We start from the raw sequence: 56503 nt of genomic DNA, 5'->3' as shown, positions 1-56503 counted from the left end.
ATCAACTTCAACGGCTTGGCGGTACCGTCACACCGCAGGAGTCACCCAGCGCCACAAGAACGCGCGGAGCTGCGCACCGTCCCGACCGGGCAGCGGGTCGTTGGCGAACGACAGCAGCACCCGAAGCTGGAACTCCAGGAGTTCGGTGAGCTCGTCACCGGTGTAGCCGAGTGCCTCCCAGTCGACGTCGGTGCGCGCGAAGGCGTACCTGCACGCGTCGAAGACGGTGGCCGAGGTGGCCCCTCGGGAGAACGAGTCGGCCTCCCCGAGGTTGAGGAACAGCCCGAGGTAGGGATCCTTCGGGACCTGCTCGATGGTGTAGGCCATCGACTCGACCACCAGCTCAGCGGCGTCCGAGATGCCCGCGAGGTGTTCGACGAGGCGATCCAGGAAGCTGTTGATCGCCGCGAACCCGACCGCGCTGAACAGCTCCTCGGTGCTCGGGTAGTAGCGGTACACGGTCTGCCGGATGACGCCGAGCTCGGTGGCCACTTCCGACAGGCTGGTCTTGGCCCCACGCCGATCGATGCAGCGCATGGCCGCCGCGATGATCCGCTCCTTGGCCTCCTCGCCGTCGCGCGGTGGCTCCCCGTTCCAGGCCGGTCGCTTCATGGCCCAAGTATCCACTGTGGTCTTGCGCCGGACCATTGCCACCGCCGCGTCATACACCTAGAGTATTTCTGTATGACAGGTCGCGGCAACCGCTGAAGTTCACTGCCGCACAACGCGTTCGGCGACCCAAGGAACCGGATATGGCCATCGTGCAGCCGCTCGACTCCAGCCGCCTCCGCTTGACCAGCCCCGAAGACGGCCGACACCTCGAAGACCTGGACATCGGCACCAAGGACGACGTGGACGCGGCCATCTCCCGAGCCCGCTCCGCGCAGGAGTCCTGGGCCGCGCGACCGGTGGCCGAACGCGCCGCGATCCTGCGCCGCGCGATCGACGTGCTGGTCGACCGCCGCGAGGAGATCGTCGAGCAGGTCCGCGCGGAAACCGGCAAACCGCGGGTGGAAGCGCTGGCCATCGAGGTGCTTCCGGCCTGCGACTTCCTGAACTTCTGGTGCAAGCGCGCACCGAAGGACCTGCGCACCGAGAAACCCCGGCTGCACGGATATCTGCTGCCGATGAAGAAGCTGCGCATCCGGTATCAGCCGCTCGGCGTGGTCGGTGTGATCACCCCGTGGAACGGGCCGTTCGTGCTCTCGCTGAACCCGACGGTGCAGGCGCTGCTGGCGGGCAACTCGGTGGTGCTCAAACCGTCCGAGGTGACGCCGCGCTCCGGCGAGCTGGCGGTCAAGATCCTGCACGAGGCCGGTGTGCCGACCGACGTCGTGCAGGTGGTGCACGGCGACGGGTCGACCGGCGCGGCGCTGGTGGACGGCGCGGTGGACAAGGTCGCCTTCACCGGCAGCGTGGAGACCGGCCGCAAGATCGCGGGCACCTGCGCGGCCAAGCTCACCCCCTACACCCTGGAACTCGGCGGCAAGGACGCGATGATCGTCTGCTCCGACGCCGACGTGGAGCGCGCCGCTGCGGGCGCCGCCTACCTGTCGATGTTCAACACCGGCCAGGTCTGCTTGAGCGTCGAGCGGATCTACGTGGTCGATTCCATCGCCGACGAGTTCATCGCCCGGCTCAAGGAGAAGGCCGCCGAACTGCGCTACAACGCCGACGTGGGCCCGCTGTTCTTCGACCGGCAGGTCGACGTGGTCTCCCGGCACGTGGAGGACGCGCGCAGCAAGGGCGCCGAGGTCCTGGTCGGCGGCTCCCGCGACGAGGGCGAAGGCCTCTACTTCCAGCCCACGGTCGTCGTCGACGCCACCCACGAGATGGACCTGATGACCGAGGAGACCTTCGGCCCGGTCGCCACGGTGATGCGGGTGCGCGACGAGGACGAGGCGGTGCGCATGGCCAACGACTGCAAGTACGGCCTCGGCGGCAGCGTCTTCACCCGGGACAAGGCCAAGGCCGAGCGCATCGCGGGCCGGCTGACCACGGGTTCGGTGATGCACAACGACGCCGCGGTCATCTACGGCGTGCCGGAGGCCCCGTTCGGCGGGCGCAAGAACAGCGGCGTCGGCCAGGTCAACGGCACGCGCTCGCTGCGCGGTTTCACCCACCCGCAACCGATCCTGCTCTCGCGGTTCTCGTCGAAGAAGGAGAGCATCTGGTACCCGTACGGCGAGGACACGGTTCGCAACCTCGACGGCGTGATCCGCTACGGCTTCGGCAACAAGTTCCTCCGCAAGCTGATGTCCTGACCCTTCACAGCTCGCGGCGCAGCAACTCGGCCCCCTTGGCCATCGCGTGCAGCTTGCCCTCGGCGGAGGCGCGCGGCAGGTACTTCATGCCGCAGTCGGTGGCCAAGGTGATGCGCTCCGGCGAGACGTGGCCGAAGGCTCGCCGCGCGCGCTCGGCCACCAGCTCGGGCGCCTCGACCTCCGGTGCGGACAGATCGATGACGCCGAGCACGATGTGCTTGCCCGCGAGGTCTTCGAGCACACCGAGATCGAGCCCGGACTGCGCGGTCTCGATGGAAACCTGCTGCACGCGGCAGTCGGCGAGCTCGGGAAGGAACGAGTAGCCGCTGGGGCGTTCGTGGATGATCGCCGCGTAGCCGAAGCAGATGTGCACCGCGGTCGTCCCGGTGATCCCGCCGAGCGCGGTGTTCAGCGCGGCCAGCCCGTAAGCGCGGGCGGCGTCCGGGCGGGCCTGCATGTAGGGCTCGTCGATCCTGCACGATGTCCGCGCCGGCAGCGAACAGATCGGCGATCTCGGCGTTGACCACCAACGCGTAATCCATCGCGGCGGACTCGGCGTCCGGGTAGTGGTCGTTCTGCGCCTGCTGCGACATGGTGAACGGGCCGGGCACGGTCATCTTGATCGTCCGGTCGGTGCTGGCCCGCAGGAACCGCACGTCTTCGACCTGGATCGGACGCGGCCTGCGGATCGGCCCGGCGATGCGCGGCACCGGATTGGGATGCCCGCTGCGATCCAGCGCGGTTCCGGGGTTGTCCACGTCCACCCCGTCGAGCGCGGTGGCGAAGTGGTTGGAGTACGACTCCCGCCGGACCTCGCCGTCGGTGATGATGTCCAGCCCAGCCCGCTCCTGCACCCGGATCGCCAGCAACGTCGCGTCGTCCTGCGCGGCCGCGAGATGCTCCGGATCGACCCGCCACAGCTCCTCGGCCCGCACCCGAGGCGGGAACCGATCGGCCAACCGCGCCCGATCGATCAACCACTCCGGCTGCGCGTAACTGCCCACCAGCGACGTCGGCAACACCATCGGCACCTCCCGCTCGACAAACGTCCACGGCTGGTGCCCGGGTACCGCCGGTCAAGGCGGGTATCCGCCGGGCGGATACCTCCGGCGCCGCACGGAAGGGCGATGCCCGTCGAAACCAGAACCAGCAGGCCGGTCAGGCTCCACACGCCCCGCCGGAAACCAACCGGACGTGGACGCTCCCCTGCGAATGTCAGCCGACCCGCTCGCGGGTGCGTTCCACCGCGGCCAGCAACTCCCCCGACGCCTCCGCGATGAAGGTAGTCACGAGATGGCCTGGGCCATAACGCTTTTCGATCTCAGCGATCCGCGCCCGCGCTTCCGTCGGCTCGCCGTCGGGAGTGGTCGTCAGATCGCAGCACCAGAGCGCATCCCGCGTGACCGTGCACTCGTCGTCGTAGCCGGCGAGCTCGCCCGCTAGGCCTCGGAGGTCGGCTTCCAGCGCCGCGTACGAGTGATGAGCCACCAGGTGCACGAGCCGCTCCGGCGCGCCGACCTGCTCCAGGTACCGGGCACCATCCAGCGGATGAAACCCGCTCACCGCGAGGTCCGGCGCGTACCCGACGTCATGCAGCACCGCCGCCGCTTCCAGCAACTCGGCGTCCTCACCCACAGCCTCGGCGACTTCCCTCGCCCGCGCAGCCACGCCCTGGACGTGCGCCCACCGCCGCGAAAGCGGCTCCGCCAGCTTCGCGCGGGAGGTTCGGTAAGCCCACTCGAGCAGGGTCAACCCCAACCGTAATGAGGAAGCGGTGCCGACATGTGGCGCCTATCCCTGCAGAAACGCCCGATGCGGCGGAAACATCGACTGCGTGATGAGCGGTCTCACCTTCTGGCAGTCCGCGCCGCCGCTTCAGCTACCTTATGCTCGGCTCCGGGCAGCTGCCAATCAGATCGCAGAAGAGCCCGCGGCGTACGAGCTTGCCCGGTTCCTGAACAGCTTCTGCGGATGAGTATCAGACGCAAGCGACGTAACTTCCTCACGAAATCCCGAGCGACTCATATAACGTGCACAGGCACGTAATCGTCACTGTGTCATCAGACGCAAATCCCCAATCAATACTTCACGCTCGGATTCGGCCAGCCGCCGAGCACGCAAGTACAGTCGCTGCACACTTGATGTTGTCCGACCGTTCTCCAGCCAAGCGAGGAGCTCTTCTTTCTCCGCCTTCTTCATCATGCGGACTTCCGGACGCACCTCGGCGAGAGTTTCAGGATCCGCCACCTCATCACGCACCGAACCGTTGCAGCGTTCGCACTCTGCCTGCAAATCATCGGCGGTCGCCGAGCGATCCAGGCGTTTGCCCGGTATCCGGTGCCCAACAGTGATAACAGCCCTCCGGTCAGGGACGTCAGGGTACGGGTCTGTAGCAACAACACCGCATACGCGACACGTCGACTGGTCACGGCGGATGACCTGAGTACGGAGGCGATCAGAAACATCCGCGCGCCTCGGCCGCGGTTTCCCTGATCCAGGATGCCAACCTACTTCTCCAACTCGATATTCATCGTGAGCGAGCGATCCATCGTCCTTCTGCGACAGGATCTGCCAGTGATCACCACGCAGCTTCCGCAGACGCCTATTCAAATGCTCAGCATCCTCGCCCAGTGCTGCGCGCAGGTCTCGCATGGTAAAAATTTGACCTTCTCTTCGATTGAAGGCCAGCCATGCCGCGATCCGCTGCTCCGCACCAAACCTCCTCCGCGACTTGCCGGGAGCAACCTCAAGCCGCCACCAAAGCTCTCCAGACGGCGCGTACGCCTGCGGAGGATAGTCACCGGAAGCACCCATACGACCGTCTTAGCTGGTTCTCCGCCTGCTCGCAACTACTTTCGGCAAATAGCTTCCCCATGGAGGACAATCAGCTTCAATAAACCACATCCAGGCGTCAGTGCGCTCCCGTAACCTGCCACGCATGACGACACCCATGTTCCAGGACACCGACTCCAAGCTCGCAGCTGTCCAGGCGGAACTTGCCCAGACTGCGTCTTTCAAGGAACGAGCAGCCGGGGCGATCCGCCGCACCTTCGACATGCTTCTCGATGGGGTCAATACCGGGCGGTACCGATGGGAGCAGCTCTACAAGACCGAAAAGACGCACTTCGGAACCCTGGTCGAGATCAACCTGCAGCGAGAGTTCGACTTTCCCGGCGGCGAAAAACTTGACTACTCCATCGCAGGAGTAGAGGTGGACTGCAAATACTCCTACAGCGAATCGTGGATGATACCACCAGAGGCACATGGCGAACTGTGCATGGTGGTAGCAGCAAGCGATCAGGAGAGCACCTGGAGCCTGGGGCTAGTCCGCGCACGCGCTGAATACCTGAACTTCGGCCGCAACCGCGATGGAAAGGCGACGCTAAGCGCTGAAGGACGCGCGAACATCCACTGGCTCTACCGAGACTCCAAGCTTCCTGAAAACATCTTGCTGCACCTGCCACAGACTGACGTCGATGCGATCTTCGCTCCAAAAACAGGACAGCAAAAGGTGAACGAGCTCTTCCGGAGGGCACAGGGGCGAATTGTTCGGCGAGCAGTCATAGCTACGGTAGCCAAACAGCTAGACCCCATGCGACGAGTAAGGAGGGGCGGCGGCAGCCGACGCGACTTGCAGAAAGAAGGGATCGTGATCCTCGGTCACTACGCTGGCCACCAGCGGGTGGTGGCCGCGCTCGACCTACCGCAGCCACGTAACGGCGAGGTGGTTGGGACGAGGATCGTCCAGAAGAAGTCACATCATTCCGGCCGCAGCACGTTCACAGCGGCTGACGGCAAGCAATACGTAGTGGCCCTTCAGGACGATCCGGTAGAACCAGCTCCAGATATTGACCACATCACCAACGAGGCGAAAGCCTCGCAAGCTTAGCTGATCTTGGCTCGGTTCTTTAGGAAGAGCTCATTCCGGGCGTGATCTTCTTGCCCCGTGAACGCCCGGAACTTCCCCAGCCTGTAGGACGTCGTGGAGCTTCCGTTGCGGATCTCCACGTCGAAATCGCGACTGAGGAGGCTGATTCGACGCTCAAGCTCGGGCGCGTCGAGATCTGCACCGATCTCCCTAGACAATTGAGCTTGAGTCATGAAATCACCGCTGCTCCGCAGGGCCTTGTAGATCGGGTCGTGCTCGACAGACTCTCGTTCCGTTCGATCGCCTTCTTGCTTGAAAGCACGGATGATCGCCGAACCGACCGCCGCAGCCACCGGCGGGGGGAAGGCATTACCGACCTGGCGATAGGTCGACGTTTTCTTGCCGGAAAACGTCCAGTCGAACCCCTTCTCATCGACCCAGCCCTGAATCCGCTTCACCATTTCGACGGTGAGCTTCGGCCCAACTTCGAACCGCTCGCCGGGTTCTGGCGGATGATCTTTAATCCCCAGCGCATCGACGCCCATCTCAGCCCACGCACGCTTGGCCCGTGTAGGTCCGAGATCAGCACCTCCATGCTTTTTCGAACCGCCGACGATGGTCGGAGCAATCTTGTCAGCCTTCTTCGCCCATTCGTCGGCACCCTCCCAGCCTCGATGGGCCATGAGGTCCTTCAAGAGTTCGCCAACGGTCCCGGGGTCACCTTCAGGCTCCGGCCAGTGGAAATAGGCGGCGTCCTCCGGTTTGAGCGCTACCAGCACGAACCGAGGCCGCAGCTGAGCAACGCCGTAGTCGGAGGCCTGCAGCAGTCGCCATTCCGCCACATACCCAAGCTCAGCAAGTCGATCCAGTACGTGTTGCCTGTAGCCAGCGAACCTCGGCATGCTCAGTCCTCGGACGTTTTCGAGCATCAGTGCGCGAGGCTGGACTTCATTGACGAGTTCAATTGACCAGGCGAAAAGGTCACGTTCATCCTCGGCCCCGAGCTGCTTTCCCGCGATCGTGAACGGGGGACAAGGTACGCCGCCAGCAAGGAGCGATACGCCTTCAAAGGCTCTTGGATTCCACAACTCGCGATCTGCGACGTCGCCTTCCCTGACGTCCCAGTTCGGGCGGTTCAGGCGCATCGTTTCACACGCGCTTCTGTCGAGCTCGATCGCTAGTTTGTGCTCGAACCCTGCTTTCTCGAGCCCGAGAGCTTGTCCGCCCGCGCCAGCGCAAATCTCAACGACGCCGTAGCTCGACATCTGTCCTCCTCCTTGCAGCTCGGCACGGTGCAGCAGGCCCACTCCCGCCACGCGTTATCTTGCCTTGTACGCGTGAGCTAGCCACCACCGCCTGACAGTTGGTGTGACCGTGCCTGAAAAAGATCTCAACGACGCCCGCGAGCGAGCGCACGCTGCTGGCGTCTATCCGGCTCCGCTGAACGCCGGACGCTCTCGGAACATGCAGGCCAACCGCCGGGCTGACACTAAGCCCGAGGTCAAACTCCGGAAGGCTCTCCACAAACTCGGGTACCGGTACCGCAAGGACTTCCTCCTCCGGCTCGACGCGGGCGTACGCGTCAAACCAGACATCGTCTTCACCAGGCGCAAGGTCGCCGTCTTCGTCGATGGCTGCTTCTGGCACGTCTGCCCCGAGCACGGGCGTCAGCCGACGACGAACGAGTGGTACTGGGCCCCCAAGCTGCGGCGCAACATGGAGCGCGACCGCACAGTGAACGAAGCGCTGCACAGCGCGGGGTGGCGCGTGGTTCGCATTTGGGAGCACGAACTGCTCGACGACGCAGTTGCGCTCGTCGAGGACGCCACCCGGCAGCTGTGCGAACATGGGTTCGACAATAGGAGATTTTCCTGACAAGCGGTGGCCAACTCACCGACGCGGCGACTGTTCGACCACACAATCACCCGACCTAGCGAGCCAGAACCTCTCGACAGCTACCTGACCTCCCGCACCAGATCCGTCTTGGCCTCCAACAACCCCTTCACGTACTCGAAGAACCCCTCCGCGTCCACGTCCTCGACCACCGTGGCGTTGGGTGCCAGGCCGTGGACTCCCCAGGACATGGCCGCGTAGCCGCGGGTGAGTTCGCCCTGGGTTTCCACGTCGACGTGGTAGCTGCCGACGCGCGTGATCAGGTCCGGGTGCAGCAGCAGCGCCGCCGTCAGCGAGTCCGGGTGGGTGGTGCCGTCGATGCCCACGCTTCGGTCGAACTCCAGGGTGGCCGCGCAGGCGCGGGTGAAGAACTCCGACAGCGGGGTGCCGAGGGCTTCGATCTCGTCCAGTTGTGACTGCCCGAAGACCGCGCGCTCCAGCGTCAGCGGGGCCCACGGGATGACCGTGATGTCGAAACCCGCCGCGAAGACCGTCTTGGCCGCCTCCGGGTCGACGTAGAAGTTGAACTCCGCTGCCGCGGTGATGTTGCCGCGTGCGTTGTTGGAGCCGCCCATCACGTACAGCGCTCTGACGTTGTCCGCGAACGCCGGGTCCTTGACCGCCGCGGTGGCGATGTTGGTCAGCGGGCCGATGCAGACGATCGTGAGCTCGCCCGGGTTCTCGGCCGCGAGGCGGATCAGGGCGTCCACCGCGTGCTCCGGATCCGGTTCGCAGCGGTTGAAGTCCATGGTCATGCCGCCGACGCCGTCGCCGTGGACGTTCTCCGCGCTCTCCCACGGGCGCACCAGCGGACGTCGGCAGCCGGGATGGATCGGGACCTCGCCCAGCCTGCCCGCGACGTTGAGCGTCAGGTGCGCGTTGCGGATCTGACGATCGAAGCCGACGTTGCCCGCGACCATGGTGATCGCGCGCAGATCGGCTTCCGGGTCGAGCAGGCCGGCCAGCAGCGCGACGCAGTCGTCCTGGGCGGTATCGGTGTCGATCACCAGCGGGGTCATTTTGTCGGCTCCTTCGAATAGCGTCCGGCGTGCCGGACCGACGATCACCCGCAATACTCGCGCGGCGGACGCACCTACGACCAGCGATGGAGTCCCGGATGACCACGCTCAGCACCTACCTGATGTTCCAGGACGGCAAGGCCGAGGAGGCCATGAACCTCTACATCGACGTGTTCGGCGGTGAGGTCGAATCCGTCAGCCGCTGGGGTTCCGACGGACCCGGTGCGGAGGGAACCGCGCAGCTCGCGGTCTTCACCCTGCAGGGGAGCCGGTTCATGTGCTTCAACTCCCCGCCCATGCACGACTTCGACTTCACGCCGTCGACCTCGACCTTCGTCGACTTCGACGACGAAACCGAGCTGGACCGCGCTTACCAGGTGCTGTCCGAGGACGGTGCGCAGCTGATGCCCCTGGACGACTACGGGTTCAGCAAGAAGTTCGGCTGGGTCAACGACCGGTTCGGGGTCTCCTGGCAGCTCAACCTCCCGCACAGCTGACTGATCACGCGACGCTAAGGTTCCCCGAGCCGTTCTAGCTTGATTGGGAGCCCGATATGACGACCATCAGCGACTACGCAGCCGAGACGCTGTCCGTGCTTCGGCCGGACGTGCGCGAGACCGCCGAGCGGGCCGATGCCGCGGCGCTGCGCCCCGAGGAGCAGACGCTGCTGCCGACCTCGGACCGACTCCGCATCGCGCTGCGAGTCGCGCTGGTCAACGACAACGACGCCTACGCCGACCAACTGGCCGCCGAGCTCGACGACGCTGAGGTGGTCCGGGACGTCGAGCGGTGGGGCGAGCTGGCGGAGCCGACGCAGGCGCTGCTGGCTTACTGCGAGCAGGTCGCGCTGGACCCGGCCGACGTGTCCGCCGACGAGATCGCCGAGCTGCGCGAGCACTTCGCCCCCGCGCAGGTCGTGGCCGCCACCCAGGTCGCGGGCTACGCCAGTTTCCGGGCGCGGCTGCTCGCCGGGCTGCGCCTGGTGGCCGGCTGCGGGGACGGACCGGCGGCCGGGACCGGTGTGGTCATCGAAGCCGGATGCAGTGCCGACGGCGGTGACCTGTCCTCGCCCGAGCAGGCGTTCCCGCAGCTCAAGTGGGTCTCTCGTCTCGGTCTTTCGGACGAGGAGGACCAGTTCGCCGCGACGCTCAAGCTCGACTCGAGCGTGCTCGCGGCTCAGACCGCGCTGCGCGGGGCGATCATGACCGGGCGCGGTTCCCTCGACCGCGCCGACCGGGAGCTGGCCGCGCTGGCGACCTCGCTGATCAACGGCTGCGGCTACTGCTGCGGGGTGCACGGGCGCCGCCAGGTCGAGCTCTCCGGTGACAGGCTGACCGCCGTGGTCCTCGCCGAGGCCGGTCCCGCCGCGATCGCCGATCCGCAGCTGCGCGCCGTCGTGGACGCCGCGGGCAAGCTCGCCCACACGCCCGCCGCGCTCACCGCGCCCGAGGTCCGCCGGCTGCACCAGGCCGGTCTGGACGCCGACGACGTGCACGACCTGGTCGCCGTGGCCGCCATGTTCGCCTGGGACAACCGCCTGATCATGGCCCTGGGCAACGCCGTGCGCCCCTGACGCGCCGCCCCGGTCCGTTCGCGCGATCGTTCGTGCTGAGCAGGACCGATGGGGCGGCGTTCCGCCCGGCGATCACGGGGCCTCCGAGCGACAGTGGGAAAAACGCGACCTGGTGTCGCGATTCCGCCGACGGGGTAGTCGGTGCGCGCGGATCCTCTAGGAGGCACAGATGGCTCAACTCACCACCGAGCCGATGACCGTGAAGACTCCGGCTGGGGATCTCGAAGGAGATCTCGTCATGCCGCCGCCTGCCCGGGCGGTGGTCTTGTTCGCGCACGGCTCCGGCAGCTCCCGGCGCAGCCCGCGCAACCGGGCCGTCGCCGAAGCACTGCAGAACTCCGGGTTCGGCACCCTGCTGCTGGACATGCTCACACCCGATGAAGCCCGGTTCGACGCGCGCACGCAGGAACTGCGCTTCGACATCGAACTGCTGGCCAACCGCCTCGTTCCCGCGATCGACCAGCTCGCCGAGTGGGATGCCACCCGCGGGATGCCGGTCGGCCTGTTCGGGGCCAGCACCGGTGCCGCGGCCGCGCTGAAGGCCGCCGGTCGCAGGCCGCAGCGGGTCTCGGCCGTGGTGTCCCGGGGCGGTCGGCCCGACCTCGGCGGGGACGGCCTGGACCAGGTGCAGTCGCCGACGCTGCTGATCGTGGGCGGCAACGACCGGGAGGTGCTCAACCTCAACCGGCAGGCGGCTTCGCTGCTGACTGCGCTGCCGCTGACCGATGTGAAGATAGAGATCGTCCAGCACGCGGGGCACCTGTTCGAAGAGCACGGGGCGCTGGAGAAGGTCTCCGAGCTGGCCGGGTCGTGGTTCTGCAAGCACCTCGGTGCCGGGACCGAACGCCCGACCGGACCCGACGGCGGCCACTTCAAGCCGCCGGAACCCAGGCGACGGCCACCCAAGATGTAGCAGAGCGGGGGCCTCGGCACCGAAATCCCTGGTGACCAAGGCCCTCTCCGGCCCGCCCCCACACCTGCACCCCGATTTCCCTGGAAATCTGGGTGCGGAATTCCCTGGAATTCGGGGGTGCGTTTTCGAGGGTTTTGGAGGTTTCGCCTGGTGTGGGCTCGGGTGCGGGTGTGTCGAGGCCGTGTCGGGGGTGGGGTGTTGGTGCGGACCGCGGGGCCCTCTGGGGTCGGGAGCCTTTGGTGAGGGCTAATGGAGTGGGGTTCTTGGTCAGCGGGGCATTCGTCGCCAGATGGGTTGGGGGACGAAGCGCATCGCGGCGAAGACCCAGCGCAGGATGCCGGGCACCCACACCGTGCGGCGCCCCTTGCGGACCGCGGCGGCGGTGGCGTCGGCGACCTGATCCGGGGTGCTCGACCACGGCGCCGGGGACATGCCCTGGGTCATCCGGCCGATGACGAACCCCGGGCGGATGATCGACAGACCCACCCCGGAGCCGACCAGCGCGTCGGCCATGCCGTTGGCGAAGCCGTCGAGGCCCGCCTTGGCGGAGCCGTAGACGTAGTTGGCGCGGCGCACCCGCACGCCCGCGACCGAGGAGAAGACCACGATCCGGCCGCTGCCCTGCTCGCGGAGCAGATTGGCCAGGTGAGTCAGCACGCTGACGTGGGCGGTGTAGTCGATGTGCACCACGTCCACCGCGTGGGCGGCATCGGCCTCGGCGCGCTCCTGGTCGCCGAGGATGCCGAACGAGATCACCGCCGCGGCGATCGGCCCGTGCCGGGTGACCAGGTCGCGCAGCAGCGCACCGTGGGTGTCCAGCTCGGCCGCGTCGAACTCGGCGCGCACCACCTCGGTCGCGCCCGCCTGCCGCACCGCGGCTTCCTCCGCGTCGAGGTCGCCGGAGCGCCGCGCCGCCAAGATCACCTTGCCGTTGCCGTGCCGCGCAAGGCGTTCGGCCACCGCCACGCCGATCTCGCTCCGGCCACCGAGGATCAGAACCGCTCCGCTCACGATCGCAATCCTGCCATCACCACTACGTCGACCGGATCACCGCACGGCCTGCCGACGGATGTTTACCGGCCGCACCGCCGGGAATACTCTTGACGCTGATCGTTTATCCCGGAATCCGAGCGGACGAACTCGACATGGCGAACGCCCAGCCCCCGCAGATCGACACCAGCAAGCCCAGCATCGCGCGGGTTTACGACGCCTTCGTCGGCGGCAAGGACAACTTCGAAGTCGATCGCGAGGTCCTGCGCACCATCCAGCAGATGGTTCCGGAGGCGATCACCGTCGGCAAGCAGTGCCGCGCCTGGCTGATCCGCGTCGTGCGGTTCATGGCGGGCAACGCGGGAATCGACCAGTTCCTCGACCTCGGTTCCGGCTTGCCGACCGCGGAGAACACCCATCAGGCGGCGCAGCGCATCATCCCCAGCGCCAACGTCGTCTACGTCGACAACGACCCGTCGGTGGCAGCGCATGGCCGCGCGCTGCTTGAGGAGAACGACCACACCCACTTCGCGGTCGCCGACCTGCGCGATCCCGATGCCGTGATCGCCGAGGCCCGGCGCCACCTCGACCTGGACCGGCCGATCGGGCTGATTCACAGCAACACGCTGCACCACGTCACCGGCGAGGAGAAGCCGCAGGCGATCGTGCACGCGTACCTCGACGCGGTCGCGCCCGGCTCGTACCTGGCGCTCTCGCACCTGTTCAACCCGGCCGACGGCAGCGAGAGCGCGCAGCTGGCCGAGGAATCCGAGCAGAAGTTCAACTCGATGATGGGCAGCTGCTACTACCGCACCCGCGAGGACATCGCCGCGATGTTCGACGGCCTGGAGATGATCGAACCCGGCCTGGTGCACCTCTTCGAGTGGTGGCCCGACGGTCCCCGCCTGACCACCCCGTCGAACGGCGAGTACACGCTGCTGGGCGGAGTGGGCCGCAAGAACTGAGCTCTCGAGCTCTCGGGGCCCGCAGGTGTTCCCGACCGGTACTCGCCGGGTCCGGCGAGTTGAAGGCGAAAGGGACGCTTCCCTCGGGAGGCGTCCCCCTTCGCGTCGGATCACATGCCCTGGCGCTGCGTCCAGTGCCGCATGGCGTGCTCGACGAGGCCGATCAGCGTGCGCTTCGTCGACTCGCGATCCCGGGCGTCGACCGGTCCGATCGGCACCTCGGGTCCGATCGCCATGGCCTCCCGGACCTGCTCGATCGAGTGCAGCATCTGCCCGTCGAACAGGTTGACACCCACCAGGTAGGGCAACCCGCGGTCCTCGAAGAAGTCGATCGCGGAGAACGAGTCGGCCAGCCTGCGGGTGTCGACGAGCACCACCGCACCGATCGCGCCTCGGACGAGGTCGTCCCACATGAACCAGAACCGCTGCTGCCCGGGCGTGCCGAACAGGTAGAGGATCAGGTCATCGGCCAGCGAGATGCGGCCGAAGTCCATGGCGACGGTCGTGGTGGTCTTGTCCGGGGTGTTGTCGAGATCGTCGACCCCCCGGGAAGCCTCCGTCATGACCGCTTCGGTGGTCAGCGGAACAATCTCCGAGACCGACCCGACGAACGTAGTCTTACCCACACCGAAACCGCCCGCGACGACGATCTTCGCCGACGTCGAGCTGGTGCCACCCCGGTTGGCGGCCTGCGGCGTCGAGCCGGCCTGGGGCGCGCTATAGCCGACGGAGTCCACTCAAAACCCTTTCCATCAACATCATGTGTGGTGCGCTGCCGCTTTCGCTCACCGTCTGGTGAACGGTGATCAATCCCAGTTCGGCCATGTCCGCCAGCAGCACGCGAGCGACCCCGATCGGAACCGAGAGCAGCGCCCCCACCTCGGCGACCGAACGGGGTTGTTGGCACAGTTCGGCGATCGACTGGTGCTCCAGTCGGACCGGTGCGCCAGGCCGGTAGTTCTCGCCGACCGAGACCAGCGTCTCGATCGCCAGGTCGTAGTTGGACCTCGTCCGGCCACCGGTCCAGGTGTACGACCGGACGCTCGACGCGGCGGGAGCCTGCTCCACCACGTCGGCCGGGTCCTCCGACTGCGCACGCTGGCGGATCCGCTCGTGCGGATCCGGCTCCGATTCCGGTCGGTGCTGCGGCTGCTCGACCGGTTCGGTATCCGGCTCGCGACGCTTGCCGCGCTTGCCGAACGTGAACCCGTTGACGACGTCAGCGAAGCTGTCGTCGCCCGAGTTGCCCCGTCTTCGGTCCCGCCGTGGGTATTCCGAGCGTCTGCTCATCGTTCCCTCACACCAATTGGCCCGAGACGGAGTTATTGCCCTGCTGCAACTGGTTGCGGATCTCCGGCGTCAGCATCTGACCGACCCGCTCCACCAGCATGGTCATCTCGTAAGCGATCAGACCCATGTCGCACTGCGGCGCCGCGAGCACCGTCAAGCAGGACCCGTCGCTGATACCCATCTGCAACAGGGTGCCACGGTCCATTTCCACTATGGTCTGAATTACTTCACCGGCCTCGAAGCACTTCGCCGAACCCTGGGTCAGGCTCAGCAGTCCCGAGGAAACCGCAGCGAGCTGATCAGCGCGGTCGCGGGGCAGCGTGGCCGAAGCGGTCAGCACCATCCCGTCGGCCGAGACCACGATCGCGTGCGCCACTCCGGCCACGCGCTCGGTGAAGTCCGTGATCAGCCAGCCGAACCTGCGAGAAATAGTCTGTGCGCTCATGCAACCTCCTGTTCGTTGCCGAGGTGATCACGTGTTCGCGACTGCATCCATGATCACTCCCCGTCCATCCGGTGACGACCACGGCTGATTCCGCCCTGGAAATCGGAGAGCCGGCTCCGCAGCGCATCGGCGTCCCGCTGGAAACGCCCCTGCTGTTGCTGCGACTGCTGCTCATTGCTGGACACACTTCCCGGCACCAGGTTCGCCTTGGGGGTTCGGCGAGGTAGCCCGGCAGTGGTGAACTCGGTGGACGGGTCCGACGCGGATTCGGTGACCTCACGGGCCTTCTCCGCGGCGAAGTCCCAAGCCTGCGCCTCCGGGGTCTGCGGAATCCAGGGTTCGGGCTCGGCGGCCCGTTCCGCGGCGGCGGCCGACGGCCAACCGGCGGCCGACTCGTCGGCGATGCTGGCGTCGTCGAACCGGATCCCGTTGTGCGCGAGCTGGTTGCTGATGTCCTCCGGGCTGCGCGAGGCGTTCCCGGCGGACAGCGCGTCCGCGTTGCTCGGCGGGGGCACCGAGCTCGCCTGCGATTCGGACGGGGCACCGGCGTCCCCGAGCGGATCCTGCTGCTCGGCCCCGCGGCGCGGCTTGCGCTGCGGCAAGCCGGAGGAGGTCAGCGGCGGTTCCGAGGACTCGTCGCCATCGCTACCGGACAGCCCGAGCGGGTCCTCGTTGTCCGGCCAGCTGAACTCACCGGTCTGCGCGGCAGCGTTCTCGCTGGCGGGCATGAACCACTGGGTGGCCAGATCGTTGCGCGGCGGCTCCGGAGCCGGCGGCGGCTCCTCGGCAACCTGCGGCCAGCCGTTCCCGGTCTCGCCGAGATCGCCGAGCAGGCCGTTGGGGTGCTGAGCCGTCTCGGCATCGGCGAATCCCGCCGGGCTGAAGAAGCCCCCGGAGTCCTCGCCGGCACCGTTGGCGGGCTCGCCGCTCGCCGGGGCGAAGAAGTCCGTGGCCTCCCCGCCGTCGAACAGGCCCGGCGGCGGTTCCGGCGGGTTCTCGCTCGGCGTGGCCGGCTCGAACAGGCTCGCGGGTTCCGGCGGCTGGTAGTCCTGCTGCTGGTCCTGCTGCGGCCGGAAGTCCGGTGGCAGCTGGAAGTCCTGCGACAGCTGGAAGTCCTGCTGCGCGGAGTACTGCGGCTCGTGCGCCTGCCAGGCGGAGTCCTGCGCCATCGGTGCGGGGCGCTCGCCCCGGCGCGGCAGCCCGCCGGAGGTCTGCATCGCCTCGTTGTGGTGATGCGAGTGCCCGTTGCGCTGCGTCGGCTGGGCCGCCGCGTTCAGCGGCTGCTGCTGGGCGGGCGCGGACACGATGTGCTCGGACGGGATGAGGACCGTGGCGCGCACGCCCTCCACGTCCGGGCCGCCGTGCAGCTCGACGCTGATGCCGTGCCGCGCGGCCAGGCGGCCCGCCACGAACAGACCCATGCGACGCGAGGTCGCCATGTCGTCATCGGTGACCTGGGCGAGTCGCTGGTTGGCCTCGAACAGCTCCTCGTTGCCCATGCCGATGCCGTGGTCGAGCACGTCGAGGACCATCGTGCCGTCACCGGACTGGTAGGCCGATACGGTCACCGAGGTGTCCGGCGCGGAGAAGTTCGCCGCGTTGTCCAGCAGCTCGGCGACCAGGCGCACCAGGTCGGAGGCGGTGTTGCCGCGCAGCTTCGCCGCGGGCGGCGGCTGCACCATCACGCGCGGGTACTGCTCGATCTCGGAGACCGCGGCGCGCAGCACGTCGGTCAGCTCGGTGGGCTGCACGAAGCGCCGCGCCAGGTCCGAGCCCGACAGCACCATCAGGTTCTCGTTGTTCCGGCGCATTCGCGTCGCGAGGTGGTCGAGCTGGAACAGGCGGGACAGCTGGTCCGGGTCCTCCTCGTCCTGCTCGAGCTCCTCGAACAGGCGCAGCTGGCGCTCCAGCAGGGCTTGGCTTCGCCGGGAGACGCTGACGAACGCCTCGGAGTAGCCGCGCCGCAGGTCTGCCTGCTCCACGGCCAGGTGCAGCGCCTGCGTGTTCACCTGGTCGAACGCGCGGGCCACCTGGCCCACCTCTTCGCTGGTGTCCACCGGCAGCGGCGGCACCTCGGCCTCGGCGCCCTTGCCCTGCCGCACCGCGGAGACCGCTTCCGGCAGGTCGTACTCGGCCGCGTCGAGCGCGCCGATCCGGAGCGCGCGAAGCGAGGCGAGCAGCTGGCGCGAGATCGCGATGATCATCGCCGCGGCGGCGATCAGCGCTGCCAGCAGCAGCACCGAGTCCCAGCCCGCCGAATCGCTGGCGTCGTCGGCGAGGTCCGAGGCGATGCTGCGGACGTCGTTGGCGACGACCTCGCGACCGCGGTCGATGGTCGCGACCGAGCCTTCGCTGGCCTCGTTCCACGACGCGCGGTCGACCGAGTAGCTGCCGCTGTGCACGTCGTCCGTGCTCTCCTCGATCAGCTTGGCCAGCATCATGTTGCGCTGGACGATCGAGGGGACCTTGAGCTGCTGGTCCAAGTACTGCTGCCAGTTCTGGGCCACGCTCGAACGAGCGTCGTTGATCTTGGACAGCAGCCGGGCGCGCGAGCCGGTCAGCTGCTGCAGCACCTGCTGGTTCAGCTCGCCCGAGCTGAGGCCGGTCAGCACCAGGGCCTGCTGGAGGCGGACCTCCTCGCTCAGCGCCAGCAGGTCCTGCAGCGCGCTCGCGGTGCTGGAGATCCGGGGGTCGGCCACGGAGCTGACCAGCGCGCGGTCCAGCGACAGCGCCTGCTGGACGACCTGGCTGTAACCGCCGACGAGCGTGGTCGCGTCGACCGCACCCGCAGCGGCGCCCTGGCGCAGCTTGGACACCGTGTCCATCGCCTTGCGGACCTCGTCGTAGCGGTCGGTCACGACGTTGGTGAAGGCGTCCCGGTTCGCGTTGATGGCCCTGCGAAGATCCTCCGCGGCCTGGTCCGTCTTGGCCGTCTGCTCCTTGAGGGCTGCGGCGTCGCCATCACCGGTCAGCAGCTCGACGGCCATGTTGCGCTCGAGCTGCAACCCTTCGGTGAGCGGCTGGATCTTGTGCTCGGTGTCCAGAACCGTCGCGACCCGGCCGTACTCGTCGGCCTGCTCGACCTGCCAGCGAATCTGGCCGACACCGAGCGTAATCGCGAAGATGACCGGGACCAGCACGACGGCGGTCAACTTGGTCAGCAGCGACCAGTTGCGCCACTGCAGCTTCGAGGCGCCTGCCTTGTCCCCGCTCACGAGCTGACTCCCGTCCTGCTCCCGTGCAGGTCACCCAGTGTCTGGACCCTCTCGGGCGAACAATGCGTTGAAGAACGGCGCATGCGTGCGGTCCCGCAATCGTCGTCTTGGCTGTCAGGGGTGAAAGGTGGCCGATAACGGGCTGTCGGTAACCGGTGACTCTTTGTGAAACACAAACTTCGAGTCGTCAGCGCATCGGCACTCAGCGTCACCAATGGCGCACCCGGATCATACATTCCGGACACTGGTACCGAACCGTAACCTTTCCCGTTCAACGTCTACCTCTCAGTGCCCCAGCACTATAAGCCCCTGGCGTCCGGAAAGCACCGGGGGCTTTTTCGCATTCGACTAGGCCAAACAGGCCAGATCACTCGCCGTGTCCGTCCAGTCTCGAGAGAACGCGACACAATTTCACTCGATCAGCCCAAACGGAGGTCTCAAATCCGTCTACGACCTGCGGAAACGGCCAGGTCACGGTGTCGGATCCGATCACACCGGGGAGACCGCGCCGTGTCTACTGGGTGGTAACACAGCGTCGTCAGCCCGGCGACCTGCGATTGCGGCGCACACCCCACCCACCCCGAAAACAGCTGGGGAGGTGGCACTGGCCACACTGTGGCGGGTGCTAGAGAAGTGGTAAGAATTCCCCGCCTCCGCCAGCTCGGCGACCCGGCGGGCCCACCGCGAAGTCCAGGAAGGATCCATGAGCAACGCACCGCAATCGGCGCTGCGCGGGTCCCCCCGCGCGCCCGGAAATCAACGTGCGGAGTTCGGCGGAATCGAGAAGAGCGCAGTTCGCACCACTGCTGAGCGACCCGATTTCACGACTATCCAGCACAGTCCTGAATTCCGCGCACTGCGCAGTCGTCTTAAATGGTTCGTATTTCCCGCAACGGCGTTTTTCCTGATCTGGTACGTCGGCTACGTCATCGCGGCGGCGTACTTCCCGGAATTCATGGCGAAGCAGGTCTGGGGCGAGGTCAACATCGGACTGCTGATGGGACTGGGTCAGTTCGCGACCACCCTGGCGTTGACGTCCCTCTACGTCCGGTTCGCCCGACGCACCGTCGACCCGCGCGTCGACCGAATCCGTGAGCAAGCCGGAGAAGACGACTGATGATCTCAGCCCAATCGACCGTCATCCCCGAAGACACCGTGCTGGTCAACACCGGTGTGTTCGCCGCCTTCGTGCTCATCACGCTGCTGATCGTCTACCGCGTCGGCAGCCGCGGCAGCACCAGCGACTTCTTCGTCGCGGGCAGCTCGTTCAGCGGCGTGCAGAACGGCGTGGCGCTCTCCGGTGACTACTTGTCGGCAGCATCCTTCCTGGGCATCGCGGGTGCTATCGCCATCTACGGCTACGACGGCTTCCTCTACTCGATCGGCTTCCTGGTCGCCTGGCTGATCAACCTGCTGCTGCTGGCCGAGCGGACGCGCAACACCGGTCGCTTCACGATGGGCGACGTGCTCGCCTTCCGGATGAAGCAGCGGCCGGTCCGGGCGGCCGCCTCGATCTCCACCCTGGCGATCACGATCATGTACATGATCGCCCAGGTCGCGGGTGCGGGTGGTCTGGTCGCGCTGCTGCTCGACGTGCACGGCCAACTCGGCCAGGCCGCGGTGATCGCGGGCGTCGGCGTGGTCATGATGATCTACGTGCTGGTCGGCGGCATGAAGGGCACCACCTGGGTGCAGATCGTCAAGGCCGTCCTGCTGCTGCTGTCCGTCCTGCTGATCACGATCTTCCTGATGGGCAAGTTCAGCTACAGCTTCTCCGGACTGCTCGACGCCGCGGCCGCCGGCAACGAGCACGGTCGCGACATCTTCGCCCCCGGTGTGAAGTACGGCACCGACGCGGTCAGCAAGCTGGACTTCATCTCGCTGTCGATGGCGCTGGTGCTGGGCGTCGGCGGCCTGCCGCACGTGCTGATGCGCTTCTACACCGTGCCCACGGCCCGGGAGGCGCGCCGCTCGGTGGTCTGGGCGACCTGGGTGATGGCGATCTTCTACCTGTGCACCCTGGTCATCGGCTACGGGGCCAGCGCGATGGTGGGCCACGAGGCGATCATGGCCGCGCCCGGCGCGGAGAACTCCGCGGCGCCGCTGCTGGCCTACGAGATCGGCGGCACGGTCTTCCTGGGCATCGTCGCCGCCGTCGCCTTCGCGACGATCCTGGCGGTGGTCGCCGGGCTGACGCTGACCGCCTCGGCGTCGTTCGCGCACGACGTCTACGCCAGCGTGATCCGCGACGGCAACGCCGACGGTGACCAGGTGGTTCGGGTCGCCCGGATCACGGCGATGGGCATCGGCGTCACCTCCATCCTGGGCGGCATCCTGGTGATGGGTCAGAACGTGGCGTTCCTGGTCTCGCTGGCGTTCGCCTTCGCGGCCTCGGCGAACCTGTCCACGCTGCTCTACACGCTGTTCTGGAAGCGGTTCAACACCACCGGCACGCTGTGGGGCATGTACAGCGGCTTGGCCTCGGCCCTGCTGCTGGTGATCTTCTCGCCGGTCGTCTCCGGATCCGAGGGGTCGATCTTCCCGAGCGTCGACTTCGCGTTCTTCCCGCTGAGCAACCCCGGCATCGCGTCCATCCCGATCTCGTTCCTCTTCGGCGTGATCGGGACCTTCTTCGGCAGGGCCGAGCCGGACCGCGAGCGGGCCGCCGAGATGGAGGTCCGCTCGCTGACGGGCATGGGCTCGCGGGGTCGCTGAGGGGTCCGCGCGGTATGCGGCGGAGCCGCGCGCGGTGCGGGACTCGACCCGCGCCGCCGCGGGTTCCGCCGCCCGCGCTGCCACGCAAGCCCCACGCTGAAACATCTCCTGAGTTCGGTTCGTCGATCGAAGGCGCCGGTGCGATCCGTGATCGCACCGGCGCCTTCGTCGTTGCGCAGCGCGTCGATCTCACCGCCGCGTTCACCCACAGGTGCCAGCCAAGAGCCCGGTGGATAGCGGTACGTCACCGGGTTTTGTGCTCAGCCCGCACGAAGTTGATCTACCCAATCGGATACTGACATCTGCGCCCCGACGGTCCATAAACTGGAAACCGTCCCGCATCTAGGTCTCTTCGCCAGGCACCACAGGCGCTCGGAGGGATCACGCGGGCGAAATCGGGGGTAAGTAGCAATGCGCAGTGTTCGCAATGCGCTGTTAGGCATGGCCGTGGCGTCGCTGGTCCCCGTCGCGGGACTGGGCACGCACATCGCCTCGTTCGCCGTCGAAGTCAAGGACGCGCTGGCGGAAGCGGCGGCACAGGCTCCTGATCGGGCCGGCGCGGACTTCCTCGCCTACGGGGCGCGAATCCGCTCGGCACCCAGCACGGACGCCACGGTGCGCGGTATCGGAAGTCCCGGTGACACCGCAACAGTGCACCTGCAGGTAGTCGGCGAGAGCATTCGTTGCGCCGACGGAACCACCGATTCGCACTGGTTCGACCTGACCAATCGACGCTCTCAGGTGAGCGGATTCGTGAGCGGCTGCCTGCTGCAGCGGTCCGCGCCGTGATCCTCCTGGCAGTGCCCGAGCGGTCGATGCCCTCGCCCGCTCGCCGGGGATCATCTCCTGATTCCGCTCGATCGGGGTGCATCAGGCCGCAACCGCACGTCGCTCGCGGCGCACTTCCGGGGCGGCCGCCAGGCACGAAGATCCACTCGGTCGTGCTGTATCAGATCGATTCGCTGGCGTGCGCCGGTGACCAGTAGGAATCTCTTCACCGAGCCGCGATCCACGCATCGCGGACGAATCCGGCCAATCGAAGGGATTTTCAGATGTTCACCTGCACGCCGTCCCGGTGCGGACGCCTCGGGCTGCTGGCGCTGGCCGCCGCGCTGCTGTCGACCGGGCTGCTCTCCGGTGTCGTCGCGAACGCCAGCGCCGGCGAGAATCCTTGTCCCGACGGAGCTTTCTGCGTGTTCCCGAAGAAGGACTTCGGCGGTGCGGTGCGAGCGCTACCGAGTCGCAGCACCGAGCAGGAGCGGTGCGTTCCGATCGAAACAGGCTGGGAGGTCGATTCGTTCATGAACCGGACTGGGAAACCGGTTACTACCTACCAGGATCCGACCTGCGCGACGGAGGCCGAGTTCGACACCCATCCGGACGGGTCGCAGACGCCACGGGCGTCCTACGTGGTCCGGGCGATCAAGATCTGGTCGCACTGAACCCGCTCGTCGCGCGCAGCACGTCCAGCAGCCGTTCGGCGGAGTTCTGCCAGGTGAACTTCGCGGCCTGCTCCCTGGCGCCGGCGATCAGCTCGGATCGCACGCCCGGTTCGTCGAGCGCTCGCACCGCATCGGCGAACCGTTCGGCGTCGTCGGGCGCGAAGAACTTCGCGTGGCCGCCGGTGACCTCGCCGAAGATCTCCAGATCGCTGCAGACCACCGGCGCCCCGGCCTTCATCGCCTCGATGACCGGCAAGCCGAACCCCTCGTCGCGGGAAGCGGTGACCAACGCCTTCGCCCGGACGAGCAACCGCTGGTAGTCCGCTTCGCCGATGCCCCGCCAGAACACCACGTCGGCCCCGTCCGGCACCTGCTCGCGCAGCTCGGCCTCGCGCGCCGGCTCGATCCGGCTGACCAGGTGCAGCCGATGTCCCGGAAGGAAAGCCATGCCCCTGAGCAGTGTTTCGACGTTCTTGTACGGCATGAACGAACCCATGTACACCAGCTCGCGCGCACCACCGGCGTCCCCGGCATCGGCCGGTTCCGGCGATGCGTCCTGGGCTGGTGCGTTCGGCACGACCGCCACCGGGCGGCGGGTCAGCCGGTAGCGCTCGATGAGCCGACGAGTGGTCTCCGAGACGGTGACCACCGCGTCGGCGCGGTCGAGCATCGCGCGCTGCGGCCAGAACGCCCGGTGGTACAGCCGCCAGGCCAAGCGCACGGGCAGCGGCAGGAATCCCGGCGGGGTCGGGTGCCGGTAGTAGATGAGGTCGTGCAGCGTGACCACCAGCCGATAATCGCGGCGGAGACCGCCGATGATCTGCATCGGGCTGAACACCACGTCGGCACCGAGCCGGTTGAGCGTGCGCGACAGCCACAGCTCCCTCGGCGAGAACGGACTGTTGACGCGCACGTGCGGCACGCCTGCGGGCAACAGCTCCAGCTGCCGCTCGTCGTGGATCAACATCGTCACCGGATGCAGCTGGTGCAACGCCTCGATCAGGCTCGACCCGTAGCGGCTGATGCCGTCGTGCTGATCGGTGCGCGTCCAGCGCGCGTCGACGACCAAGCGCATGTCGTCGGCGGACTTGCCGGCGTCGTGGGCGATTTCGCTCATGGCTGCCCCAGGAAGCGCCGGATCTCGACTGACGCCGGACCGGGCGTCTCGTAGTGCACCAGGTGCCCGACCTCAGGGATCACCACGAGCTCGGCATCGGGCAACCGCTCGGCCAGCGTGCGCTGCCCGCCCACGGGCGCGATGTCGTCGGTCTCCCCCGCGATCAGCAGCACCGGCATCGACAGCATCCCGGCGTAGTCGGCGACGGTGTGCGTCACCGAGGCGCGGAAGGTCTCGCCGAGCACGGCGGGGCTGTGGAACCGGCTGAAGTTGCGGAGGTGGTTGCGGTCGATGAAGCCGCGCAGGTGCGGGTCCCTGGTGCGGGTCATCGCCCTGCTTGCGGCCAGGACCACCCAGCGGTTGCTCAGCAATGAGTGCGCGGCCCGTTCGGGCAGGTGCTCGCCCAACGAGTAGTACGCGGCGGTCAACGAGGACAGCACCACCCGCGGACCGTGCAGCGCGGGGGTGGCGATCGGGTTGATCAGCACCAGCCTGCGCACCAGCTCCGGGGCGGCCGCGGCCAGCCGCGCCGCCACGATCGAACCGAAGGAGTGCCCCACCAGCGAAACCGGCCTCTCCTCGCCGCCGAGCCTGCGAGCGAGCTCAGCCATCGCCTCGGCGTACCCGGCGATGTCGTGGTTGTGCTCGGTCATCGGCCCGGAATCGCCGAAACCGGGCAGGTCGGGGATCGTCACCACTTGCTCGGCGAGCTCGGCGGCGATGAGTTCCAGCCCTTCGTGAGTGCCGCGCAGACCGTGCACCATCAGCACGGTCTCCTGCTCGGCATCGGCGTGCCCCGGATCACCGCGGTAGACCCAGTAGTGCAAGTCGGAGCCACTGATGCGCTCGACCCGCTCCAGCGGATGCAACCCCGGGATGATCATGATCAGCTCGCCAGTTCTGTCCTGGTCTCGTCGATTTCCAGCTCGTTGTCCGGATTCATCACGTGATCGTAGATCGCCTCGAAACGACCCAGCACCTGGGCGATGTCGTGGCGGGAAACCAGCTGCTCACCGGCTTTGCCCATCCGGTCGATCGTGGCGCGGTCGTCGAGCACCTCGTCGATGGCCTCGGCCAGCGCGCGCACGTCGCGCGGCCGGTAGAGGAAGCCGTTCTCGCCCTCGCGCACCAGGTGCGGCAGAGCCATGGCGTCGGCCAGCACCACCGGGGTGGCCGCCGACATGGCCTCCATGGTCGCCAGGCTCTGCAGCTCGGCAATGCTGGGCATGCAGAACACGTCCGCACGCGCGTAGGCCTGCAGCAGTTCGTCATCGCTGAGGAACCCTCGGAAGTGCACCCGCTCGGCGATGCCCAGGTCGGCGGCCAGCTGCTCGAGAGCCTCGCGGTGGCTGCCGTTGCCCACGATCTCCAGCTGCGTCTTGGCCTCGGTCTTGAGCAGCGACATGGCGCGCAGCAGGTCGTCGATGTGCTTCTCCTCGTCGAGCCTGCCGACGAACAGCGCCGTGCGGACCTCCGGGTCCGGGTGCTGCCTGCGGTACTCCCGGGCCGGGCGGCGATAGCGGTCGACATCGATGCCGCAGGACACCGGCATCGCGGTGCGGTCGAAGCCGTTGTCCCGCAGCAGCTGGACCGCGCGCGGCGTGGGCGCGGTGACCAGCTGCGCCTTGGAGTAGTGCTTGACCAGGAAGTGCCACAGCAGCCGGCCCGTCGCGTTCTGCAGCATCGACGGGATCTTGAGGTAGCCGAAGACGTTCTCCGGCATGAAGTGGTTGGTGGCCACCAGCCCGATGCCGCGCTTGCGAGCCGAGTCGATCAGGCCCCGGCAGATGAAGAAGTGCGACTGCACGTGCACGATGTCCGGCTGGATCTCGGCCAGCAGTTCGTCGGCACGGCCCGCCTGCCACGGCCGGATCGTGCGGATCGACGGGTGGAACATCGTCTCGTAGGAGGCCACCCGGTGCACCCGCACGCCGTCCTCGACCTCGGAGCGCTCCTCCCGATCGGTGGAGTGGCAGATGACGTGCACCTCGTGGCCCCGAGCGGACAGACCGGTGGCCAGGCGGTGCCCGAAGTTCGCCGCGCCGTTGACGTCGGGCGGGTAGGTGGTGGCACCGACCACGATCCGCAGCGGGCGCGTGCGCGACGGTTGCGAAGTCAAGAGGAACTCCCGTCAGGACTAGTTGTCGAGCGCGATCCGGCGGGATCGGCGCTGTCGGCGGTCACGTCGGCGGGTAGGGACTCATCGGTCTTGTCCGGGTGGTAGCGGGCGAGCGCGAACACGCCGGCGCAGGCGACCACGGCGCACAACGCCTCCCCGGCGGCGATCCAGCCGTTGACCTGGTCGGCCTCGCCGAGCAGCCCGATTCCCAGCCCGACCGCCACCAACGGGTCGATCACGGTCAGGCAGGCCACCACCAGGTCGGGCGGGCCGCTGGCGTAGGCGTGCTGCAACAGCCAGGCGCCCAGCACCATCGCCACCGCGATGCCCAGCAGCGGAAGGGGGTTGACCAGCAACTCGGTGGTCCCGAGCTGTTGGGTGACCGCGCGGGTCATCAGCGACACGTATCCGTACGCCACGGCGCACCCGGCGGCGAACAGTACACACCGCACCTTCGCCCTGGTCAGGGCGGCCGCTCCAGCGATGAGCAGCACCGCGGCCGCCACCAGTTCGGTGGCCACCAGCTGTTGCTGACCGTTCACCGGGGTCGGGGTCGCGCTGCCGACGGCCAGCAGCACGAACACCGCCACACCGCCGGTGGCCGCGAGCACCCCCAGCAGGACGCTCGGTTGCAGATCGCCCGCGCGGTAGCCCCGCGCGCGCAGGTTGAGCAGCACGGTCAGCGGCAGCGCGAGCACGCCGACCGGTTGCACCACGCTCAGCGGGGCGAGGCCCAGAGCTCCCGCGTGCAGCAGGGCGCCGGTGCCGAGCGCGCACAGACCGATGAGCCAGAAGCGGTTGCGGACCAGGCGGCCCTGGCTGCGCAGGCCCAGCCCGCCGCCCGCCATCGCGTCGTGCACGGCACCGTGCTGCAGCCGTGCTCCCAACGCGTAACCGCAGGCCCCCAGGGCCGCGAGCAGCACAGCCAGCGCGGTCATCGCGGGCCACCCGGGAGCGCACGCGTGCCGCGGTCGATCGCCGAACGCTCAGATCCGCGCCTCATGACATGTCCCGTCGCTGGGCACCGCAGCACCGGCCGCGACCGTCCACCGACCGAGGCAGGTGCCGAGCCCACTGCTCGCCGACTTCGCTGTTCGTCCACACCGATCAATCTCGCGTCTCGCGAGTCCGGCGCACCTCCGGGGCCGAACCCCTAATTTCCCTGAGGTATTTGCGCACCACATTCCGAAAACTGGTCGCGATCGACACCCCGGAACACCTGGACCAGGGACGCGAACAGCACGGGCGCCATGGGGAGAGACCCGATCCGGCCTCAGGGGGAACCCGCACCGCAGTTGCCGACCGGCATCCGGTGGAAGTCGCATTGCTCGAATTCCGAGCCGCGCGCCCGACGGGGGAATGAGCGGTGGCCGAGCCGGTGAACCCAAAACGACGCGAAACGAGCCCGCGCCGTTCGCCGGAGAACACCGCGTCCGCACCACGCGCAGGTGCGATGACCGCACCGCCCGCGTGTGCTGCCGCTCTGTCCGCCGGGTACACGCCCCGACTCTAGAACAAGGCGGCTGAGGACTTTGTCAGCAACACATCAACTTTGTCACCACGCTCGGATTAACACCCCCGCGCGTCGACCGTTCGATTCACCGACCGCCTCGCGAACATGCGGCACCAACTGCGAATTCGGCGAAAATGAAGATCAACAATCGCGGCCGGAAACGGTGATCTAAACGACATGGGGACAACATCACTCCGCGAGCGGAACGCGCGCGCCGAAACCGCGCGGACACGACGCGTGCCCGAGGAGATCGGCACCGCGCGACGCGACGGGCGGCGGGGCCGGAGCTCACCGCCGCCTCGCCGCGGTCTCAGCGCGGAATGGTCAGCCGCTGACCGGGGTGGATCATGTTCGGGTCCGCGATGCCGTTGACCCGGGCGATCTCCCGCCAGTCGACGCCCAGCTCGGCGCCGATCCCGGACAGGGTGTCGCCCGGCTGCACCACGTAGGTCTCGTTGGGCGCCCCCGCACCCGGAACCGTGAGCACCTGACCGACGTAGATCAGATCCGGATCCGCGATGCCGTTGACCCGGGCGATCTCCCGCCAGTCGACGCCCAGCTCGGCGCCGATCCCGGAGAGCGTGTCGCCCGGCTGCACCACGTAGGTGTCCCCCTGCGGAGGCGGCGGTGCGGGCGGCGGCGGTGGCGGAGGCGCACCCGCCCCGGTGAGGTGCTCCAGCGGCACCATCGACACGTTCAGGTCGACGTTGCCCCCGATGCCCGGAACCTGCCCCTCGCTGGAGTGCTGGTGCATCACCACCCGGTCGGTCAGGTAGCCCGGCTCCCCCGGCGTGCGCCCGTAGTGCGCCACCCACAGGAACACGCCCGGATCGATCCAGGTGTCGGTGGCCAGCTTGTCCTGGAACCAGGACGAGGAGGCGTAGACGACGATCTCGTTGCGACCGGTGTGGCCGCGAAGGGCGTCGATGAAGCCCTTCACCCAAGCGCCCAGGTTCGGCGCGTCCTTCTCGATGTCCAGGCACGGCGGCAGGTTGCCCGGCCCGGCGGAGTCCAGCCTGGCCAGCTGCGCCGCGAAGTCCGCGGCGTCCTGCTGCGGCGAGTTCGTGTCCGGTCGCGCGAAGTGGTAGAGCCCGGTGACCATGCCGGCTCCGCGCGCACCCCCCAGCTGAGGGTCCAGCGTCGGGCTGACCCAGCCGATCCCCTCGGTGGCCTTGACGTAGGCGAAAGCGTGTCCAGCGCCGCGCACGGCTCCCCAGTCCGGTTCCCCCTGGTATTGCGCGACGTCGATCCCGGGAATGCGTTCGGCCATTGGCGTACCCCCTGACTTTGGCCGTTGCCGCCGCTCAAACTATCGAAGCCGAGCACATCCGACGTAGGTCCGATCAGGTCAAGATCGCAGGCCGATCGGCCGAGGAGACACTCGCGCGTCCCGTCCTTCCGAACCCTTGAAACCTCCCGCGGTCGCGCACCGCGCCCGGTCGCGAAGGCCACTCGTGAGCTGCACAGTGGTGGGCGCGGGCAACCCGGTCGACTGCGAAGCGTCTTCCGAACAGGAGCCGCCACACCGGCGATCTCATTGACTTGGGGGAGGTGGTCGTCATGGCCATCCGAGCACGCGTTCTGCAGACCTCCGCGATCCTGTTCTCCGCCGCGCTGCTGGCGGGTTGCGGGCAAGCAGTCCAGCACGAGGGCGCCGCGAGCGCCGGGCAGCCGAGGGCGGCGGTCGCCCCGGTATCCGAGCCGCGGGCCGCGCAACCGGGCCCGCAGCCGGAGCCGCGAGCCGGGCGGTGCCACACCTCGATGCTCAGCGGGTCGATGGGGCGCGTCGAACCCGGTGCCGGGCAGCGCTACGCGGAGCTGACCCTGACCAACTCCTCGAACGAGACCTGCGACATCTACGGCTACGGCGGTCTGCGGCTGGTCGACGAGGCCGGCAACCCGCTGCCGACGAACCTGACCCGCTCGCCGAACCCGGGGCCGACGCTGATCGAGCTCTCGCCCGGTGAGTCGGCCTCGGCCACGCTGCACTGGACCGCGGTCCCGCACGAGGGCGAGCCCACCGACGGCCCCTGCCAGCCGACGCCGGCGACCGCCCAGATCACCCCGCCCGACGAGACCGACTGGCTTCCCGTGGACTGGACCGGCGGCCCGGTCTGCGGCAGGGGAGACATCGAGGGCAGCGCCTACCACCAGTAGCGCCGCCGCGGGCGCGGACGCTCCGGCTCAGGCGCGACACGAGCGGGCCCGCGGCCGTGCGAACCGGCACGTGATGCTGGCCCCTCGGCCACTGGTGTGCTGGGGTGGCGGCATGATCGAGTCAACGGATCGCACCGTCTCCGGCAGTCTGGGTGAGCTCGCCGTGCACGAGTGGTCGGCGGCCTCCCCGGCGTGGATCGCGCTGATCGCGCACGGCTACGGCGAGCACTCCGGGCGCTACCAGGGACTCGCCGAGCGCCTGGTCGGCGCGCGGGCGCTGGTCTGCGCGCCGGATCACATCGGGCACGGCCGGTCCCCGGGCGACCGGGTGCACTTCGAGGACGCCGAGGTGCTCGTCGCCGATCTGGACGCGGTTCGCCGGGAGCTCGCCGCCGAGCACCCCGACCTGCCGATCGTGCTCATCGGCCACTCGATGGGCGGCATGCTGGCCGCCCGCTACGCCCAGCACCACCAGCGGCACTTGGCCGCGATCGTGCTCTCCGGCCCGGTGCTGGGCACCTGGCACGTGCTGGACCTGCTCGAGCACGACGAGATCCCGGACACCCCGATCGACCCGGCAACCCTGTCCCGCGACCCGGAGGTCGGCGCGGATTACCTGGCCGATCCGCTGGTCTGGCACGGTCCGTTCCGCCGCGCCACCCTGCGCGCCATCGACGATTGCCTGCTGGCGATCAACGAGGGCCCGTCCCTGGAGCGCCCGACGCTGTGGATCCACGGCGAGGACGACGAACTGGTCCCGGAGGCCGACACCCGCACCGGTATCGACCGCATCCGCGGCCACGACTTCCACGAGCACATCTACCCCGGCGCCCGCCACGAGCTGTTCAACGAGACCAACAAGGCCGAGGTCATCGCGGACGTCCTCAACTTCACCGGCCGGGCGCTGAACTCCTAGGATCCCTGGTCCACCTGCGGGTCCACCGTGGCGACGACTACCGCTCGAGGGCGCGCGGCGTGCACCCGGCATTAATAGCGAGCGCAAAAACTCTCGATCAATACTCGATCGAGTGAGGCGTGTCGGTTGCGCGGTTGCGAGGCAGCAGTTTCAGGGGAAGCTGGTGTCCGGGCATTCCGGGCACACGAGGCTCGGCGGCCGAACGAGCGGGGGGCTTGCCATGAACGTCGAGCGCGCGCAGGACCTGATCGGCACGCCCGTCTTCGACAAGGACGGCAACCGGGTTGGCCGGGTCGGCAACGTCTACGTCGACGACGACACCAACCAGCCCGAGTGGGTCACGGTCCGGGTCGGACTGCTGGGCATGAAGGAGACCTTCGTGCCGCTGGACGGCGCGAAGGCCGAGGAGAACCGCCTGGAGCTCGGCGTGGACCGGGAGCGGGTTCGCAACGCGCCGCAGATCGACGCCGAGAACGGCCACCTGTCCGACACCGAGGGCCACGACCTCTACCGCTACTACGGCCTGGAGCGGTCGGTCCAGGCCGACGAGGACGATCTCACCTGATCTTCCGCAGCCGCGCCGGGCCCGGATGCGGAATAATGCCCGGCGCGATGGGCAATGACGAACTCGAGCTGCTGGTCACCGTGGTGCTCGCAGCCGACGACGAACACAGCGCGCACACCGCCTGCGCGGACCTGCTGGAACGGACCGGCGGCAGGCCGGTGACCGCCGCGGACTGCTCCGAGGAGGAACCCGGCTGCTGGTCGGTGAGCATCGCGCGCCGCACCGGCGAGACCGGGCGGCGCACGGCAGCCCTGTCCCGCGCGGTGCGGACCTTCCTGCGCGAGCTCGGTCCGGGGTTCGCCCGGCAGCGCGTCAGCTGCGAGCCACCGACGGCGTGGGCCGTGGTCGACGAGCCGGAATCGATCGGCCAGCTCGTACCCGGCGGCGAGCGGCTGCTGGTGGAGGCCTGGTTCGACGACGCTCTCGACGCGCTCCCGCTGACCGGCGCGAGCGCCGGCCGGAACGGCAGCGCCGCAGCGGAAGTCACACACCCGGGCGACCTGAAATCCACATAGGACAAAGGGGTCCAACAAAGATCAACAAATCTGGCCCCGGGTGCGAAGGCACCGGATGCTGGCGCTAGCTTGTGAACCGCTACAGAGTCGTGCACCACCCCACGGAGGATCTGGGACCGATGGCAGGCGTGGAAGAAGTTCGCGCAGGCGTTTCGCTGGCCAACCAGAAGATGCAGGAAGGCATCGCCGCCCTGCAGCAAACCGCGACGGTGCTCGAGGAAGCGCAGTCCGCGCTGGCCGAGGCGACCGCGGGTTCGGCTCAGGAGGAGATGCTGCACGCGCACGGCATGCTCGCCGAGGCGATCCAGACCCTCAGCGGCGTGCAGGGTTCGCTCAACACCACCATCAACTCCACCGAGGCCTACGCGGGACGCCTGTAAGGAGATGTTTCGGTTTGCGGTTTGCGTGGCGATGCCGGGAGCCGAACCTCAGACGCCGCCGGACGCCGGGATCCGCGACTCGAGTAGCCACCTGCGCGGCGCTGCGGCTGTCCTCGCCCGACGACGTCTGAGAACCCGCAGCGGTGCGGGCCGAGTCCCACACCGCATGCGGCTGGCGCCGCATTCTGAAAGGACCCCTCAGCCATGTCGTCGATCGACGAACTCGTCGCGACCCTGAGCTCCGTCGAGCAGCAGCTCGAAGAGGCCGGCGCGCACCTGGGAACCTGCAGGCTGCGGCTCGAGGAGGCCAGGCGGGCGCTGACCCGCCTCGACCCGGAGCACCCGGAGACCGTCGTGCCGCCCGGACTGCCGCGCTCGGACGATCAGATCGAGCGCGTGCAGCACACGATCGAGCTCACCGCGAACACGATCCGCGACTTCGCAACCCGGCTGTAGGGCACCGCACCGGGCCGCTTTTCTTGCTCAACCGGGCGGTATTCGGAATCGTGCATGTGTTCAATCCCAACTCGGCCAAAGCGGCGCGGAGTGGTATTTTGATCACGTTACGTGATCTCGTAGGCCGAAATCCGCGGAGTGACGTGTGAGCAAACGCAGTGCACGGCGGAGTCGCGTCGAAGCGGCTTTCGAGAACCTGCGCAACACCATCGCGACCGCGCTCGGAGCCGCTGAGAACGCGCACCGGTCGGTCCTCGACGAGTGCGCTCAGCAGGAGTTCGCGCTGCGCATCGCCCAGCTGGGCACCGCGGCGGCCGCGCGCGAACCCGGCGAGCTCGGCGACCCGGCCGACCACCACCTCGAGGCCGCCCTCGACGAGGCGCTGGCCGAGCGAGACCGCATCTACGCCGACTGGACCGAAACCGGCCCCGCTCAGCTCAACGAGCTGGTCGCGGAAGCAGGTCCCGGCAGCGCGGCGGAGCCGTTCGAGCACTGGCTCGGCCGCGTCGGCGCCGGTGACGCCGCCCATCCCCCGCAGCTGTGGCGGATCGGGAACGCGCAGGTACCGGATTCCCCGAGACCCCAGCCGTTTCCGGCTGCCGTCCCGGCGCTGGACCTGTCCCACCTGCGGATCACCACCGACGGCGTGCCGGAAACCGCCGAGACCGTGGTGCAGAACCTGCTGCTGCGCATCCTCGGCCACTTCCAGCCGGGACAGGTGCGCGTGCACGTCTGGGACGTCGCGCAGCTCACCGGCACCCTGCCCGGGCTGTACCCGCTCGCCGGCGCCGGTCTGCTGACCGCGCACGACCCCACCCGGCTGGACGAGATGCTGGAGACGCTCTCCGACCACATCCGGCGGATCCACGCCTCCTCGCTGCTCGGCGGGCACACCTCGCTGCGCGCGCTGGCCGCCGAGAACGGGCACCGCTCCGAGCCGTGGCGGATCGCCGTGCTGTTCGGCAACGGCGAGGCCCTGCGCGAGGAGCAGCAACAGCAGCTGCAGCGGATCGCCCGCAACGGGCTGGCCTGCGGGATCCAGCTCATCTGCGTCGACCTGTCGCTGACGGTCAGCAGCGCGATCGAGTCCATCACGCTGACCGGCCGGAACACGGCCCGCACCAGCATGACCGGCCCGGAGGCCGTGGTCGAGCTCGACGAGCCGCCCTCGCGCACCGAGGCGGCCAAGGCCTGCTCGGCCATCGCGGAGGCCTTCGAGGCCCGGCGGGCGCGGGTGCGCACCTTCGACGACCTGGTTCCCGAGCAGCTGTGGCAGCACCGCTCCATCTCGGGCCTGCAGGCCCCGGTCGGCTTCGAGGAAGGCGAGCCGGTGTGGGTCAACCTGGGCGACACCAGCCCGCACACCCTCATCGGCGGGCCCAGCGGCTCCGGCAAGACGAACTTCCTCTACGGGATGCTCGGCGCCATGACCGCCCGGTACTCGCCGGACGAGCTGGAGCTCTACCTGCTCGACTTCAAGGAGGGCGTGTCCTTCGCCCAGTTCACCCCCGGCAGGCGCGACCCGAGCTGGTTGCCGCACGCGCAGCTGGTCGGGGTCAACGTGAACACCGACCGGGAGTTCGGGCTGGCGCTGCTGCGCTTCCTCTCCGAGGAGATGCGGCGCCGCGCCGAGCACGCCAAGCAGCACGAGGTCACCAAGCTCGAGGAGCTGCGCGCCGAGGACCCGGAGGGCCGCTGGCCGCGGATCGTGGCGGTGATCGACGAGTTCCAGTACCTGTTCGCCGAGCGCGACCCGGTCACCGCGGAGGCGACCCAGCTGCTGGAGGACGTGGCGCGCCGCGGCCGCTCGCAGGGCATCCACCTGGTGCTGGCCAGCCAGGACGTCTCCGGCATCGAGGCCTTCTGGGGCAAGCCCGCGATCTTCGAGCAGTTCATCCTGCGCATCGCGCTGCCCAAGGCGCGACGGGTGCTGGCCGAGCAGAACCAGTCCGCGCTGGAGCTGCCGCGCTGGCACGCCGTGATCAACCACGAGTCCGGGGTCAAGCACGGCAACGAGATCGCGCGGATCCCGGACGCCACCGGCAAGGACACCTTCCACCCCCTGCAGCACTCCCTGTGGGAGCGGCGGCCCGCCGGGTCGGTACCGCCGCGGCTGTTCGACGGCTCGAACCTGCCGAGGCTGTCCAAGCTGGCCGACTACCGCGAGCTCACCGCGCCAACGCGGACGCCGAAGGCGTTGCTGGGCCAGATCATCGACGTGACCGGCACGGCCGCCACCGTGCCGCTGGGCCGTTCGCCGGGGCGGAACCTCGCGGTGATCGGAACGGTGCAGCAGGACACCACCAGCGTGCTCGGCGCGGCCGCGCTGTCCCTGGCCAAGCAGTACCTGCCCGGCACCATCCGGTTCACCGCCGCGGGCCTGCTCGACGAGGTCACCGGCTCCGTCGACACCATCACCGCGGACCTGCGCTCCGCCGGGCACGACGTCGACGTGGTGGCCTTCGACGACATCGAGGCGACGCTGACCGGCATCGCCGAGTCCATCGACTCCGGTGGCTCGGCGGTGCCGCACGTCCTGCTGCTCTACGGCGTGGACGCGGCGCAGGCGACGCTGGAGCGCAAGGACCCGGTCACCCGGGTGAGCGCGCTGGATCACCTGCGCAAGATCCTCAAGCAGGGCCCGGAGTCCCGGATCCACGTGCTCGGCTGGTGGCGCAGCGTGCAGCGGGTGAAGAACACCCTGGGCATGGGACCGGTGGACGACATCGGGGCGTGGGTCGCCTTCGACGTGCACGGGCAGGAGCTGATGCCGTTCACGGCGGGTCAGGCCGTGAACTGGTCGCCCCGGGCGCGGCGCGGGTTGTTCTTCGACCGGTCCGCGCACTCGCGCCCGGAGGTGCTGCTGCCGTTCGACCTGGAGTCCGAGCGCGGCCCCGAGGTCCCCGCGCCGCGCTCCGAGCAGGCCGAGATCCGGGAGGAGTCCTGTGACTGACGCGGTCGAGCGGTACCGGGAACTGGTCGAACTGGCGACCTCGGCGGGTTCCCGGATGCGCGAGCACGAGCGGGAGTCCGCCGAACGGCTCGGCGAGGCCGTCGCGGCGGGCAAGCAGCGGCAGGAGGAGTCGGCGGCGCGCCGGGACGAGGTCCTCGAGGACGTCGACGCGCGGTGGAAGGCCGCGCTGGGCGCGCTCTGGGACGAGCGGTGGCTGCGCTCCGACGGCAAGCCCGCGCCGGACCGCTCGGCTCCGGACGCGACTCCCGAGCAGTCCCGGCGAGCGCTCGACGAGGCGTTCGTCGAGCTCTACGACGCGTTGGCCAAGCCCCGGCTGCTGCGCCGCAAGAAGGGCTGACGACGCCTGTCGTAGCATCGGGACGTGCACCGACTGGGGGACTTTCGCGCGGTCGCCGCCGCCTGCCCGGACCTGATGGTCCGGTGGTCGGCTCAAGCGCTCGAGGACGGTTACCCGCACGAGCGCGGAGCGGCCTGGCGGCTGCGCGACGCGGTGGTGGTCTTCGCGCCCGGGCTCAACCGCGCGGACCGGCTGGTGTGCTCCGGTCCCGGCGCGGACGTCGTCGAGCTGGTCAACGAGGTGCTGCCCGGGCTTTCCGGCTACGACGTCCGGCTGCTGGCAGCCGCGCCGCTAGCCGCGCACGTCGCCGAGCGGGCCGGGCTGGAGGTGCGCGCGACCTTCGGGTGGTTGCACCTCGCGGCGGAACCGCCGCAGCACCCGGCGTCCGGCGTGGAATGGCTGACCCGCGCCGACGAGCCGGCGATCGACGCGCTGCTGCGCCGGGCAAACCCCAAGTCGTACCTGTTCCCGTCCGATCCGGGTGCGTCCCGGTGGGCGGGGGTGCGCGGCGCGGACGGCGAGATCCGCTCCGTGGCGGGAGATTCCTGGCCCGCGCCCGGCATCGGCTTCATCTCCGGTGTGGCGACCGATCCCGCGTGCCGCGGTGCCGGGTTGTCCACGCAGGTCTGCACGTTCCTGACGCGAGAACTCGCCGCGCGCGGCGACGTCGCGCTGATGGCTGACGCGGACAACGAACCGGCCCTCCGGCTCTACCGCAACCTCGGCTACGAGTTCACCGCAGTCAGCGCCGCGAGGCCGAAGCGCACCTAACAGCTGAACGCGGCACGCGGCCGCGGGTTCTGCCGCGCCGCGTGGCGAGGCAGCCACGACGCCGCGTAGAACGGCTGCTCAAGGAGCGGATCCCGCAGCCGCACGGCGCATCAGGGTTCCGCCACCCGCACCGCCACGCACGCGGTATCCCCTAAGGGCTTCTTGCGGAATGCGGCGGAGCCGCTGTTCCAGGTGTAGGACTCAGCCAGCACCGCGGCGGGTTCTCAGACGTCGTCGGGCGAGGACAGCCGCAGCGCCGCGCAGGTGGCTACTCGAATCGCAGATCCCGCAGCCCGGCGGCTTCTGAGGTTCCGCTACCCACCCCGCCACGCAAACCCCAAACTGAAAGATCTCCTAAGAAAGCAGCTTGCCCGGGTTGAGGATGCCCTTCGGGTCTACCGCCCTCTTGGCCGCGGCCAGCACCTCGTTGCCGATCCCGCCGATCTCCGCTTCCAGCCAGGGCTGGTGATCGACGCCGACGGCGTGGTGGTGACTGATCGTGCCGCGGCCCGCGATGGCGTCCCCGGCGGCCTTCTTCGCGGTCTGCCACTGCTCGAGCGCGTTCTCGGCTCGCGGGGTCAGGACCGTGAAGTACAGCGAGGCGCCGGTCTCGTAGGCGTGCGAGACGTGGCACATGACGATCGGCCGGTTGGCGCCGGACCGCAGGCTGCGCACCAGCGCGGTGCGCACCGCCGAGCGCAGTTCGCTGAGTTCGCCCCAATGCGTAGCGGTCTCGAGCGTTTCCACGCAGACGCCCTTGTCCAGCAGGGCATCACGTTGCCGCGGACCCGAGAACCGGCCGGCCTTCCAGGACTCGCCGACCGCGCGGCCCAGCGAGACCGTGCGGATGTCGCGGAGCGCGCGCAGCGTCGCCGTCCGGCGGCGCCCGAGCTCGCGGCGCGAGGGGGCGTCCCAGCCCAGGATCAGCAGGCAGGGCTTGCGAATTCCCCGCGCGCGCAGGTAGCCGTTCAAGGCGCGCGACTTCAATCCGCCGGAGAGGGCGAATTGCACCTCGGTTTCGTCCACATCGGACAACCGGGTGACGTCGGCGAGGTTGTGCGACTGGGCCAGCTCGCGGACCGCGTCCGAGCCCGCCTGCCAGCCGTCGACCACGAGGGCCTCGTAGCGGCTGCGCACCGGCGCCGGGCGGACCCGCACCGCGACCTCGGTGATCACTCCGAGCGCGCCCTCGCTGCCCACCGCGAGCTGCCGCAGATCCGGGCCCGCGGCCGAGGCCGGGGCGACGCCGAGGCGCCACTCCCCTCGCGGCGTGGCCACGCGGACCCCCTCGACCATGTCCTCGAAGCGGCCGTAGCCGGAGGACGCCTGGCCCGCCGACCGGGTCGCGGCGAAACCGCCGATGGTGGCGCGCTCGAAGGACTGCGGGAAGTGGCCGAGGGTGAAACCGTGCGCGGCCAGCAGCGATTCGGCTTCCGGAGCGCGCATCCCGGCCTGCAGCACCGCGATGCGGGAGGTCGGGTCCAACGAGACGAGCCGATCCAGGCGCGCCAGGTCCAGGGCGACCACCGCGCGCTTGCCGCCACGCAGGGCGTCCACACCACCGACCACCGAGGTGCCGCCGCCGAACGGGACCACCGCGATGTCGTGCTGGGAGCAGATCTCCAGCACGCCCTGCACCAGCTCCGCCTCGCCCGGCAGCAGCACGGCGTCCGGCACCGCGAACTCGGCGGCGCTGCGGCGCCGGATCAGGTCGCTGTAGGACATGCCTCCCGCACGGCCGAGGCGGGCCGCGTCGTCGACCAGCACGTTGGCCGCGCCGACCAGCGCTTCCAGCTCGGCGCGCGCATCCTGGGGCAGCGCACTGCCGGGCACCTCCAGCAGCGAGGACGGCATCGCGGGCGTGGTCGTATCGGTCAGGCCGATGCGTTGCCGCAGCCAGCGCATCGAGGTCGGGGACAGGTGCGCGGCCGCCGCGCCGGATGAGGTCCAGCTGCCGCGAAGGGTGTGTTCGATCTGGCCGGTCACCGATACAGTGTGACACATGGATTTGGAGTGTCACAGCCCTTTGGCCGCAGGCCCCGATCCGGAGCCCCGGCGCCCGGCGAACCGGGTCGACGATGCCGACCTGCTGCGGGCCGCCCGCGAGTGCGTGCTGGCCAACGGATTGCGACGCACCACGCTGACCGACGTCGCGCGCCGAGCCGGAGTCAGCCGGATGACGCTCTACCGGCGCTTCCCCGACGTCGGCAGCATGGTGACCAAGCTCGTCACCGTCGAGTTCGGCGAGATCCTGCAGCTGGCGCAGACCGCCAAGCCCGACGGGAACGCGCGGCAGCGCCTGGTCGCGGGGGTGGTGCACGGGGTCCGCCTGCTGCACGAGGCCCCGCTGCTGCGGCGCGTGCTGGAGACCGACGGGGAACTGCTGCTGCCCTACCTGGTCGAGCGCCTCGGCAGCACCCAGCTGGCGGCAGAGTCGCTGCTGCTCGACTACCTCGGCGCCGGGCACGCCGACGGCTCCATCCGCCCCGCGGATCCGGCCGTGCAAGCACGTTCGCTGCTGCTGCTGGTGCAGTCCTTCGTCATCTCGGCGGGACCCGCCACCAAGGACGTCGACGCCGACTCGCTGACCACCGAACTCACCCATCTCCTCGACGGCGCCCTACATCCCGGGAGCAAGTCATGATCACCACTCCGCTGCCCGCAGGATCCCTGCGCGCGACCTCGCTGAACGCCGCCCGGCTGGACGCCGAGCTGACCGCCTCCGCCGATGACGAGGTCGATCTGCTCGTCGTCGGCGGCGGGGTCACCGGCGCCGGGATCGCGCTCGACGCGGCGGCGCGCGGGCTGTCCGTGGCCCTGGTGGAATCGCGCGACCTCGCCTGGGGGACCTCGCGGTGGTCCAGCAAGCTGGTGCACGGCGGCCTGCGCTACCTCGCGCACGGCGACGTCGCGCTGGCGCACGAGAGCGCGGTGGAGCGCAACGTGCTGATGACCCGCACGGCGCCGCACCTGGTGCGGTCGCTGCCGCAGGTGACACCGCTGCACTCCGGTGTGTCGCGCCGCCAGGAGCTGACGGTCCACGCCGGGCTGCGCGCCGGGGACGCGTTGCGGCGCGTCGCGCGGACCCCCTCCGACGTGCTGCCTTCGCCCCGGCGCATCCCGGCGGCCGAGGCCCGCGCGCTGATCCCCGGACTGCGCGGCTCCGGGCTGCGCGGCGGCCTGCTGCACTTCGACGGGCAGCTCGTCGACGACGCGCGGCTGGTCGTCGCGCTGGCGCGCACCGCGGCCGGGTTCGGCGCGCGGGTGCTCACCCGCACCACCGTGCGGGAGCTGCACGCCGACGGCGCGGACGTGGTCGACGAGCGCAGCGGTGAGTCGCTGCGGATCCGCGCCCGATCGGTGGTCAACGCCACCGGGGTGTGGGCGGGCGAGCTGGTTCCGGAGGTCGAGGTGACCCCCTCGCGCGGCTCGCACCTGGTCGTCGACGCGGAAGCCGCGGGCCTGGCCGGGACCTCCGTCGTGGCGCCCCTGGCGGGCTCGTCCGGGCGATTCCTGCTGCTGCTGCCGATGCCGGACGGACGCGGGCTGCTGGGGCTGACGGACGAGGCGGCACCCGGACCGATCCCGTCGGTGCCCGAGGTTCCGGAGTCCGATGTGGACTTCCTGCTCGCCGGGATCCGGGATGTGCTGGCCGAGCCGCTCGGCCGCGAACACGTCCTCGGCAGCTTCGCAGGGCTGCGCCCGCTGCTGCGGCAGCCGGGCAAGGCGACATCGGACCTCTCGCGGCACCACGCGGTGCTCACCTCGCGGGAGGGCGTGGTCACGGTCGTCGGCGGCAAGCTCACCACCTACCGGCGCATGGCAGCGCAGGCGGTCGACGCGGCGGTGCGGGCTCGCGGGATCTCCGCAGGGCCCTCCCGCACCACCGAGGTCGCCCTGGTCGGGGCGGCCCCGCGGCGCTACCTCCACGACATCGAGGCATCGGCCCGGCTGGTCGCCAAGTACGGCACCGAAGCCGCGCGGCTGGCGGCCCTGTCCGAGTACGACCCCGAGCTGGCCGAACCCGTGTGCGAGGGCACCGACCTCACGGCCGCCGAGGTCCTCTGGGCGATCCGGCACGAGGGCGCCCTCGACGTCGACGACGTCCTGGACCGCCGCTGCCGCCTCGGCCTCGACCCCACCCAACGAGCAACGGCTCTCCCCCCGACGAAATCCCTGGTAACCAAGGCCCTCTCCGGCCTGACCCCACCCTGACCCCAAATTCCCTGGAAATCGGGGTACCGAATTCCCTGGAATTCGGGGGTGCGTTTTCGAGCGGTTTTTGGAGGTTCACTCGTACGTGGAGTGCGCGAGCCCGCGTGGGCGCGTGCTGGTCCGGACGCAGTGAGGCCCCGGGGCCGGCCTGGTGGCCGGATCCTCCGGGGCCCGTTGCATGGGTCAGCCGAAGCTGACTTGATTCAGGCTTCGATTCACCGCTCGGTGATCGGCCGGTACGCGCGCTCGGCGGCGCCGGTGTAGACCTGCCGCGGACGGCTGATCTTGCGAGCCGGGTCCTCGATCATCTCCCGCCAGTGCGCGATCCAGCCGGGCAGCCGGCCCAGCGCGAACAGCACGGTGAAGAACTTGGTCGGGAAGCCCATGGCCTTGTAGATCAGACCGGTGTAGAAGTCCACGTTCGGGTAGAGCTTGCGCGAGACGAAGTAGTCGTCGGACAGCGCCCGCTCCTCCAGCCGCAGCGCGATGTCGAGCAGCGGGTCGTTGGCGCCCAGCTTGGACAGGACCTCGTCGGCGGTCTTCTTGATGATCGCCGCGCGCGGGTCGTAGTTCTTGTAGACGCGGTGCCCGAAGCCCATCAGGCGCACGCCCGGTTCCTTGTTCTTGACCCGCTCGACGAACGCGTCGACGTCGCCGCCGTCGTTCTTGATGCCCTCGAGCATCTCCAGCACCGCGCTGTTGGCACCGCCGTGCAGCGGGCCGAACAGGGCGTTGATGCCCGCGGAGACGCTGGCGAACATGTTCGCCTCGGACGAGCCGACCATCCGGACCGTCGAGGTGGAGCAGTTCTGCTCGTGGTCGGCGTGCAGGATGAACAGCAGGTCCAGCGCGCGCGCCAGGGTCGGGTCGACCTCGTAGGGCTCGGCCGGGAAGCCGAAGGTCATCCGGAGGAAGTTCTCCACCAGGCCCAGCGAGTTGTCCGGGTACAGGAACGGCTGGCCGACCGACTTCTTGTAGGCGTAGGCCGCGATGGTGGGCAGCTTCGCCAGCAGGCGGTGCGTGGACAGCTCGACCTGGTCCTTGTCGAACGGGTTCAGGCTGTCCTGGTAGAAGGTCGACAACGCAGAGACCGCCGACGACAGCACCGGCATCGGGTGCGCGTCGCGCGGGAAGCCGTCGAAGAACTGCTTGAGGTCTTCGTGCAGCAGGGTGTGCCTGCTGACCCGGCCTGCGAACTCGTCGTACTGCTGCTGGGTCGGCAGCTCACCGTAGATGAGCAGGTAGCTGACCTCGGCGAAGTTGGACTTGGCGGCGAGCTCCTCGATCGGGTAGCCGCGGTACCGCAGGATGCCGGCCTCGCCGTCGATGTAGGTGATGTCGGAGTTGCAGGCTGCCGTATTCACGAAGCCCGGATCCAACGTCACCATGCCGGTCTGGCCCAGCAACTTGCCCAGGTCGATACCGGGCGAGCCCTCGGTCGGCTGTGTCACCTGCATTTCGTGCTCGCCGGCGTCATAGCGCAGCGCGACAGTACGTTTTGCGGTCACGTCGTCGGGCATTCGGGAACCTCTCGCGCTCGTCAAGGGGTGCGTGTGGTGACGAATGCGTGGTGCCCAGCCAAGCGGCAGGGCTGCGTTTGTCGCCCGCGCGCCGGTCGGGGTGTCCGAACCGTCGCAGCACCACCCCGTTGGGGTCCTGTCAGTAGTCACGCTAGACCGCAACAGGCCCCTAGCGCAGCAATCGTGTTTCGTCTTTTTGCAGGTGGGACCACGATCACATCACAGGCGGCAACACCGGCGCCCGCACCCACACGCTCCGAAGCCGATCGAGACCACCATCGTGAGCATCCACCCCATCCGATCGGTCTATTGCAGACTCCATCGCACGCGCCTCACCGGGTCCTTCGCGGCTACGCGAGCTCGCTCGCCCACGGCGGCTCAGCACCGGCCCGCGAGACCGTCACGGCCGCCGCCTCGGCCGCGAAGCCGAGGAGCTGCTCCCACTGCGCCCGGCCGAACGCGCGCATCTCAGCGGCCGACAGGGCGTTGTGCCGGTGCAACCAGGCCAGCAGCGCCGCCTGGACCGTGTCACCCGCGCCGATGGTGTCGGCGACGTCGACCGCACGACCCGGCACGTGGAACTCGCCCGCCTCGGTGACCGCCGTGATCCCGTCCTTGCCCCGGGTCAGCACGACCGCCGCGGGTCCGCCCGCCGCCCATTCGCGCGCCACCTCGACCACGTCGCGGCCCGGAGCGAGCCATTCGGCGTCGTCATCGGAGACCTTGAGCAGGTCGACCGCGGACAGCCAGGACTCGAAGCGCCTGCGGTAGGCGTCCGGATCGGCGATGAGATCCGCTCGCACGTTCGGGTCCAGCGCGATGAACCGGCCGCGCTCGGACTCGGCGAACAGCGCGCGCTCGTAGACCGAGGCGCCAGGTTCGAGCACCATGCCGAGGGTTCCGACGCACAGCGCGGTGGCCTCCTCCGGCAGCGGCCGGTCCGACACGAAGCGGGCCGCGGTGCCTTCGGTGTAGAAGCTGTAGCGCGCCGAACCGTCCTCGCCCAGCCCGACGACCGCCAGCGTCGTCGGCTCCGGCCCGCGCTCGATCAGCCCGGTGTCCACACCGGATTCGTCCAAGCGGGCCAGCATCCGGTCGCCGAACTGGTCGGTGGAGAGCTTGGCGTAGAAAGCCGCCGGGATTCCCAGCCGCCCCATGGCGATGGCGACGTTGTACGGGCCGCCACCGAGCAACGGTCGCAACGGCCCGAGCTCACCGTCCGGAGTGGACTTGTCCGGCACGAGGTCGACGAGCGCCTCACCGCCGATGACGATCACATTTCCTCCACTGTGCACTCTGCGGGATCACTCCGCGGCCAGGCCGCCGAGCAGGAACTGGGACAGCGCGGCGAAGGCGGCCGCGTCCGACAGGCCGGTCCGCTCGCCGATCTCGCCGCGCTGGATGCCGACGATGGTCCGGCCGACCATCTCGCCGACGAACCCCGCGTGCACCTCCCGGAACACGCCCTGGCGCACGCCCTCGGCGATGAACCCGCGAATGCGGTCGGCCGCGGCCTGCGCGTTGGCCTCGTAGGTCGCCCGGGTAGCGAGGTTGCCTGCCATGTCGTCGATGAATTCGCGGGACGCGGGCCGCAGCGCCTCGGCGGCCTCCTCCAAGTAGACGCGAACCTTCTCGCGCACGTCGTCGGTGGCCTCGACGCGACGTTCGATACCGCCGGTGGCGGACTTGAAGTAGTGCGCGACGACGCGCACGGCGAGCTGCTCCTTGCTGCCCGCCAGCGTGTAGAGCGTCGACTTGGAGCAGCGCAGGCGCGCGGCGAGCTCGTCGAGCGTGAAGTGCGCGAACCCCTCGGCCAGGAACAGGTCGCGCAACCTGTCCAGCAACTCGGCCCGGCGCGCGTTCTGCGGTGGGCGGGAGGTTCGGGAGCCGCTCATCGAACAAAGCCTGCCATAGCGCCGCCGCCCGCCTACCGGCTTCCTCCGGTCCGGCCTGGCGCCAGTACTCGAGTACGTCCTACAGTACTGCTAACGGTACGCCACCGACGGCCCAGGAGTGCGATCGCCATGACCGTTCAACGCCTGCTTCCCAGCACCGAGGCCGCTGACCTGCTCGCCCTGGTCCGCGAGATCGCCCGCGACGAGCTCGCCCCGCGCGCCGCCGAGGCCGAGGCCGCCTCGGAGTTCCCGCGCGACGTCTTCCGACTGCTCGGCGACTCCGGGCTGCTCGGCCTGCCCTACCCGGAGGCCTGCGGCGGCGGCGAGCAGCCCTACGAGGTCTACCTGCAGGCGTTGGAGGAGATCGCGAGCGCGTGGATGACCGTGGGCGTCGGACTGTCCGTGCACACCATGGCCTGCTTCCCGCTGGCCCGCTTCGGCACCGAGCAGCAGCGCAACCAGCGCCTGCCCGAACTCATCGGCGGAAGCCTGCTCGGCGGCTACGCGCTGTCCGAACCGCACGCCGGGTCCGACGCGGCGGCGCTGAGCACTCGAGCGGTCCGCGACGGCGATGAGTACGCGGTCAACGGCGCGAAGTCCTGGATCACCCACGGCGGCGCGGCCGACTTCTACACGCTGCTGGCCCGGACCTCGGACGACGGACCGCAGGGCATCAGCTGCCTGCTGGTCGACGGGACGATGCCGGGGCTGTCGGCCGGACCGCCCGAGCACAAGATGGGGCTGACCGGCTCACCGACCACGCCGCTGTACTTCGAGGACGCGCGCGTGCCCGCGCAGTGGCGGATCGGCGAGGAGGGCGACGGGCTCAAGATCGCGCTGTGCGCGCTGGACTCGGGCCGTCTGGGCATCGCGGCCTGCGCGGTGGGGCTGGCGCAGGCCGCGCTGGACCTGGCCGTGGACTACGCCGGGCAGCGCGAGCAGTTCGGCAAGCCGATCATCCAGTTCCAGGGCATGGAGTTCCTGCTCGCCGACATGGCCGCGGCGGTGCAGACCGCCCGGGCGACCTACCTGGACGCCGCTCGCCGCCGCGACGCGGGGCTGCCGTTCGCGCAGCAGGCCTCGGTGGCCAAGCTGGCCGCCACGGACGCCGCCATGAAGGTCACCACCGACGCCGTGCAAGTCCTGGGCGGCGCCGGGTACACCCGCGACTACCCCGCCGAGCGGTACATGCGCGAGGCCAAGGTGCTGCAGATCTTCGAAGGCACCAACCAGATCCAACGCATGCTGATTGCTCGGTGTCTGAGCCATTAGCTTGCGGGGCGGTGCGGGTAGCGGAACCTGATCGACTCCCCGGACTGCGGGTCCCCTCCTGATGTATGCCGGGATGTCCGCGCAGACGGCTTGCGGGGCGGTGCGGGTAGCGGAACCTGATCGACTCCCCGGGCTGCGGGTCCCCTCCTGATGTATGCCAATACACGGCGTCGGGGCGTCCTCACCCAGGGAGCCGATCAGAACCCGCTGCGGTGCCGGTTGCTCTGGTGGGGATGCTGCTCGCGGCTTCGCCGCTTGCGCTTGATCACCGCTGTCCCGGACCTTCGGATTCAGAGAACCTTCGGATTCAGATGCGTTTGAGGCCCCAGTGGGCTGTCCAGGCTTCGCCCGGCTGGAGGGTGAGCAGGTCGGTGCCGGAGTTCAGCGCGTCCGGCGGGCAGGTCATCGGCTCGATGGCGATCACCCGGCCACCGCGGTCCGGGTACTCGGCCGAGGTGTAGACCTGGACCCATTTGAAGACCGGGTCGGCCCAGAGCTGGACGCCGTGCCCGTCCGGCCTGGTCAGCGAGTGGCGAACCAGTTCCTCCGGGTCGTCGGGAGCCGGGGTGGCGCCGCCGAACGCCGTGTCCAGCCAGACGCCCTCCAGCTTGCGGCCGCTGCGGAAGTCGACCTCGTCGCCCTCCAGCGAGCGCGCCGGGCGAACCGGGAGCAGGCGCTCGGGATCGACCGGCAGAACCGTGGAGGCCGCGAGGCGCAGGGTGCACTCGTCGGTGTCCGCCTCGCCGGCCCGCAGGTACGGGTGCACGCCGACGCCGAAGGGCACCGGCTTGCCGCCCAGGTTCTCCACGGTGTGCGTCACGGTCAGACCCTGCTCGTCGAGCGCGTAGCCGATCGAGGTCAGCAGCGGCACCGGCCAGCCCGGCTGCGCCGCGACGGTCGCCTGCAGCACGAGCGCCGACGCGGAGTGCTCGACGACCTGCCACGGCGCGTGCCGCAGCAGGCCGTGGATGGCGTTGTTCTTGTCCGGCTCGGTCAGGGCCAGCTGCTGCGACTCGCCGTGCAGGTGCCAGTGACCGTCGGCGACGCGGTTCGGCCACGGCACCAGCACCGAACCCGATGCCGATGGCGGTAGCCGGTCGGCGTCGAAGGTCTCGGTGTGCGGCACGCCGTCGACCTCGAAGACGCGCAGCGCCGCACCGAACTCGGTGATCACGGCGCGCGCGGAATCGAAGGTGATCTCGAACTGTCGCCCGGTGGCGGGAAGAGGATCATGCACTCCGCCACTGTACGACCGAACGCGGTCCGGGTCACCGCGAACGGCGCCCGGACCGCCGATCGGCTCAGTTGCTCAGCTTGTCCGGCCGGAACTCGGTCTTGCCCTTCACGAAGTAGTTGATCGCCCAGAACAGCACGCCGATGCCCAGCAGCGCGGCGGCGATCAAGTACTCGTCGACGGGCCGCCCGGACAACGGGCTGGCGAAGAAGGCGCAGGTCAGCGCGCCGGCCACCGGAACCCAGGTGGGCGCCCGGAAGTGCTCGTGCTCGACCTGGTCCTTGCGCAGCACCAGCACCGCGATGTTGACCACGGTGAACACCAGCAGCAGCAACAGCGAGGTGGTGCTGCCCAGGTCCGAGATCTCCAGCGAGCTGACCAGGATCATCGCGATGATGCTGGTGAACAGGATGGACACCCACGGGGTGCGGCGGCCGCGGTGGACCTTGCCGAACACGCCGGGCACCACTCCCTCGCCCGCCATGCCGTAGACGAGGCGGCTGGCCATCAGCATGTTGATCAGCGCCGTGTTGGTGACCGCGAACAGCGCGATCAGCGAGAACAGGATCGGCGGGAACCACGGCGCCGCCGCCTTGACCACCAGCAGCAGCGGTCCGTCCGAGGCGGCGAGCTCACCGGTGGGCACCAGCGTGGAGGTGATCAGGGCGATGATCAGGTAGATCACCGCGGTGATCGCCATTCCCAGCAGCAGGGCGCGCGGGAAGCTCTTCGACGGGTTGCGGGTCTCCTCGGCCATGTTCACCGAGTCCTCGAAGCCGACCATCGCGAAGAACGCCAGCGCGGTCGCCGAGGTGACGGCCAGCAGCGGCGTGGTGTCGGTGTTGAACTCGACCAGCCTGCCCGCGTCCGGAGTGATGTCGGGACTGTAACTGCCGCCGAGCAGGGCGATCAGCCCGAAGGCGATGACCATGAGCAGGCCGAGCAGCTCCACGCAGGTCAGCACCACGTTCATCTTCACCGACTCGCCGACGCCGCGGAAGTTGATGCCCGCCAGCACCAGCAGGAAGCCGAGCGCCACCAGCCAGGACACCGACTCGACGCCCGAGCCGAAGACCTCCGTGAGGTAGTCACCGCTGAAGGCCTGCGCGGCCGAGGAGGCCGAGGTGATGCCCGAGCACATCACGGCGAAGGCGATCAGGAAGGTCAGGAAGTGCACGCCGAAAGCCTTGTGCACGTACAGCGGCGCACCGCCCGCCCGCGGGTACTTGCCCACCAGCTCGAGGTAGCTGAACGCGGTCAGGAACGCCACCACGAAGGCCACCAGGAACGGCAGCCACAGGGCACCGCCGACTTTGCCCGCGACCTTGCCGGTCAACGAATAGATCGTGGTGCCGAGAATGTCCCCGACTACGAAGAACAGCAGCAATTTCGGGCCCATGACCCGTTTGAGCTCGGGCTGTGGCGTACCGCCGGCCGCGTGCGTGGTCGATTCGTTGGCCATAATCCCGCAGTGTGCCGTGTCCGAATGCGCTGATCGTGCGCACCCCGGGCGAATCGTCTCGCCATTCCCCGAATCGGGCGGGAAGCGCACAATTCGGATCACCGCGGTCACACGTGGTCACCGGTGGGCGCGCGATAGCGCCAGAAAGCGGGCAGGCACACCGCGGCGAGCCCGGTCGCCAGCACCACGAGCGCACCGCCGAGCATCACGGCTCCCCCGGTTCCCAGCCAGGCACCGCCGAGCCCGTGGAGGATGTCGGCCAACCGCGGCCCGCCCGCGACGACCACGGTGAACACGCCCTGGATGCGGCCGCGCATCTCGTCGGTCGCGGCCGCCTGCAGGATCGAGCTGCGGTAGACCATGCTGACCAGGTCCGCGCCGCCTCCGATGGCCAGGAACAGCACCGCGAGCCACAGCGAATCGGCCCAGCCGAACCCGATGATCGCCACGCCCCACGCGGCCACCGCAACGACCACGCCGGCCCCGTGCCGGGTGATCCGGTGCAACCAGCCGGACAGCACCCCGAAGCAGAACGCGCCCAGCGGGATGGCCGCGTACAACCAGCCGAGGGCCACGCCGCCGCCGTGCGGATCGCCGAAGGTGTGCTCGGCCATCTCCGGGAAGAGCGCGCGCGGCATGCCGAAGACCATCGCGATGATGTCCAGCAGGAAGGACGCGAGCAGCACGGTGTGCACGCCGAGGTAGCGGAACCCGTCGATCACCGAGCGCAGGCCTGCCTTCTTGGGCGCGGCCTCGTTCGGCGGGATCGCGGGCAGCCGCAGGACCACCAGCAACGCCACCACCAGCGCGATCGCGTCGACGAGGTAGAGCACCGGCAGCCCCAGCAGCGGCAGCAACATGCCCGCCAGCAGCGGCCCCAGGATCGAACCGAGCTGGAAGACGGTGGAGCGCAGCGCCTGAGCCGAGGGCAGCAGGTGGGCAGGCACCAGGCGAGCGACCGCGGCACCCCGAGTGGGCGAGTTGATCGCGAAGAACGTCTGCTGCACGGCGAAGAGGATCAGCACCAGCCACACCGAGGCGATCCCGGAGGCGGCGACCAGCCACAGCAGCACGGCGGTCGCGGCGAGTCCGCCGTTGGAGATCAGCAGCAGCTTGCGGCGGTCGACGGCGTCGGCGATCGCTCCGCCCCACAGGCCGAAGATCAGCAGCGGCACCAGGCCGAAGACCCCGGCCAGCCCGACGTAGGCCGAGGAACCGGTGATGTCGAAGAGCTGCTTGGGCACCGCCACGGCGGAGAACTGGGCACCGACGGCGCTGATGATGCTGGAGGTCCACAGCCGCCGATATGCCGGATACCGCAGCGGCCTGGTGTCCAGGACGACCTCGCCCAGCAGTCCCCGTAAACCTCTCCGGTGCCTCGTCTCCCCGCGTTGCGCCACGAGGAGAGGACTCTAAGGGGTCCTTGCGGAATGCGGCAGAGGCCGCATGCGGCGGGGATTCAGGTGCGGATCCCGGAGCCCGGCGGCGTCCGAGGTTCCGCTGCCTGCGCCGGCGCGCAAACCGGAAACCGGAATATCCCCCAAAGGTCAGCCGCGCCCGAATCCGCACGGATTTCGGACGCCGTGCGACCGATGTCCATTCGGCGCGCCGATCGCGAAAGGCGCCGCCCGCCGGAACGTCCGGTGGGCGGCGCCTTTCGCTGGATCAGGAATTCGCAGTTCCGGCAATTCGGATATCAGGGCGCGAGGCGCTCCACCTGCCAGCTCTCGTCGTTGCGGCGGAAGCGCAGCCGGTCGTGCAGCCGATCCGGCCTGCCCTGCCAGAACTCCACGAAGTCCGGGCGGATCCGCCAGCCGCCCCAATGCGGCGGAACCGGGACCTCCTCGGCGTCGGAGAACCGGCGCTCGACACCGTTGAGCTGGGATTCGAGGTTCTCGCGACCGCTGACCACGCAGGACTGCGGAGACGCCCAGGCGCCCAGCTGCGAACCGCGCGGGCGCACCCGCCAGTACGCGGCGGTCTCCTCGGCGGAGACCTTCTCGACCATGCCGCGCACGTTGACCTGGCGTTGCAGGCCCAGCCACGGGAAGGTCGCCGCGGCCACCCTGGTCTGCTTCAGATCGTGGCTCTTGGCCGAGGTGTAGTTGGTGTAGAACACCACGCCGCGCTCATCGATCCCCTTGCACAGCACGGTGCGCGAGGACGGCATGCCCTCGGTGTCGGCGGTGGCGAGCACCATCGCGTTCGGCTCGACCAGGTTGGCCTCCACCGCTTCGTCGAACCACAGCTGCAACTGCTCGTGCCAGGTGTCGGCGAGCGATTTCTCGTGCAGCGCACCCTCCTCGTAGGAAACGCGCATGGCCGGTAGTGCGACGTTGGCCTCCGACATCCCAGTTCCTCCCTGGCTCGACCGACAGCGGTACGACTCGATGACATGCCCGGATAGGAGCCGGGCGGTACGGGTTGGACCGCGGCCGGCGCGACAGGGCGGCGCCAGCCACTCCTACGACGGTAAACGGATCGGGAACTCCAGCCGAATCGGCGATCGGGCACGATCGATTCCGCAACCGATGCAGTGATCGGCCCCACACTCGTTCGGGCGCCGCTGACCAGGGCGGAAGTTCCATTGCAGCACAAATCGGACATCGCGTCGGCAATGCGGGTCACACACGAAGGCCGGGCAGCCACCCGCCGCTCGCAGGTTCGCGCGTGTCGTGATCCAGACGAGCGATTCGGCCACCAGGTGCACCACCACGCCGCGCCCACCGGAGGCCTCGACCCCCGAGAGGCCCTCGCCCGCATCGGGGCTCACCTCGGTGGCGCGCAGTTTTGCCTAAAACTGCGCGTGATCGACGTCCGTTTTGCCCGTACAGTTTTAGGCAAAACTGTCAAGGTGCCTGCGGTTCCAGGTGGCGGCGTCCGGGGCGTTGCGGGCTCCGGTGGGGGATGCGACGCGCTGAGCGCGAAACTCGCCCGGAGGCGGAGCCGGGAGCGGCGTAACGCGACACGCTGGTTCCGAAACAAGAACTTTTCCCGTATTTTTCATCGCGTCGCAAAAGCTTGCTTTCACCACGGGCTAACACCTACCCGAGTTTTTCGGTCCCGCACCGGATTGCCCGCGCTCGCGGCACGGAGTGCAATCGAGCGACAAACCCCGCCAAGTCCACGCCCGGGCGACCCGCGCGGGCGACCCACAACGCGACGAAGAGGCATCGATGAGCGAATTCCGTCCTGGGCTGGAGGGCGTGGTCGCCTTCCAGACCGAAATCGCCGAACCCGACCGCGACGGCGGCGCGCTGCGCTATCGAGGCGTGGACATCGAGGACCTGGTGGGCACCGCCTCCTACGGCGACGTCTGGACGTTGCTGGTGGACGGTCGCTTCAGCGGCGGCCTCCCGCCCGCCGAGGACGTCGTGCTCCCGGTGCGCACCGGCGACGTACGAGCCGACGCCCAGGCCGCGCTCGCGATGGCCGGACCCGAGTACGGCTACCAGCCGATCCTGGACCTCGACGAGCAGACCGTCCGCGCCCAGCTGGCGCACAGCTGCGCGCTCGGGCTGTCCTTCGTCGCCCAGTCCGCCCGCGGCGACCTGCCCGCCGTCTCGCAGGCCCGGATCGCCGAGGCCGAGACAACCACCGAGCAGTTCCTGGTGCGCTGGCGCGGCGACCCGGACCCTGCGCACGTCCGCGCGCTGGACGCCTACTGGGCCTCGGCCGCCGAGCACGGTCTCAACGCGTCCACCTTCACCGCCCGCGTCATCGCCTCCACCGGCGCCGACGTCGGCGCGTCGCTGTCCGGCGCCGTCGGCGCCATGTCCGGCCCGCTGCACGGCGGGGCGCCCGCGCGGGTGCTGCCGATGATCGACGAGGTGGAGCGCACCGGCGACGCCCGCGCGGTGGTCGCCGGAATCCTGGACCGCAACGAGCGGCTGATGGGCTTCGGGCACCGCGTCTACCGCGCCGAGGACCCCCGCGCACGAGTGCTGCGCAACACCTGCGAGCAGCTCGGGGCCCCGCGCTTCGAGGTCGCCCGCGAGCTCGAGCAGGCCGCCCTCGCGGAGCTGCGCGAGCGCAGGCCGGATCGCCAGATCGAAACCAACGTCGAGTTCTGGGCGGCGGTCATCCTCGACTTCGCCCAGGTCCCGACGCCGACGATGCCCGCGATGTTCACCTGCGCCCGCCTGGCGGGCTGGTCGGCGCACATCCTCGAGCAGAAGCGCACCGGGCGGCTCGTCCGCCCGTCGGCCCAGTACGTCGGCCCGGAGCCGCGCTCGCCGCAGGACGTCGAGGGCTGGGACTCGGTCACGCAGCTCATCGCCCCGGTGTGAGGCCGCGACGGCGTCCGGCTCGGCAGCTCGTGCCGGGCGCCGTCCGAGCTCGCCCCGGCGGTAGTTTCGGGGTGTGACTGCGGGGAACGCCGAGGCCGATCGGCGCAAGAACATCGAGTACGCGCGCGCACTCGAGGAGGACGCCGAACTCGGCGACGACGCGTGCACCGATCTCGTCGAGGCCGCCGGGTACTGGCACCTGGCCGCCGAGCACGAGCGGGAGTGCAGGCTGCTGGAGCGGGCCTACGACCTGGACGTCGACGCCGGTCCGCTGAGCGCCCGGGGCGCCTACATCGGCTACCTGCTCACCCACGGCCGCGAGGCGGAGGCCGAGCCGTTGCTGGCCGCGCAGCGGCAGAACCCCTCGCAGGTCGAGCAGACCTACGCCGAGATCTCCATGGCCTACGCCGCCACCGGGGCGCAGCAGGAGGCGCTGCGCTGGCTCGACATCGGCATCACGAAGCTGCTCCCGGATCTGAGCACCGAGCTGGACCTGGACCTGGGCGATCCCGGCTACGAGCTGCTGCGGGATCGCGCGGAGCTGCGTGCCGAGGCCGGGATGCCCGCCGACGCGACCGACGAGAGCTTCCAGCGGCTGGAGGAGCGCGCAGCCGCAGAGACCGAGGAGATCATGCGGCTGGGCGCGCAGGGCCGCCCGGCGACCGCGCCGGAGCGCGCGGGCGCGATGGGCTGGACCGCCGAGGAGTTCGCTCGCGTCCGGCACGAGCACCCGGACTGGTACCCGGACAGCACGCACGAGGACTACCGCCGCGACGTGCAGCGGATCTTCGCGCTGGAGAGCGGCGCCCGGATCGTGCCGGGCACGCTCGACGACATCCGCGCCTGGGCGGCGGAGGAGGGTCTCGACCCGGCCTCGCCGGACACCCGGGACGGCTACGTCGCCGCGTCGGTGCACACCGATGCGGCGCAGCCGTGGCCGCCGGGGCGCAACGACGCGTGCTGGTGCGGTTCGGGACGCAAGTACAAGAAATGTTGTGGGGCTCCGGGATTCGCCTGAACAGGGGTTTCCCGCTCCGGCGCGCGGCTGCGGCGGGACATCTCCGCCACAGTGCTGTTGGCCCTCGCGCCGCGGGGCAGTAAGTTGCGGTGCGGCGATGCAGCCGACGGTCATGCCCGGAGGCTGCAACACTGAGCCGAGCCGGCAATGGCGCCGGCATCCCTGGCCACTGGCGCGCGGTGGTGGATCCATGCCACCCGCAGTCACCACAACCAAGCCCGGAGGCGCCGGAATGACGCAGGCCGACATCGATCCGACCACTCTGAAGCTGCCCGACGAGCTCCAGCCGTCCGACGGCCGCTTCGGCTGCGGACCCTCCAAGGTCCGCACCGAGCAGCTGGCCCGGCTGGCCGACGAGGGCGCTGCCGTGATGGGCACCTCGCACCGGCAGAAGCCGGTCAAGTCCCTGGTCGGACGGGTTCGGGAAGGACTGCGCGAGCTGTTCTCGCTGCCCGATGGCTACGAGGTCGTGATGGGCGTCGGCGGCACCACCGCCTTCTGGGACGCCGCGACCCTCGGCCTGGTGCGGGAGCGCTCGCTGCACCTGACCTACGGCGAGTTCTCCCAGAAGTTCGCCAAGGCCGCCAAGACCGCCCCGTTCCTCAACGACCCGATCGTGGTCTCCTCCGAGCCGGGTGACGCCCCGGAGCCGGTTTCGGACCCGAGCGTGGACCTCATCGGCTGGGCGCACAACGAGACCTCGACCGGCGTGATGCTGCCGCCGAGCCGCCCGGCGGGCTCGGAGAACGCCCTGATCGCGGTGGACGCCACGTCCGGCGCGGGCGGTCTGGCGTTCAACGCGGCCGACGTGGACGTCTACTACTTCGCGCCGCAGAAGTCCTTCGCCTCCGACGGCGGTCTCTGGCTGGCCGCGATGAGCCCGGCCGCGATCGAGCGGATCGGCGAGATCGGCGCCACCGACCGGTGGGTGCCCGAGTTCCTGTCGCTGACCACCGCGCTGGACAACTCGCGCAAGGACCAGACCTACAACACCCCGGCGGTGGCCACGCTGTTCATGCTGGCCGACCAGATCGAGTGGATGAACAGCCAGGGCGGCCTGACCTGGTGCGACGAGCGCACCGCGGAGTCCTCCAAGCGGCTCTACGACTGGGCCGAGGCCTCGGACATCGCCACCCCGTTCGTGCAGACCCCGGCCAAGCGTTCGCAGGTGGTCGGCACCGTCGACTTCGACGACGAGGTCGACGCCGCGGCGATCGCCAAGGCGCTGCGCGCCAACGGCATCGTGGACACCGAGCCGTACCGCAAGCTGGGCCGCAACCAGCTGCGAATCGGGATGTTCCCGGCGATCGAGCCGGACGACATCACCAAGCTGACAAAGTCCATCGACTGGGTGGTTTCGCAGCTCCGCTGATCACGATAGGTTTACCAGTTTCTCGCGCGCCGTCGGGCCGTTCGCCAGCAGTCTGCGAACGGCCCGACGGCGTTTTCCCGCTGTGATCAGCCCAAAGTGGCACACTTGATCACTAGGAGTGATCTTCGCAGCGATTGAGTAGTTCGACTCATTCGCATGGCCCGCTGTGATCGGGCAAGATCGAACACGACAGGCGACCAACAATGACACGGCGAACCCGGCGTGCCTCCAGCGTCAAGGCGGCGCGCCGGGTTACTGTCACAGCTTGGTGACATGTAGGTCGGCAGGAGGCTGCGTGATGCGATCGCTGCGAGTGGTCGGGCTCGACGAGGACGGTGAATCCGTCATTTGCGAGGACCCCGAGAACGGCGAGCGCTTCACCGTGCCCGCCGACGAACGACTGCGTGCCGCCGCCCGCGGTGATCTGACCCGCCTGGGCCAGGTGCAGATCGAGATGGAGCAGCAGATGCGGCCCCGGGAGATCCAGGCGCGCGTCCGCTCCGGCGCCTCGGTCGCCCAGATAGCGGCAACCTCTGGCCTGCCCGAGCACCGCATCGAGCGCTACGCCTACCCGGTGCTGCTCGAGCGCACCCAGATCGCCGAGATGGCGCAGCGCGCGCACCCGGTGCGCGAGGACGGCCCGGACGTGCAGACGCTCGGCGAGGTCGTCTCGCAGACCTTCGCCATGCGCAGTCACGACTACCACGAGGCGAACTGGGACGCCTGGCGCGGCGAGGACGGCAAGTGGGTCGTCCAGCTGGCCTGGCAGGCGGGGCGCTCGGAGAACCACGCCCACTGGGTGTTCCACCCGGGCGCGCACGGCGGCACGATCGCCTCCCTGGACGAGCACGCGGCCGATCTGCTCGACCCGTCGCCGAACCGGCCGCTGCGCACCGTCCGCCCGGTGACCGAGCTGGCCCGCGAGGCCCTGGAACTCGACCAGCAGGACGAGCAGGACGCCGAGGAACCCGCCGAGGAGGCCGCGGAACCGGTCGCGCACCAGCCGGAACCGCCGATGCAGCGCGTCGACCCGCCGATCTCCGAGTCGCCGGTGGCGCCGTCGCCCGTGGCGCAGTCGCCGATGGCCCATCCGTCGGTTCCGCCGGTCGCCCAGGCCCCGGTCGCGCAGCGCCACGAGCCCGCCGTGGTCTCCCGCCCCGAGGAACCCACCCTCGACCTGGAGACGCCGGAACTCGGCGAGCGCGCCGAGAAGTCCGAGACGGCGGGCACCGAGTCCGACGACGATGCCGACCAGAGCAAGCGCCACAACCGCAAGAACCACCCGATCGTCCCGTCCTGGGAGGACGTCCTGCTCGGAGTCCGCTCCCACCGCTGACCCGCGGTGGCCCGGCGGGCCCGACGGTTTCCGGTCGAGTCGCCCCGGTGAAACGAACGTTTCGCCGGGGCGACTTCCGTTCGGACCGCGCTCAGGACGCGGGGGGCGTTGTTTCGAGTGCGGGACTCAGCCCGCACCGCCGCGGGTTCTCAGCGGTTTCGCAGCGGGTAAGCCGTGACGCCGCGTCGGCGTGCTCGATGAGCGGCGCACGGAGTCCGCTAACCGCACCGCCTGACTTGGCCCTCGCAACAGCACTACCCCAGCAGGCTGAGCAGGCCGGCCACCCAGGACAGCACGATGCCCAGCGCCGTGCCGTAGGCCACCCAGCGCCAGACAGGCACGTGGCGGCCGAGCCAGATGGACGGGGCGAAGCCGGCGGCGACGCCGATGTTCACGAACACCGCCAGCACCGCGCTGACGTCGCCGAGCCCCCGGGTGACGGCGACCAGGATGACTGTGACCAGCGCGGCCACGATCG

General features: G+C 69.3%; 52 protein-coding genes and 1 pseudogene (1 of these 53 cut by a window edge). 27 read left to right on the top strand and 26 right to left on the bottom strand.

Annotated features, from left to right (window positions below):
• Positions 1 to 27: 27 nt before the first annotated feature.
• The gene (locus ABD289_RS06540) at positions 28 to 612 is read right to left on the bottom strand and encodes a TetR/AcrR family transcriptional regulator (protein ID WP_344127672.1); all 585 of its coding nucleotides are present in this window, start codon (positions 610 to 612) and stop codon (positions 28 to 30) included.
• A gap of 140 nt (positions 613 to 752) precedes the next feature.
• Between ABD289_RS06540 and ABD289_RS06535 the strand changes: the two genes are divergently transcribed.
• Positions 753 to 2264: an aldehyde dehydrogenase family protein gene (locus ABD289_RS06535; RefSeq protein ID WP_344127670.1), complete on the top strand. Its 1512-nt coding sequence runs from the start codon at positions 753 to 755 to the stop codon at positions 2262 to 2264.
• Positions 2265 to 2268: 4 nt separating this feature from the next.
• Here the strand turns inward: ABD289_RS06535 and ABD289_RS06530 are convergent, their stop codons facing one another.
• The 4 genes and pseudogenes from ABD289_RS06530 to ABD289_RS06515 all read right to left on the bottom strand — a co-directional run bounded on the left by ABD289_RS06530 (position 2269) and on the right by ABD289_RS06515 (position 5078).
• Positions 2269 to 2721 (bottom strand): uroporphyrinogen decarboxylase/cobalamine-independent methonine synthase family protein, encoded by a 453-nt coding sequence (locus ABD289_RS06530; RefSeq protein WP_344127668.1) that lies wholly within the window; start codon positions 2719 to 2721, stop codon positions 2269 to 2271.
• 37 nt (positions 2722 to 2758) lie between these two features.
• Positions 2759 to 3289: pseudogene (locus ABD289_RS06525) on the bottom strand (5-methyltetrahydropteroyltriglutamate--homocysteine methyltransferase); the annotation flags it as partial.
• Between the two features lie 190 nt (positions 3290 to 3479).
• On the bottom strand, positions 3480 to 4016 hold the full coding sequence (locus ABD289_RS06520) for an HD domain-containing protein (RefSeq protein ID WP_344127666.1): 537 nt from the start codon (positions 4014 to 4016) through the stop codon (positions 3480 to 3482).
• A gap of 297 nt (positions 4017 to 4313) precedes the next feature.
• Complete coding sequence (locus tag ABD289_RS06515) at positions 4314 to 5078, bottom strand: hypothetical protein (protein ID WP_344127664.1); 765 nt, start codon at positions 5076 to 5078, stop codon at positions 4314 to 4316.
• Between the two features lie 124 nt (positions 5079 to 5202).
• On the opposite strand from ABD289_RS06515, the gene ABD289_RS06510 reads away from it, so the two are divergent.
• Positions 5203 to 6153: a NaeI family type II restriction endonuclease gene (locus ABD289_RS06510; protein WP_344127662.1), complete on the top strand. Its 951-nt coding sequence runs from the start codon at positions 5203 to 5205 to the stop codon at positions 6151 to 6153.
• Here ABD289_RS06510 and ABD289_RS06505 read toward each other — a convergent pair.
• Positions 6150 to 7397: a DNA cytosine methyltransferase gene (locus ABD289_RS06505; protein ID WP_344127660.1), complete on the bottom strand. Its 1248-nt coding sequence runs from the start codon at positions 7395 to 7397 to the stop codon at positions 6150 to 6152. The two genes, ABD289_RS06510 and ABD289_RS06505, sit on opposite strands and share 4 nt — an antisense overlap.
• 109 nt (positions 7398 to 7506) lie before the next feature.
• On the opposite strand from ABD289_RS06505, the gene ABD289_RS06500 reads away from it, so the two are divergent.
• Positions 7507 to 8007 (top strand): very short patch repair endonuclease, encoded by a 501-nt coding sequence (locus ABD289_RS06500; RefSeq protein ID WP_344127659.1) that lies wholly within the window; start codon positions 7507 to 7509, stop codon positions 8005 to 8007.
• A gap of 80 nt (positions 8008 to 8087) precedes the next feature.
• On the opposite strand, the gene ABD289_RS06495 is transcribed toward ABD289_RS06500, so the two are convergent.
• Positions 8088 to 9044 carry a nucleoside hydrolase gene (locus ABD289_RS06495; protein WP_344127657.1) on the bottom strand — a complete coding sequence of 319 codons (957 nt, stop codon included), beginning with the start codon at positions 9042 to 9044 and terminating at the stop codon, positions 8088 to 8090.
• A 98-nt stretch (positions 9045 to 9142) separates the two neighbouring features.
• On the opposite strand from ABD289_RS06495, the gene ABD289_RS06490 reads away from it, so the two are divergent.
• From ABD289_RS06490 to ABD289_RS06480, 3 genes are all read left to right on the top strand, one after another.
• Positions 9143 to 9541, top strand: coding sequence for a VOC family protein (locus ABD289_RS06490; protein WP_344127655.1), 399 nt, complete (start codon positions 9143 to 9145; stop codon positions 9539 to 9541).
• A 56-nt stretch (positions 9542 to 9597) separates the two neighbouring features.
• Complete coding sequence (locus ABD289_RS06485; protein WP_344127653.1) at positions 9598 to 10617, top strand: peroxidase-related enzyme; 1020 nt, start codon at positions 9598 to 9600, stop codon at positions 10615 to 10617.
• A gap of 169 nt (positions 10618 to 10786) precedes the next feature.
• Positions 10787 to 11530, top strand: a complete 744-nt coding sequence (locus tag ABD289_RS06480; protein WP_344127651.1) for a dienelactone hydrolase family protein — start codon at positions 10787 to 10789, stop codon at positions 11528 to 11530.
• A gap of 267 nt (positions 11531 to 11797) precedes the next feature.
• Here the strand turns inward: ABD289_RS06480 and dprE2 are convergent, their stop codons facing one another.
• Entirely contained in the window at positions 11798 to 12541 is a 744-nt protein-coding gene (dprE2, locus tag ABD289_RS06475; protein ID WP_344127648.1) for a decaprenylphospho-beta-D-erythro-pentofuranosid-2-ulose 2-reductase, read from the bottom strand.
• Positions 12542 to 12675: 134 nt separating this feature from the next.
• On the opposite strand from dprE2, the gene ABD289_RS06470 reads away from it, so the two are divergent.
• Positions 12676 to 13485 carry an SAM-dependent methyltransferase gene (locus ABD289_RS06470; protein ID WP_344128087.1) on the top strand — a complete coding sequence of 270 codons (810 nt, stop codon included), beginning with the start codon at positions 12676 to 12678 and terminating at the stop codon, positions 13483 to 13485.
• A 110-nt stretch (positions 13486 to 13595) separates the two neighbouring features.
• Here the strand turns inward: ABD289_RS06470 and ABD289_RS06465 are convergent, their stop codons facing one another.
• From ABD289_RS06465 to ABD289_RS06450, 4 genes are read right to left on the bottom strand one after another with little or no spacing between them, the layout of a single operon-like run.
• Positions 13596 to 14222, bottom strand: a complete 627-nt coding sequence (locus ABD289_RS06465; protein WP_344127646.1) for a GTP-binding protein — start codon at positions 14220 to 14222, stop codon at positions 13596 to 13598.
• A complete protein-coding gene (locus ABD289_RS06460; RefSeq protein WP_344127644.1) occupies positions 14203 to 14775 on the bottom strand; it encodes a DUF742 domain-containing protein in 573 nt (190 codons plus the stop codon). Before ABD289_RS06460 ends, ABD289_RS06465 begins: the two co-directional genes overlap by 20 nt.
• 7 nt (positions 14776 to 14782) lie before the next feature.
• Positions 14783 to 15220 carry a roadblock/LC7 domain-containing protein gene (locus tag ABD289_RS06455; protein ID WP_344127642.1) on the bottom strand — a complete coding sequence of 146 codons (438 nt, stop codon included), beginning with the start codon at positions 15218 to 15220 and terminating at the stop codon, positions 14783 to 14785.
• A gap of 53 nt (positions 15221 to 15273) precedes the next feature.
• The gene (locus ABD289_RS06450; RefSeq protein ID WP_344127640.1) at positions 15274 to 18435 is read right to left on the bottom strand and encodes a nitrate- and nitrite sensing domain-containing protein; all 3162 of its coding nucleotides are present in this window, start codon (positions 18433 to 18435) and stop codon (positions 15274 to 15276) included.
• Between the two features lie 703 nt (positions 18436 to 19138).
• Here ABD289_RS06450 and ABD289_RS06445 point away from each other — a divergent pair.
• From ABD289_RS06445 to ABD289_RS06430, 4 genes are all read left to right on the top strand, one after another.
• Complete coding sequence (locus tag ABD289_RS06445; RefSeq protein ID WP_344127638.1) at positions 19139 to 19552, top strand: DUF485 domain-containing protein; 414 nt, start codon at positions 19139 to 19141, stop codon at positions 19550 to 19552.
• Positions 19552 to 21150 (top strand): solute symporter family protein, encoded by a 1599-nt coding sequence (locus ABD289_RS06440; RefSeq protein WP_344127636.1) that lies wholly within the window; start codon positions 19552 to 19554, stop codon positions 21148 to 21150. Before ABD289_RS06445 ends, ABD289_RS06440 begins: the two co-directional genes overlap by 1 nt.
• Positions 21151 to 21591: 441 nt before the next feature.
• Positions 21592 to 21939: a hypothetical protein gene (locus tag ABD289_RS06435; protein WP_344127634.1), complete on the top strand. Its 348-nt coding sequence runs from the start codon at positions 21592 to 21594 to the stop codon at positions 21937 to 21939.
• A 263-nt stretch (positions 21940 to 22202) separates the two neighbouring features.
• The gene (locus ABD289_RS06430) at positions 22203 to 22592 is read left to right on the top strand and encodes a peptidase inhibitor family I36 protein (protein WP_344127632.1); all 390 of its coding nucleotides are present in this window, start codon (positions 22203 to 22205) and stop codon (positions 22590 to 22592) included.
• On the opposite strand, the gene ABD289_RS06425 is transcribed toward ABD289_RS06430, so the two are convergent.
• From ABD289_RS06425 to ABD289_RS06405, 5 genes are all read right to left on the bottom strand, one after another.
• Positions 22573 to 23709, bottom strand: coding sequence for a glycosyltransferase family 4 protein (locus tag ABD289_RS06425; RefSeq protein ID WP_344127630.1), 1137 nt, complete (start codon positions 23707 to 23709; stop codon positions 22573 to 22575). The genes ABD289_RS06430 and ABD289_RS06425 overlap by 20 nt on opposite strands.
• Positions 23706 to 24593 (bottom strand): alpha/beta fold hydrolase, encoded by an 888-nt coding sequence (locus ABD289_RS06420; RefSeq protein WP_344127628.1) that lies wholly within the window; start codon positions 24591 to 24593, stop codon positions 23706 to 23708. Before ABD289_RS06420 ends, ABD289_RS06425 begins: the two co-directional genes overlap by 4 nt.
• Before the next feature lie 2 nt (positions 24594 to 24595).
• Positions 24596 to 25828, bottom strand: a complete 1233-nt coding sequence (locus tag ABD289_RS06415; RefSeq protein ID WP_344127626.1) for a glycosyltransferase — start codon at positions 25826 to 25828, stop codon at positions 24596 to 24598.
• A complete protein-coding gene (locus ABD289_RS06410; RefSeq protein ID WP_344127624.1) occupies positions 25825 to 26766 on the bottom strand; it encodes a DMT family protein in 942 nt (313 codons plus the stop codon). Before ABD289_RS06410 ends, ABD289_RS06415 begins: the two co-directional genes overlap by 4 nt.
• Before the next feature lie 885 nt (positions 26767 to 27651).
• Positions 27652 to 28611 carry a GH25 family lysozyme gene (locus ABD289_RS06405; RefSeq protein ID WP_344127622.1) on the bottom strand — a complete coding sequence of 320 codons (960 nt, stop codon included), beginning with the start codon at positions 28609 to 28611 and terminating at the stop codon, positions 27652 to 27654.
• A 290-nt stretch (positions 28612 to 28901) separates the two neighbouring features.
• Here ABD289_RS06405 and ABD289_RS06400 point away from each other — a divergent pair, with 290 nt between their 5' ends.
• From ABD289_RS06400 to ABD289_RS06360, 9 genes are all read left to right on the top strand, one after another.
• A complete protein-coding gene (locus tag ABD289_RS06400) occupies positions 28902 to 29498 on the top strand; it encodes a DUF4232 domain-containing protein (RefSeq protein ID WP_344127619.1) in 597 nt (198 codons plus the stop codon).
• A gap of 112 nt (positions 29499 to 29610) precedes the next feature.
• Complete coding sequence (locus tag ABD289_RS06395; RefSeq protein WP_344127617.1) at positions 29611 to 30414, top strand: alpha/beta hydrolase; 804 nt, start codon at positions 29611 to 29613, stop codon at positions 30412 to 30414.
• A 220-nt stretch (positions 30415 to 30634) separates the two neighbouring features.
• Positions 30635 to 30979, top strand: a complete 345-nt coding sequence (locus ABD289_RS06390) for a PRC-barrel domain-containing protein (RefSeq protein WP_344127614.1) — start codon at positions 30635 to 30637, stop codon at positions 30977 to 30979.
• A gap of 47 nt (positions 30980 to 31026) precedes the next feature.
• On the top strand, positions 31027 to 31494 hold the full coding sequence (locus ABD289_RS06385) for a hypothetical protein (RefSeq protein ID WP_344127612.1): 468 nt from the start codon (positions 31027 to 31029) through the stop codon (positions 31492 to 31494).
• A gap of 119 nt (positions 31495 to 31613) precedes the next feature.
• Positions 31614 to 31874 (top strand): hypothetical protein, encoded by a 261-nt coding sequence (locus ABD289_RS06380; RefSeq protein WP_344127610.1) that lies wholly within the window; start codon positions 31614 to 31616, stop codon positions 31872 to 31874.
• Between the two features lie 204 nt (positions 31875 to 32078).
• Positions 32079 to 32330: a hypothetical protein gene (locus ABD289_RS06375; RefSeq protein ID WP_344127608.1), complete on the top strand. Its 252-nt coding sequence runs from the start codon at positions 32079 to 32081 to the stop codon at positions 32328 to 32330.
• 145 nt (positions 32331 to 32475) lie between these two features.
• Complete coding sequence (locus ABD289_RS06370) at positions 32476 to 35283, top strand: FtsK/SpoIIIE domain-containing protein (protein WP_344127606.1); 2808 nt, start codon at positions 32476 to 32478, stop codon at positions 35281 to 35283.
• Positions 35276 to 35641, top strand: coding sequence for a hypothetical protein (locus ABD289_RS06365; protein ID WP_344127604.1), 366 nt, complete (start codon positions 35276 to 35278; stop codon positions 35639 to 35641). Before ABD289_RS06370 ends, ABD289_RS06365 begins: the two co-directional genes overlap by 8 nt.
• A 24-nt stretch (positions 35642 to 35665) precedes the next feature.
• Complete coding sequence (locus tag ABD289_RS06360) at positions 35666 to 36412, top strand: GNAT family N-acetyltransferase (protein WP_344127602.1); 747 nt, start codon at positions 35666 to 35668, stop codon at positions 36410 to 36412.
• Between the two features lie 354 nt (positions 36413 to 36766).
• Here ABD289_RS06360 and ABD289_RS06355 read toward each other — a convergent pair whose 3' ends face one another.
• Positions 36767 to 38398 carry an FAD-binding oxidoreductase gene (locus ABD289_RS06355; protein WP_344127600.1) on the bottom strand — a complete coding sequence of 544 codons (1632 nt, stop codon included), beginning with the start codon at positions 38396 to 38398 and terminating at the stop codon, positions 36767 to 36769.
• 16 nt (positions 38399 to 38414) lie between these two features.
• On the opposite strand from ABD289_RS06355, the gene ABD289_RS06350 reads away from it, so the two are divergent.
• On the top strand, positions 38415 to 39056 hold the full coding sequence (locus ABD289_RS06350; protein ID WP_344127598.1) for a TetR/AcrR family transcriptional regulator: 642 nt from the start codon (positions 38415 to 38417) through the stop codon (positions 39054 to 39056).
• The gene (locus ABD289_RS06345) at positions 39053 to 40627 is read left to right on the top strand and encodes a glycerol-3-phosphate dehydrogenase/oxidase (RefSeq protein WP_344127595.1); all 1575 of its coding nucleotides are present in this window, start codon (positions 39053 to 39055) and stop codon (positions 40625 to 40627) included. Before ABD289_RS06350 ends, ABD289_RS06345 begins: the two co-directional genes overlap by 4 nt.
• A 215-nt stretch (positions 40628 to 40842) precedes the next feature.
• Here ABD289_RS06345 and ABD289_RS06340 read toward each other — a convergent pair whose 3' ends face one another.
• From ABD289_RS06340 to ABD289_RS06330, 3 genes are all read right to left on the bottom strand, one after another.
• On the bottom strand, positions 40843 to 42147 hold the full coding sequence (locus tag ABD289_RS06340) for a citrate synthase (protein WP_344127593.1): 1305 nt from the start codon (positions 42145 to 42147) through the stop codon (positions 40843 to 40845).
• Positions 42148 to 42497: 350 nt separating this feature from the next.
• Positions 42498 to 43424, bottom strand: a complete 927-nt coding sequence (locus ABD289_RS06335) for a carbohydrate kinase family protein (protein WP_344127591.1) — start codon at positions 43422 to 43424, stop codon at positions 42498 to 42500.
• Between the two features lie 27 nt (positions 43425 to 43451).
• Positions 43452 to 44042, bottom strand: coding sequence for a TetR/AcrR family transcriptional regulator (locus ABD289_RS06330; protein ID WP_344127589.1), 591 nt, complete (start codon positions 44040 to 44042; stop codon positions 43452 to 43454).
• A 129-nt stretch (positions 44043 to 44171) separates the two neighbouring features.
• Between ABD289_RS06330 and ABD289_RS06325 the strand changes: the two genes are divergently transcribed.
• Positions 44172 to 45314: an acyl-CoA dehydrogenase family protein gene (locus tag ABD289_RS06325; RefSeq protein WP_344127586.1), complete on the top strand. Its 1143-nt coding sequence runs from the start codon at positions 44172 to 44174 to the stop codon at positions 45312 to 45314.
• Positions 45315 to 45621: 307 nt separating this feature from the next.
• Here ABD289_RS06325 and ABD289_RS06320 read toward each other — a convergent pair whose 3' ends face one another.
• The 4 genes from ABD289_RS06320 to pdxH all read right to left on the bottom strand — a co-directional run bounded on the left by ABD289_RS06320 (position 45622) and on the right by pdxH (position 50360).
• Entirely contained in the window at positions 45622 to 46551 is a 930-nt protein-coding gene (locus tag ABD289_RS06320) for an aldose 1-epimerase family protein (protein WP_344127584.1), read from the bottom strand.
• A gap of 64 nt (positions 46552 to 46615) precedes the next feature.
• Positions 46616 to 48010 carry an APC family permease gene (locus tag ABD289_RS06315; protein ID WP_344127582.1) on the bottom strand — a complete coding sequence of 465 codons (1395 nt, stop codon included), beginning with the start codon at positions 48008 to 48010 and terminating at the stop codon, positions 46616 to 46618.
• Between the two features lie 107 nt (positions 48011 to 48117).
• Complete coding sequence (locus ABD289_RS06310) at positions 48118 to 49410, bottom strand: MFS transporter (protein WP_344127580.1); 1293 nt, start codon at positions 49408 to 49410, stop codon at positions 48118 to 48120.
• A gap of 296 nt (positions 49411 to 49706) precedes the next feature.
• Positions 49707 to 50360 (bottom strand): pyridoxamine 5'-phosphate oxidase, encoded by a 654-nt coding sequence (gene pdxH, locus ABD289_RS06305; RefSeq protein ID WP_344127578.1) that lies wholly within the window; start codon positions 50358 to 50360, stop codon positions 49707 to 49709.
• A gap of 826 nt (positions 50361 to 51186) precedes the next feature.
• Here pdxH and ABD289_RS06300 point away from each other — a divergent pair.
• From ABD289_RS06300 to sepH, 4 genes are all read left to right on the top strand, one after another.
• Positions 51187 to 52299: a citrate synthase 2 gene (locus ABD289_RS06300; RefSeq protein ID WP_344127576.1), complete on the top strand. Its 1113-nt coding sequence runs from the start codon at positions 51187 to 51189 to the stop codon at positions 52297 to 52299.
• 73 nt (positions 52300 to 52372) lie between these two features.
• The gene (locus tag ABD289_RS06295) at positions 52373 to 53317 is read left to right on the top strand and encodes an SEC-C metal-binding domain-containing protein (protein WP_344127574.1); all 945 of its coding nucleotides are present in this window, start codon (positions 52373 to 52375) and stop codon (positions 53315 to 53317) included.
• Positions 53318 to 53549: 232 nt separating this feature from the next.
• Positions 53550 to 54689 carry a phosphoserine transaminase gene (serC, locus tag ABD289_RS06290; RefSeq protein WP_344127572.1) on the top strand — a complete coding sequence of 380 codons (1140 nt, stop codon included), beginning with the start codon at positions 53550 to 53552 and terminating at the stop codon, positions 54687 to 54689.
• A 298-nt stretch (positions 54690 to 54987) separates the two neighbouring features.
• The gene (gene sepH, locus ABD289_RS06285; protein WP_344127570.1) at positions 54988 to 56025 is read left to right on the top strand and encodes a septation protein SepH; all 1038 of its coding nucleotides are present in this window, start codon (positions 54988 to 54990) and stop codon (positions 56023 to 56025) included.
• Positions 56026 to 56279: 254 nt separating this feature from the next.
• On the opposite strand, the gene ABD289_RS06280 is transcribed toward sepH, so the two are convergent.
• Positions 56280 to 56503, bottom strand: the end of a protein-coding gene (locus ABD289_RS06280; protein WP_344128085.1) for a DUF2537 domain-containing protein. 376 nt of this gene lie beyond the right edge of the window; the window shows 224 of its 600 coding nt (coding positions 377-600); its start codon lies off the right edge, out of view — the gene reads right to left on this strand; the stop codon is at positions 56280 to 56282.

The sequence above is a fragment of the Saccharopolyspora halophila genome (assembly GCF_039531955.1).
Classification (GTDB): domain Bacteria; phylum Actinomycetota; class Actinomycetes; order Mycobacteriales; family Pseudonocardiaceae; genus Saccharopolyspora; species Saccharopolyspora halophila.
The sequence above is the reverse complement of the archived record's forward strand: the minus strand, read 5'-3'. Positions and strand labels throughout refer to the sequence as shown.

What these genes read in the sequence shown, in the direction of transcription:
- ABD289_RS06435 (WP_344127634.1), top strand. Translation starts at nt 21,592, where the DNA reads ATGGCCGTGGCGTCGCTGGTCCCCGTCGCGGGACTGGGCACGCACATC.
- ABD289_RS06380 (WP_344127610.1), top strand. Translation starts at nt 31,614, where the DNA reads ATGGCAGGCGTGGAAGAAGTTCGCGCAGGCGTTTCGCTGGCCAACCAG.
- ABD289_RS06405 (WP_344127622.1), bottom strand. Translation starts at nt 28,611, where the DNA reads ATGGCCGAACGCATTCCCGGGATCGACGTCGCGCAATACCAGGGGGAA.
- ABD289_RS06385 (WP_344127612.1), top strand. Translation starts at nt 31,027, where the DNA reads ATGGGCAATGACGAACTCGAGCTGCTGGTCACCGTGGTGCTCGCAGCC.
- ABD289_RS06395 (WP_344127617.1), top strand. Translation starts at nt 29,611, where the DNA reads ATGATCGAGTCAACGGATCGCACCGTCTCCGGCAGTCTGGGTGAGCTC.
- ABD289_RS06430 (WP_344127632.1), top strand. Translation starts at nt 22,203, where the DNA reads ATGTTCACCTGCACGCCGTCCCGGTGCGGACGCCTCGGGCTGCTGGCG.
- ABD289_RS06330 (WP_344127589.1), bottom strand. Translation starts at nt 44,042, where the DNA reads ATGAGCGGCTCCCGAACCTCCCGCCCACCGCAGAACGCGCGCCGGGCC.
- ABD289_RS06510 (WP_344127662.1), top strand. Translation starts at nt 5,203, where the DNA reads ATGACGACACCCATGTTCCAGGACACCGACTCCAAGCTCGCAGCTGTC.
- ABD289_RS06375 (WP_344127608.1), top strand. Translation starts at nt 32,079, where the DNA reads ATGTCGTCGATCGACGAACTCGTCGCGACCCTGAGCTCCGTCGAGCAG.
- ABD289_RS06425 (WP_344127630.1), bottom strand. Translation starts at nt 23,709, where the DNA reads ATGAGCGAAATCGCCCACGACGCCGGCAAGTCCGCCGACGACATGCGC.
- ABD289_RS06515 (WP_344127664.1), bottom strand. Translation starts at nt 5,078, where the DNA reads ATGGGTGCTTCCGGTGACTATCCTCCGCAGGCGTACGCGCCGTCTGGA.
- ABD289_RS06390 (WP_344127614.1), top strand. Translation starts at nt 30,635, where the DNA reads ATGAACGTCGAGCGCGCGCAGGACCTGATCGGCACGCCCGTCTTCGAC.
- ABD289_RS06455 (WP_344127642.1), bottom strand. Translation starts at nt 15,220, where the DNA reads ATGAGCGCACAGACTATTTCTCGCAGGTTCGGCTGGCTGATCACGGAC.
- ABD289_RS06470 (WP_344128087.1), top strand. Translation starts at nt 12,676, where the DNA reads ATGGCGAACGCCCAGCCCCCGCAGATCGACACCAGCAAGCCCAGCATC.
- ABD289_RS06440 (WP_344127636.1), top strand. Translation starts at nt 19,552, where the DNA reads ATGATCTCAGCCCAATCGACCGTCATCCCCGAAGACACCGTGCTGGTC.
- ABD289_RS06300 (WP_344127576.1), top strand. Translation starts at nt 51,187, where the DNA reads ATGAGCGAATTCCGTCCTGGGCTGGAGGGCGTGGTCGCCTTCCAGACC.
- sepH (WP_344127570.1), top strand. Translation starts at nt 54,988, where the DNA reads ATGCGATCGCTGCGAGTGGTCGGGCTCGACGAGGACGGTGAATCCGTC.
- serC (WP_344127572.1), top strand. Translation starts at nt 53,550, where the DNA reads ATGACGCAGGCCGACATCGATCCGACCACTCTGAAGCTGCCCGACGAG.
- ABD289_RS06460 (WP_344127644.1), bottom strand. Translation starts at nt 14,775, where the DNA reads ATGAGCAGACGCTCGGAATACCCACGGCGGGACCGAAGACGGGGCAAC.
- ABD289_RS06490 (WP_344127655.1), top strand. Translation starts at nt 9,143, where the DNA reads ATGACCACGCTCAGCACCTACCTGATGTTCCAGGACGGCAAGGCCGAG.
- ABD289_RS06480 (WP_344127651.1), top strand. Translation starts at nt 10,787, where the DNA reads ATGGCTCAACTCACCACCGAGCCGATGACCGTGAAGACTCCGGCTGGG.
- ABD289_RS06315 (WP_344127582.1), bottom strand. Translation starts at nt 48,010, where the DNA reads ATGGCCAACGAATCGACCACGCACGCGGCCGGCGGTACGCCACAGCCC.
- ABD289_RS06400 (WP_344127619.1), top strand. Translation starts at nt 28,902, where the DNA reads ATGGCCATCCGAGCACGCGTTCTGCAGACCTCCGCGATCCTGTTCTCC.
- ABD289_RS06420 (WP_344127628.1), bottom strand. Translation starts at nt 24,593, where the DNA reads ATGATCATCCCGGGGTTGCATCCGCTGGAGCGGGTCGAGCGCATCAGT.
- ABD289_RS06505 (WP_344127660.1), bottom strand. Translation starts at nt 7,397, where the DNA reads ATGTCGAGCTACGGCGTCGTTGAGATTTGCGCTGGCGCGGGCGGACAA.
- ABD289_RS06485 (WP_344127653.1), top strand. Translation starts at nt 9,598, where the DNA reads ATGACGACCATCAGCGACTACGCAGCCGAGACGCTGTCCGTGCTTCGG.
- ABD289_RS06345 (WP_344127595.1), top strand. Translation starts at nt 39,053, where the DNA reads ATGATCACCACTCCGCTGCCCGCAGGATCCCTGCGCGCGACCTCGCTG.
- ABD289_RS06445 (WP_344127638.1), top strand. Translation starts at nt 19,139, where the DNA reads ATGAGCAACGCACCGCAATCGGCGCTGCGCGGGTCCCCCCGCGCGCCC.
- ABD289_RS06340 (WP_344127593.1), bottom strand. Translation starts at nt 42,147, where the DNA reads ATGCCCGACGACGTGACCGCAAAACGTACTGTCGCGCTGCGCTATGAC.
- ABD289_RS06530 (WP_344127668.1), bottom strand. Translation starts at nt 2,721, where the DNA reads ATGCAGGCCCGCCCGGACGCCGCCCGCGCTTACGGGCTGGCCGCGCTG.
- pdxH (WP_344127578.1), bottom strand. Translation starts at nt 50,360, where the DNA reads ATGTCGGAGGCCAACGTCGCACTACCGGCCATGCGCGTTTCCTACGAG.
- ABD289_RS06325 (WP_344127586.1), top strand. Translation starts at nt 44,172, where the DNA reads ATGACCGTTCAACGCCTGCTTCCCAGCACCGAGGCCGCTGACCTGCTC.
- ABD289_RS06535 (WP_344127670.1), top strand. Translation starts at nt 753, where the DNA reads ATGGCCATCGTGCAGCCGCTCGACTCCAGCCGCCTCCGCTTGACCAGC.
- ABD289_RS06350 (WP_344127598.1), top strand. Translation starts at nt 38,415, where the DNA reads ATGGATTTGGAGTGTCACAGCCCTTTGGCCGCAGGCCCCGATCCGGAG.
- ABD289_RS06410 (WP_344127624.1), bottom strand. Translation starts at nt 26,766, where the DNA reads ATGACCGCGCTGGCTGTGCTGCTCGCGGCCCTGGGGGCCTGCGGTTAC.
- ABD289_RS06540 (WP_344127672.1), bottom strand. Translation starts at nt 612, where the DNA reads ATGAAGCGACCGGCCTGGAACGGGGAGCCACCGCGCGACGGCGAGGAG.
- ABD289_RS06495 (WP_344127657.1), bottom strand. Translation starts at nt 9,044, where the DNA reads ATGACCCCGCTGGTGATCGACACCGATACCGCCCAGGACGACTGCGTC.